At 39.4% G+C, this 57,458-nt stretch carries 57 protein-coding genes and 2 pseudogenes; 8 read left to right on the top strand and 51 right to left on the bottom strand.

The annotated features are described in order from the left end of the window. Positions 1-143: 143 nt before the first annotated feature. Entirely contained in the window at positions 144-230 is an 87-nt protein-coding gene (locus ACPC58_RS06205; protein WP_392453240.1) for a putative holin-like toxin, read from the bottom strand. A 316-nt stretch (positions 231-546) separates the two neighbouring features. Here ACPC58_RS06205 and ACPC58_RS06200 point away from each other — a divergent pair, with 316 nt between their 5' ends. Next, positions 547-1,428, top strand: a complete 882-nt coding sequence (locus tag ACPC58_RS06200; RefSeq protein ID WP_434065546.1) for a CPBP family intramembrane glutamic endopeptidase — start codon at positions 547-549, stop codon at positions 1,426-1,428. A gap of 22 nt (positions 1,429-1,450) precedes the next feature. On the opposite strand, the gene ACPC58_RS06195 is transcribed toward ACPC58_RS06200, so the two are convergent. From ACPC58_RS06195 to ACPC58_RS06180, 4 genes are all read right to left on the bottom strand, one after another. Continuing rightward, entirely contained in the window at positions 1,451-2,287 is an 837-nt protein-coding gene (locus ACPC58_RS06195) for a DUF975 family protein (RefSeq protein WP_434065545.1), read from the bottom strand. A gap of 220 nt (positions 2,288-2,507) precedes the next feature. Further along, positions 2,508-3,377 (bottom strand): DUF975 family protein, encoded by an 870-nt coding sequence (locus ACPC58_RS06190; protein WP_434065544.1) that lies wholly within the window; start codon positions 3,375-3,377, stop codon positions 2,508-2,510. A 124-nt stretch (positions 3,378-3,501) separates the two neighbouring features. Next, entirely contained in the window at positions 3,502-4,890 is a 1,389-nt protein-coding gene (locus tag ACPC58_RS06185) for an amino acid permease (protein WP_434065543.1), read from the bottom strand. 174 nt (positions 4,891-5,064) lie between these two features. Further along, positions 5,065-6,726, bottom strand: a complete 1,662-nt coding sequence (locus ACPC58_RS06180; RefSeq protein ID WP_434065542.1) for a hypothetical protein — start codon at positions 6,724-6,726, stop codon at positions 5,065-5,067. A 154-nt stretch (positions 6,727-6,880) separates the two neighbouring features. Here ACPC58_RS06180 and ACPC58_RS06175 point away from each other — a divergent pair, with 154 nt between their 5' ends. Together ACPC58_RS06175 and ACPC58_RS06170 are read left to right on the top strand one after the other, a co-directional pair. Next, entirely contained in the window at positions 6,881-7,708 is an 828-nt protein-coding gene (locus ACPC58_RS06175; RefSeq protein WP_274504036.1) for an exodeoxyribonuclease III, read from the top strand. A 103-nt stretch (positions 7,709-7,811) separates the two neighbouring features. Further along, complete coding sequence (locus ACPC58_RS06170) at positions 7,812-8,711, top strand: cation transporter (protein WP_274504037.1); 900 nt, start codon at positions 7,812-7,814, stop codon at positions 8,709-8,711. 16 nt (positions 8,712-8,727) lie between these two features. On the opposite strand, the gene ACPC58_RS06165 is transcribed toward ACPC58_RS06170, so the two are convergent. The 10 genes from ACPC58_RS06165 to ACPC58_RS06120 all read right to left on the bottom strand — a co-directional run bounded on the left by ACPC58_RS06165 (position 8,728) and on the right by ACPC58_RS06120 (position 16,852). Continuing rightward, the gene (locus tag ACPC58_RS06165; RefSeq protein WP_434065541.1) at positions 8,728-9,081 is read right to left on the bottom strand and encodes an arsenate reductase family protein; all 354 of its coding nucleotides are present in this window, start codon (positions 9,079-9,081) and stop codon (positions 8,728-8,730) included. Beyond that, entirely contained in the window at positions 9,078-9,575 is a 498-nt protein-coding gene (locus tag ACPC58_RS06160; RefSeq protein ID WP_434065547.1) for a methylated-DNA--[protein]-cysteine S-methyltransferase, read from the bottom strand. The genes ACPC58_RS06165 and ACPC58_RS06160 overlap by 4 nt, the downstream gene beginning before the upstream one ends. Continuing rightward, entirely contained in the window at positions 9,572-10,750 is a 1,179-nt protein-coding gene (locus tag ACPC58_RS06155) for a phosphoglycerate dehydrogenase (RefSeq protein WP_217373940.1), read from the bottom strand. Before ACPC58_RS06155 ends, ACPC58_RS06160 begins: the two co-directional genes overlap by 4 nt. Before the next feature lie 53 nt (positions 10,751-10,803). Then, entirely contained in the window at positions 10,804-11,361 is a 558-nt protein-coding gene (locus tag ACPC58_RS06150; RefSeq protein ID WP_434065540.1) for a GNAT family N-acetyltransferase, read from the bottom strand. Further along, complete coding sequence (gene serC, locus ACPC58_RS06145) at positions 11,361-12,452, bottom strand: 3-phosphoserine/phosphohydroxythreonine transaminase (RefSeq protein ID WP_217373942.1); 1,092 nt, start codon at positions 12,450-12,452, stop codon at positions 11,361-11,363. The genes ACPC58_RS06150 and serC overlap by 1 nt, the downstream gene beginning before the upstream one ends. A gap of 262 nt (positions 12,453-12,714) precedes the next feature. Next, positions 12,715-13,473 (bottom strand): amino acid ABC transporter ATP-binding protein, encoded by a 759-nt coding sequence (locus tag ACPC58_RS06140; RefSeq protein WP_274504044.1) that lies wholly within the window; start codon positions 13,471-13,473, stop codon positions 12,715-12,717. 8 nt (positions 13,474-13,481) lie between these two features. After that, entirely contained in the window at positions 13,482-14,162 is a 681-nt protein-coding gene (locus ACPC58_RS06135; protein WP_217373944.1) for an amino acid ABC transporter permease, read from the bottom strand. A gap of 12 nt (positions 14,163-14,174) precedes the next feature. Continuing rightward, positions 14,175-14,864: an amino acid ABC transporter permease gene (locus ACPC58_RS06130; protein ID WP_217373945.1), complete on the bottom strand. Its 690-nt coding sequence runs from the start codon at positions 14,862-14,864 to the stop codon at positions 14,175-14,177. 72 nt (positions 14,865-14,936) lie between these two features. Continuing rightward, positions 14,937-15,818, bottom strand: a complete 882-nt coding sequence (locus tag ACPC58_RS06125; protein ID WP_130554494.1) for a transporter substrate-binding domain-containing protein — start codon at positions 15,816-15,818, stop codon at positions 14,937-14,939. 26 nt (positions 15,819-15,844) lie between these two features. Further along, on the bottom strand, positions 15,845-16,852 hold the full coding sequence (locus ACPC58_RS06120; RefSeq protein ID WP_434065539.1) for a uroporphyrinogen decarboxylase family protein: 1,008 nt from the start codon (positions 16,850-16,852) through the stop codon (positions 15,845-15,847). A 372-nt stretch (positions 16,853-17,224) separates the two neighbouring features. Here ACPC58_RS06120 and ACPC58_RS06115 point away from each other — a divergent pair, with 372 nt between their 5' ends. Continuing rightward, positions 17,225-18,127 (top strand): LysR family transcriptional regulator, encoded by a 903-nt coding sequence (locus ACPC58_RS06115; protein WP_217373947.1) that lies wholly within the window; start codon positions 17,225-17,227, stop codon positions 18,125-18,127. Between the two features lie 193 nt (positions 18,128-18,320). Here ACPC58_RS06115 and rsmI read toward each other — a convergent pair whose 3' ends face one another. From rsmI to tmk, 4 genes are read right to left on the bottom strand one after another with little or no spacing between them, the layout of a single operon-like run. After that, entirely contained in the window at positions 18,321-19,184 is an 864-nt protein-coding gene (gene rsmI / locus ACPC58_RS06110) for a 16S rRNA (cytidine(1402)-2'-O)-methyltransferase (RefSeq protein WP_130554492.1), read from the bottom strand. 1 nt (position 19,185) lies between these two features. Further along, positions 19,186-19,503, bottom strand: a complete 318-nt coding sequence (gene yabA, locus ACPC58_RS06105; protein WP_024391897.1) for a DNA replication initiation control protein YabA — start codon at positions 19,501-19,503, stop codon at positions 19,186-19,188. 23 nt (positions 19,504-19,526) lie between these two features. After that, entirely contained in the window at positions 19,527-20,408 is an 882-nt protein-coding gene (locus ACPC58_RS06100; protein WP_274504071.1) for a DNA polymerase III subunit delta', read from the bottom strand. Continuing rightward, on the bottom strand, positions 20,405-21,043 hold the full coding sequence (gene tmk, locus ACPC58_RS06095) for a dTMP kinase (RefSeq protein ID WP_434065538.1): 639 nt from the start codon (positions 21,041-21,043) through the stop codon (positions 20,405-20,407). The genes ACPC58_RS06100 and tmk overlap by 4 nt, the downstream gene beginning before the upstream one ends. A gap of 142 nt (positions 21,044-21,185) precedes the next feature. Here tmk and ACPC58_RS06090 point away from each other — a divergent pair, with 142 nt between their 5' ends. Beyond that, entirely contained in the window at positions 21,186-22,052 is an 867-nt protein-coding gene (locus tag ACPC58_RS06090; RefSeq protein ID WP_434065537.1) for a YitT family protein, read from the top strand. A 677-nt stretch (positions 22,053-22,729) separates the two neighbouring features. Here the strand turns inward: ACPC58_RS06090 and ACPC58_RS06085 are convergent. The 21 genes and pseudogenes from ACPC58_RS06085 to trpX all read right to left on the bottom strand — a co-directional run bounded on the left by ACPC58_RS06085 (position 22,730) and on the right by trpX (position 42,947). Continuing rightward, positions 22,730-24,001 carry a toxic anion resistance protein gene (locus ACPC58_RS06085; protein ID WP_434065536.1) on the bottom strand — a complete coding sequence of 424 codons (1,272 nt, stop codon included), beginning with the start codon at positions 23,999-24,001 and terminating at the stop codon, positions 22,730-22,732. A 5-nt stretch (positions 24,002-24,006) separates the two neighbouring features. Next, positions 24,007-24,834 (bottom strand): hypothetical protein, encoded by an 828-nt coding sequence (locus ACPC58_RS06080; RefSeq protein ID WP_434065535.1) that lies wholly within the window; start codon positions 24,832-24,834, stop codon positions 24,007-24,009. 94 nt (positions 24,835-24,928) lie between these two features. Beyond that, on the bottom strand, positions 24,929-25,585 hold the full coding sequence (locus ACPC58_RS06075) for a CBS domain-containing protein (RefSeq protein ID WP_217373954.1): 657 nt from the start codon (positions 25,583-25,585) through the stop codon (positions 24,929-24,931). Positions 25,586-25,706: 121 nt separating this feature from the next. After that, positions 25,707-26,834 (bottom strand): acetylornithine transaminase, encoded by a 1,128-nt coding sequence (locus ACPC58_RS06070; RefSeq protein WP_277837058.1) that lies wholly within the window; start codon positions 26,832-26,834, stop codon positions 25,707-25,709. 8 nt (positions 26,835-26,842) lie between these two features. Beyond that, complete coding sequence (gene argB / locus ACPC58_RS06065; RefSeq protein ID WP_289648654.1) at positions 26,843-27,577, bottom strand: acetylglutamate kinase; 735 nt, start codon at positions 27,575-27,577, stop codon at positions 26,843-26,845. 15 nt (positions 27,578-27,592) lie between these two features. Next, on the bottom strand, positions 27,593-28,786 hold the full coding sequence (gene argJ, locus ACPC58_RS06060) for a bifunctional glutamate N-acetyltransferase/amino-acid acetyltransferase ArgJ (RefSeq protein ID WP_434065534.1): 1,194 nt from the start codon (positions 28,784-28,786) through the stop codon (positions 27,593-27,595). Between the two features lie 12 nt (positions 28,787-28,798). After that, positions 28,799-29,821, bottom strand: coding sequence for an N-acetyl-gamma-glutamyl-phosphate reductase (gene argC / locus ACPC58_RS06055; RefSeq protein WP_434065533.1), 1,023 nt, complete (start codon positions 29,819-29,821; stop codon positions 28,799-28,801). Positions 29,822-30,080: 259 nt separating this feature from the next. Next, a complete protein-coding gene (locus ACPC58_RS06050) occupies positions 30,081-30,446 on the bottom strand; it encodes a glyoxalase (protein WP_434065532.1) in 366 nt (121 codons plus the stop codon). Positions 30,447-30,505: 59 nt separating this feature from the next. Continuing rightward, positions 30,506-30,793 (bottom strand): LapA family protein, encoded by a 288-nt coding sequence (locus ACPC58_RS06045; protein ID WP_239604025.1) that lies wholly within the window; start codon positions 30,791-30,793, stop codon positions 30,506-30,508. A 273-nt stretch (positions 30,794-31,066) separates the two neighbouring features. Beyond that, positions 31,067-31,824 (bottom strand): annotated as a pseudogene (locus tag ACPC58_RS06040) (epoxyqueuosine reductase QueH). A 24-nt stretch (positions 31,825-31,848) separates the two neighbouring features. Further along, positions 31,849-32,676, bottom strand: coding sequence for a putative RNA methyltransferase (locus ACPC58_RS06035; protein ID WP_434065531.1), 828 nt, complete (start codon positions 32,674-32,676; stop codon positions 31,849-31,851). A gap of 1 nt (position 32,677) precedes the next feature. Next, a pseudogene (locus tag ACPC58_RS06030) lies at positions 32,678-33,082 on the bottom strand (DUF3955 domain-containing protein). Between the two features lie 436 nt (positions 33,083-33,518). Then, entirely contained in the window at positions 33,519-35,417 is a 1,899-nt protein-coding gene (locus ACPC58_RS06025) for an ABC-F family ATP-binding cassette domain-containing protein (RefSeq protein WP_434065530.1), read from the bottom strand. Positions 35,418-35,524: 107 nt separating this feature from the next. Then, on the bottom strand, positions 35,525-35,881 hold the full coding sequence (locus ACPC58_RS06020) for a hypothetical protein (RefSeq protein WP_171988789.1): 357 nt from the start codon (positions 35,879-35,881) through the stop codon (positions 35,525-35,527). A gap of 43 nt (positions 35,882-35,924) precedes the next feature. Beyond that, positions 35,925-36,623 carry a M57 family metalloprotease gene (locus ACPC58_RS06015; protein ID WP_434065529.1) on the bottom strand — a complete coding sequence of 233 codons (699 nt, stop codon included), beginning with the start codon at positions 36,621-36,623 and terminating at the stop codon, positions 35,925-35,927. A 65-nt stretch (positions 36,624-36,688) separates the two neighbouring features. Further along, entirely contained in the window at positions 36,689-37,465 is a 777-nt protein-coding gene (locus tag ACPC58_RS06010) for an alpha/beta hydrolase (RefSeq protein WP_171988791.1), read from the bottom strand. 60 nt (positions 37,466-37,525) lie between these two features. After that, positions 37,526-39,187: a ribonuclease J gene (locus ACPC58_RS06005; RefSeq protein ID WP_434065528.1), complete on the bottom strand. Its 1,662-nt coding sequence runs from the start codon at positions 39,185-39,187 to the stop codon at positions 37,526-37,528. A gap of 331 nt (positions 39,188-39,518) precedes the next feature. Further along, positions 39,519-40,016, bottom strand: a complete 498-nt coding sequence (locus tag ACPC58_RS06000; protein ID WP_434065527.1) for a prolyl-tRNA synthetase associated domain-containing protein — start codon at positions 40,014-40,016, stop codon at positions 39,519-39,521. 296 nt (positions 40,017-40,312) lie between these two features. Then, positions 40,313-41,071: an ABC transporter ATP-binding protein gene (locus ACPC58_RS05995; RefSeq protein WP_418126562.1), complete on the bottom strand. Its 759-nt coding sequence runs from the start codon at positions 41,069-41,071 to the stop codon at positions 40,313-40,315. Next, the gene (locus tag ACPC58_RS05990) at positions 41,068-41,934 is read right to left on the bottom strand and encodes an ABC transporter permease (protein WP_434065526.1); all 867 of its coding nucleotides are present in this window, start codon (positions 41,932-41,934) and stop codon (positions 41,068-41,070) included. Before ACPC58_RS05990 ends, ACPC58_RS05995 begins: the two co-directional genes overlap by 4 nt. A gap of 14 nt (positions 41,935-41,948) precedes the next feature. Then, positions 41,949-42,947, bottom strand: coding sequence for a tryptophan ABC transporter substrate-binding protein (trpX, locus tag ACPC58_RS05985; RefSeq protein WP_274504936.1), 999 nt, complete (start codon positions 42,945-42,947; stop codon positions 41,949-41,951). A gap of 863 nt (positions 42,948-43,810) precedes the next feature. On the opposite strand from trpX, the gene ACPC58_RS05980 reads away from it, so the two are divergent. Then, positions 43,811-45,472 (top strand): Rqc2 family fibronectin-binding protein, encoded by a 1,662-nt coding sequence (locus ACPC58_RS05980; protein ID WP_277843848.1) that lies wholly within the window; start codon positions 43,811-43,813, stop codon positions 45,470-45,472. 18 nt (positions 45,473-45,490) lie between these two features. On the opposite strand, the gene ACPC58_RS05975 is transcribed toward ACPC58_RS05980, so the two are convergent. The 10 genes from ACPC58_RS05975 to ACPC58_RS05930 form a co-directional block, all read right to left on the bottom strand. Beyond that, a complete protein-coding gene (locus ACPC58_RS05975) occupies positions 45,491-47,149 on the bottom strand; it encodes a sensor histidine kinase (RefSeq protein ID WP_289648645.1) in 1,659 nt (552 codons plus the stop codon). Then, on the bottom strand, positions 47,142-47,819 hold the full coding sequence (locus ACPC58_RS05970; protein WP_217373972.1) for a winged helix-turn-helix domain-containing protein: 678 nt from the start codon (positions 47,817-47,819) through the stop codon (positions 47,142-47,144). The genes ACPC58_RS05975 and ACPC58_RS05970 overlap by 8 nt, the downstream gene beginning before the upstream one ends. A 5-nt stretch (positions 47,820-47,824) precedes the next feature. Next, the gene (gene phoU, locus ACPC58_RS05965; RefSeq protein ID WP_277837117.1) at positions 47,825-48,469 is read right to left on the bottom strand and encodes a phosphate signaling complex protein PhoU; all 645 of its coding nucleotides are present in this window, start codon (positions 48,467-48,469) and stop codon (positions 47,825-47,827) included. Next, positions 48,466-49,215 carry a phosphate ABC transporter ATP-binding protein PstB gene (gene pstB / locus ACPC58_RS05960; protein ID WP_277843852.1) on the bottom strand — a complete coding sequence of 250 codons (750 nt, stop codon included), beginning with the start codon at positions 49,213-49,215 and terminating at the stop codon, positions 48,466-48,468. Before pstB ends, phoU begins: the two co-directional genes overlap by 4 nt. Further along, complete coding sequence (pstA, locus tag ACPC58_RS05955; protein WP_172035787.1) at positions 49,208-50,059, bottom strand: phosphate ABC transporter permease PstA; 852 nt, start codon at positions 50,057-50,059, stop codon at positions 49,208-49,210. Before pstA ends, pstB begins: the two co-directional genes overlap by 8 nt. Positions 50,060-50,062: 3 nt before the next feature. After that, complete coding sequence (gene pstC, locus ACPC58_RS05950; RefSeq protein WP_274512936.1) at positions 50,063-50,911, bottom strand: phosphate ABC transporter permease subunit PstC; 849 nt, start codon at positions 50,909-50,911, stop codon at positions 50,063-50,065. Between the two features lie 10 nt (positions 50,912-50,921). Continuing rightward, the gene (locus tag ACPC58_RS05945) at positions 50,922-51,803 is read right to left on the bottom strand and encodes a substrate-binding domain-containing protein (RefSeq protein WP_289648641.1); all 882 of its coding nucleotides are present in this window, start codon (positions 51,801-51,803) and stop codon (positions 50,922-50,924) included. A gap of 153 nt (positions 51,804-51,956) precedes the next feature. Continuing rightward, complete coding sequence (gene budA / locus ACPC58_RS05940) at positions 51,957-52,673, bottom strand: acetolactate decarboxylase (protein WP_434065525.1); 717 nt, start codon at positions 52,671-52,673, stop codon at positions 51,957-51,959. Positions 52,674-52,676: 3 nt separating this feature from the next. Next, positions 52,677-53,906: a hypothetical protein gene (locus tag ACPC58_RS05935; RefSeq protein ID WP_434065524.1), complete on the bottom strand. Its 1,230-nt coding sequence runs from the start codon at positions 53,904-53,906 to the stop codon at positions 52,677-52,679. Then, positions 53,896-55,062, bottom strand: coding sequence for an AI-2E family transporter (locus ACPC58_RS05930; protein ID WP_434065523.1), 1,167 nt, complete (start codon positions 55,060-55,062; stop codon positions 53,896-53,898). Before ACPC58_RS05930 ends, ACPC58_RS05935 begins: the two co-directional genes overlap by 11 nt. Positions 55,063-55,197: 135 nt before the next feature. Here ACPC58_RS05930 and ACPC58_RS05925 point away from each other — a divergent pair, with 135 nt between their 5' ends. After that, positions 55,198-56,199, top strand: a complete 1,002-nt coding sequence (locus ACPC58_RS05925; RefSeq protein WP_434065522.1) for a lactonase family protein — start codon at positions 55,198-55,200, stop codon at positions 56,197-56,199. A gap of 66 nt (positions 56,200-56,265) precedes the next feature. Then, positions 56,266-56,451: a hypothetical protein gene (locus ACPC58_RS05920; protein ID WP_130554457.1), complete on the top strand. Its 186-nt coding sequence runs from the start codon at positions 56,266-56,268 to the stop codon at positions 56,449-56,451. Positions 56,452-56,478: 27 nt separating this feature from the next. On the opposite strand, the gene ACPC58_RS05915 is transcribed toward ACPC58_RS05920, so the two are convergent. Continuing rightward, positions 56,479-57,126 carry an HAD family hydrolase gene (locus ACPC58_RS05915; protein ID WP_434065521.1) on the bottom strand — a complete coding sequence of 216 codons (648 nt, stop codon included), beginning with the start codon at positions 57,124-57,126 and terminating at the stop codon, positions 56,479-56,481. Between the last annotated feature and the right edge of the window lie 332 nt (positions 57,127-57,458).

Here is a 57,458-nt window from a genome sequence, read left to right as displayed (position 1 = left end):
ATGAAGTGGAAAACGAGCAACTCCTAATTGGAACTGCTCGTTTTTTTATTGTGGGAAGCTAGTTTTTGCCCAGCCCCCGTTATAAAGACGGTGGCTTATATTGGGGAACTAATCCGTCCTACTCGCTCAAAAGTGGGGACGGATTATTTTTTGTAATCTTTGAAGATTTTATAGCACAAACCTACTAAGGCGATGGTGAAACCACCAAAACTCAATAGCGTTTGTACCACTTCAAATGCTGTCAAAAGATTGTTACCGCCTTTCCGTCAGATTTTGATGAATTGCATATAGGCATCAACGTTCTCTCACTTAGAAAGTAACCACCGTCTTTCTCCTAGGTCCATTCTTGGATAGAGGAGCACTTTTCTACTGTTCTATTATGCCATATTTTCCACAGGTTTTACTGTGGATTTTTTGTTTGAATTTTACCATTCTCCGTGTATTATTTTGAAACGTTCAATCTTTTACATAATAATAAGCCTAGAATTTTCTAAATTAATATGGTAGAATAGTAAACTAGTAAAGCATATGTGAGGTGGACCATATATGAAAACAGAATTTATCAAAGAAAAAGCTAAATCAGCGTTTAATCTTAATGCGTTTACTTCACCATTAATGGGAATGATTTTGTTGATTGTAGGGGAAATGCTTGGATTAATTGTGTATGCTCCGATAATTCCATTTATTCCGTATGAAAACAATCCATTTCTCTCGCTTAGCTTAGATTTATTTGCTTTTATATTTATTAGTTTGGTTGTGATTCTTTGGTCTCGCTGTGTTGAAAAAAGCCCGTGGTTAGGACTCGGGTTTACTAAAAAAGGTGCTGGGAAAGATTTTCTACTCGGTTGGGGAATCGGAGCTACAATGTTGACCACGTGTACACTCATCATGTGGGGATTGGGTGCGATTGAATTTACTAGCACCCAGTTCTCTATAAAATTACTCGGAGAATTCTTTGTACTAATCCTAGCTTGGTCAATCCAAGGTACAACAGAAGAAATATTATCAAGAGGATGGATGTTTTCATCACTTTCAGCCAAACACACTATTCCTGTTGGTATCCTTATTTCCTCGCTTTTTTTCACATTTCTTCATTTAGGAAACCATGCCATCTCATTCATACCGCTTTTGGATCTCACGTTGTTTGGTGTTTTAACCTGTTTGATGATGCTCAAAACAGGTAATATTTGGACAATTGGTGGTTTGCATGCTGCCTGGAATTGTTTCCAAGGAAATGTCTTTGCATTCCCAGTTAGCGGTACACAAGCTGGACATGCCTTTATACAAGTTGGTATCACAGGACCTGAATGGCTATCTGGCGGTGATTTCGGGGTCGAAGGTTCTGTAATTAGCTTGTTTGTTCAAAGTGGAATGATAGCTTGGCTTGTCTATGACCTCTATTATAAACATAAAAGAAAATCCTTATAAACAACAAAAGACTGTTGACGATTCACTCGCTAACAGTCTTTATTTTTGCTTTTATGGATTCGTAAAAAATTGTCCTAGCTATATGGTAATATGGTTGAACAAAAATAGACAACAAATGTAAAGTTACCAATTCACCGACAAACCAGCCTAGAAATGATGGATCTAGACGAATTCGTTGCCAATAGTTTCCTTTCATTAAGAGACTACTCTCTCTTAATACATTCAGTGGGTTGGTGTAACTTGCATTATCTAAATGATCAAACAGGACAAAAACAGTCTGAGAATAGGCATAGTAAACAAGAAAATACAAGACGATGCCAACTATAAATAGAATCGCTCCTCTAGCAATCAATTGATCAGACTGATGAGAAGCCAGCTCTGCCATTGCCCCAGGAGAAAGCACCATCAAGCTCTTCATAGTAAGACCGGTAAGCCATAAGGCGGAACCTATCGTGGCGGGTAAACCTGCTACCATGAGAATCAAATACTGAAAGAGTAAGGTCATGCAAATAGGTTTTGCCCAATCCGTTTTGAGTAGTGAAAAGCAATCTTTCAGAGTGACTTCCTGTCTATCACCTCTGAATAATTCCAGCAGATGAAAACAAGCAAGCCCGATCAAAAGCTGTAATAAAAGAAGGATTCCTTCACGAGAAAAATAAGCTAATGTAACAGATGAAACTAAGCGACTCTCTACCAATGCACTATCTTGTCGTAGACTCAGAAAAGTAAATAGACGAAAAATAGTCGTTGATAAGGCATAGCATATAGCTAGCAAAATGGATGGTAAGAACAGGATCGTTGTCCCCTTGGTTCGCTCACGAATAGCCATCGCTCTAGATACGATATTGTTCGTCGTCATTTCCATCTCCCTTCCAATTTCGTTCCTTATGCATCTGTTTTCATATTGGAAATCATCGTTCTATACACTACTACGTATTTGATAAACACGCACTTTTAACTATAGTATTTTACTTTTTTCATCTGTTTTCCATTAATTTCTATCGAAACATGCTAAAATCCCTTCGATTTGTAGGGATTCGCTGCGTTTTATCGATTAAAGTGCTTGTGACACTCACAACTTAAGCAGGGGTTGAGGTAACGAGTGTTTTTTCATCGGAAAAAACCAAAGGATTCTTAGCTATTAAATCTTCATAAAACAGCGCTTGACAGGTCCAATAATAAGGGAATACATAGAGCCCTAGGAGTCCTAACGTCAAGATGACGCCAATAAACCAGCCAATAAAAGAAAGATCTAACAAGAATCGACGCCATTTATTCCCACTCATCAATTGCCAACTTTGTTTAAATATCTTGAAAGGTGATGTGTACATATCCTTATCCAAATAGTCATATAGCAAAAAGGAGACCTGACTGAGCCCATAATTAATATATAAATTTAAAACAATCCCAACTAGCATAAGTATGAGGCCCAAATACAAATTTGCCGAATTGAAAAGGCTCGAAAAATCTGGAGAATATCCAACAGGCGCTTCAAGAATAAAAATTGAATTATAAAAGGAAAATAATATCAATGCAACTCCGACTGTAGTTGGAAATGCAGCAACATAGAGAAAAATTTGTTTCAATAAAATGGTCACTACAATCGGTAAAAAATTTTTACCATCAAGCAGAGAAAAGAAATCTTTGAACGAAACGATACTTTTCTCATTACGGACCACCCTAATCAATTGAAAACAAGCTGTTACAAGCAAGCATTGTACTAAGAAATCAAAGAGTGATGACGGACCAAGTGAAATATAATGGATAGTGCGTGTCACACCAATTTTCACAAAAGTATTTCCCCATAAAACAATACCTGCCTGTCCCCACATCCGATCTAAAATATCTGATAGGACCATAATGAGAACAGGTGCTAAAAATAAGGTCATCATCCCATCCGTACTTTCACGAATGGCTGTTGCTTTAGCACGAATATCTCGATTTGACATCGCACTTCTCCATCCATATTTGTGTCTCTTATTAAATATATTATACAATCATATTTTTTAACTTTCTAATATTTCTATAAAAAAATTGTAGAAAAAATCCCTTCAAATAAAGAAGAGATAAACATTATTTTGCTTCAGAATGACCATAGCCATAGAAGAAATAAATGAACATACCAATTACTAAGGCAACTCCAAAAGCTAACCAAGTATCAAGACTGTATTGGAACATAAAGGAAAGACAAATCAGAATTGATAAAATAGGCAATAAGGGTACCAGCGGTGTTTTAAACTGACCTTCTTTTGGCAACCCATCTATTTGTCTAAGACGAATGATTCCGACTGCTAACATCATCAAATAGGCTAAGGTACAAATATTCAGAAAGGAAGCAATGGTTGCTAGGGGGAAAATACCCGCACAGATCGCCGCAAATATTCCAACCAGTATCGTCGCATTCTTAGGAACCTTACTAGTTTTGGTCAATTGACTCAAGGATTTTGGCAATAATCCATCGCGACTAATCGAATACACCATCCGTGAGAGAGCATAAGTCATCGAGATGCATACTGTAATCAAGGTCAGAATGGCCACAACGGAAATATAGCTTGCTGCCCAACCTAAACCAACCTCTCGCAAAGCAAAAGCAACCGCATCTGCCACATTCAACTTAGAATAATGCACCATTCCTGTTAAGACTAATGTCACTATAATGTACAATATTGTGACAATGAAGAGGGATAAGACGATTCCCTTTGGCACATTCTTTTCAGGTGTTTTTACCTCGTCTATAGCTAGCGAAATGGATTCAAAGCCAAGAAAGGCAAAGAACATGAGAGAAGCTCCTGCCATTATACCTGCTTGGCCACCGTAAATCGCTCCAAACCCAAAGGGCGCAAAATCAGCCCAATTGGACGGTTTGATAAAGAACATACCAGCAATCACAAACAAGGCCAAGGCAGAGAATTTTAAGATAACTAAGGCTGAATTGAAACGAAGTGCCGCCTTAGAATTTAGTAAAACAACCCCTATTACGAAAAACAAGACCAGAACTGGTAACAGGTCTACATAAGTACCCGCAGCAGGGTCGAAGGTACCATTCAATGCAGTTGGCATTGAAATACCAAAATGAGCTAAGAGTCCTTTCAAATATGCACCCCATCCCGATGCAACACTCGAAACAGCTGTCAAGAACTCCATAATGGTCAGCCAACCAGCAATCCAAGCAGGAAATTCTCCGAAAACCGTGTAGAGATACCCATAAGCTCCGCCGTTCGTAGGTATTCGTGAAGCAAATTCAGCATAGAATAATGCTGTCAAACCAACTGCAATTGCTGCTATGACGATAGAAATAATTAAGGCAGGACCAGCATATTGGGCAGCAGCCAAACCCGTCACTGTAAAAATACCTGTTCCCACCATTGAACCAATCCCTAAAAAGATCAAATCAACCAAACCCAAGTGACGCCGCATTTGACTACTACGCTCCCCTACCTGTTTTTTCCTCAACAGATTCATAAACAACTCCTAAACCATAGATTGTTGATAAGTTATCATCCTAGATACACGTTTTCATTGAGTATCACTAGAAAAAACCACAACGCTCTATTATACAATAAAAACCAGCATTTCGCACGAAAATATAAAAAGCGAAAGATCGTCTGACATCATCAGACAAACTTCCACTTCTTCTTATTCAGGATTGATGACAACCTGTTGTAAGTAATTCTTTTTATCCAATTGACCAGTAAATTGATCGCCTACCTTGATAAATGGCAACTGGTCTGTACTGTCTTCAGTAGCTTTAACTTTATAAATCTTGCCTTCCGATTGGATATAATATACCGTTGAACCACCGATCATTTGGCTGGCAACTGCTTCCACCTTGCCCGTTACCACTTCAGTAGGTTGACTCGAATCTCCATTTGTCGTAGTTGCAAGTCCAACTAGACCAGAAGCATCCCTACCAGTAACTTGTGAAATTAAGCTGGCCACATCATTGTTCACTGTGACTTGTTGGTAATCCTCTGCATCTACCAATGCGTAAGATTTAACCAAACCTGCATCATCTTTTAGGGATACCAAATAGTAAGCCGTATCCGCCAATTTGACTAAACTTGGAGCGGTTGCTTTGTAGCCTTTCTCCTGCACTTCCCCCTCTGCTGACTCTTGAGCAGCTGACTCTGTTGCCGAAGCCAATTTGTAGTTAGTAATTTCACGAGTACGCATATTGACAAGGATAAAACCAAGGTTTGATGAATCCGCTGTCGCTGAGGTAATACCGGTATAGAGATAAATATCTGAACCAATGGAAATATAATTATAACTATCCGTGGTGTTTTTCACACCTGTTTGGCTGAAAATGGTATTCCAAAAACCATTCTGGTAGGTGTAATGATCATCAACACGACTGATGACATTTTCAGCAGAATAAACTCGGTCCACCCATTCAGGAATCTCTTCAAGACGATACTTCTTACTTTCTCCTGTAGCTGCATCTAACACAATAGCACCAATTGGATCATGTGAGGACAGTCCAAATTTTGGCTCGTATATCGTTGCAATATAGTAGGGATTCCCTTTGTCATCCACTTCAAACGAAGGCTTACCAAAGATAGTTGTTGGGTACTGGAGACGAAGATGTCGCAGAGTATCATTAAGTAAAAACTCAGAATCAGAGTAATGCATGGCTTCGTTCAACTTGGCAAGTTCTGCCTTACCTGTCGTTTGATTAACTTTTACATAGTAGCCAATACCATCCTGGTGATTGCTCAGCCATTTCCAAAAACTCTTATACTCCAATGGAGACACACGAAACGGTTGCTGTCCGATTGTAATTTGGCGGTAATCATTCGAAATACCAAACTGTGAAACCTTATCGATGGTACCCAGATAGGTATCACCAATCTTTTCAGCCGACGCACGATCTAAAAGTGCTAATTTTGAAATATCTGTCTCAGGAAAATCTGTCTTAAAATCCGCTTCTTCCACAGTCACTACTGAAGCATAATCTTTCGCACGAAAAATACGAGAATTGATGACCCCTAGAACTATAATCAGCAAAACAACTACAACCCAAACACGGCCCAACCAACTGAGATAAGTCGGTAATTTCCCCGGCGAAAATTGGTAAGACTCCACTTGACGATTACGACCTGAAATCTTGGTAACTTTCCGGATCGGACTAATTTTGCTAGTGATTACGAGTACAATCCACAGCAAGCCAAAAGACTGAAGAATGAAAAACCAAAATTCTAAACTCAGAAAATTGAAAGCTGGTAGCTGAAACCAATAGTAAACTAGGATTTCCAAAATGAGAGCAAGCCAGACAAAACCAATCAATATTCTTTTCATATATACCTCTACAAACATTAATTTATTAGTTATATTATAACATAGTTTTGGTATTTGCATACAAGTAACTAAAACATATTTCCAAACTCCCTATTCGCTCGGAATCAGTATTTTTGATATAATATTAGTCAGAATAAACTAGAAAAGGAACCATATGAAACTCATTTCTTGGAACATTGATTCCCTAAATGCCGCTCTTACAGCTGAATCTCCTCGTGCATTGCTGTCACGCGCCGTCATCGAAACTCTTGTAGCAGAGGATGCTGACATCATTGCAATTCAGGAAACCAAGCTGTCTGATAAGGGACCTACTAAGAAGCATCTCGAAATATTAAAATCCTATTTCCCTGACTATTTCAATACTTGGCGCTCATCAGTGGAGCCCGCTCGCAAAGGTTATGCAGGAACACTCTTTCTCTATAAGAACCACCTCACTCCTACCATAACATTCCCTGAGATTGGGGCACCAACCACCATGGATGCTGAGGGGCGCATCATCACGCTTGAGTTTGATGACTTTTTTGTTACACAGGTCTATACACCAAATGCAGGCGATGGTTTGAAGAGATTGGCTGACCGCCAAATTTGGGACCTCCAATATGCTGCCTACCTTTCACAACTAGATCGCCAAAAACCTGTTCTCGCAACAGGCGATTACAACGTTGCGCATAAGGAAATCGACCTTGCAAATCCAGCAAGCAATCGTCAGTCCCCAGGTTTTACAGATGAAGAACGTCAAGGCTTTACAAATCTATTAGCCCTTGGTTTTACAGATACCTTCCGTCATTTGCATGGTGATGTTCTTAACGCCTATACTTGGTGGGCACAACGTAGCCGCACCAGTAAAATTAACAATACTGGCTGGAGAATTGATTACTGGCTAGTTAGTGACCGAGTAGCTGATAAGGTTACCAAATCGTACATGATTGATTCTGGTGCTCGTCAAGACCATACACCAATTGTGATGGAAATTAACATTTAATCCCCTTACAAACCTAGCAAAAGCTAGGTTTTTAAAATCTACAGATTTGTAAACGATTGCAAAGTATGGTATAATATATATATAAACTAGTAAAGGAGGAGTTATGAATCATAAAAAAATCGAAAGAAAATCTCTTATCGTGTCCTCAATCGTAAATGGATTGAGCGGAACAGCGGGTCTGGCTGTGTACATTATGACAGGATTAAATGCACTGCTCTTAGATGGTGTCTTTTCACTCATTGCTTTTGTTTCCTCCATGGTGGCCTTTTATATTTCAAAAAATAGCCATCGGAAAACAACTACTTTTCCACAGGGACTCTACTTTTTAGAACCTCTATATGCCATTATGAAATCACTCGCAACCCTGCTATTATTATTATTTGCAGTATTAGAAACAAGTGCTACTGCATTTGCCTATTTCGTCAACGGGATTGGTCATACAATGACCACTGGACCAGTTGTTCCCTACACAATAACCATGTTCCTTGTTTGTATGGGACTCTATTTCTATAATCGCCACATGAGTGCAAGATTAAACCACATGTCCATCATTATCCAAGCAGAGTCTAAGGGAAATTTAGTTGATGGACTTATTTCAGGAGCCATCGGTTTGGCTGTCATTCTCCTTCACTTCATCCCAATCAGCAGCCCACTCGGTTTTTTACATTACACAGGGGACTTTTTCCTAACTGTGGTACTAGCTCTCATTTCCTTAAAAGAACCATGGGATGGGCTGGTTGTTTCCTTTAAAGAATTAGCAAATGGAACCATACAAGCACCCGAAATTCACGATTCCATTTATCAAATTTTAGAAACCTATTTAGATGACCATACGGGCAATATTGAAATACATATTTTCAAGCAGGGAATGAATATAAGAGTAAAGATTAACCTGCACAATGTTCAACATGAAATTGTGAGAAAACTGCTGGAAGATAAGCAGCAAATGCTCTATTTACTAAAGAAGAAGCACGAATACATTTCCGTCGAATACGCATTATAAAAAAAATCTCGATCTTTCAAAGGTCGAGATTTTCATATTTGGTTCGGTAACCAATCTGTAGAATTTTACCGTCTTTGATCAACAAAGGGCGTTTGATAAGCATACCATCATTTGCTAATAAACCAAGTGCATCTTCTAAAGTCAGACTGTCAAATTTATCCTTCAAACCTAACTCGCGATAGCTATTTCCGGAGGTATTGAAGTATTTTTTCAATTCAAATCCTGTCGCCTCCATCCAGTCTTTCAATTGACTTGCACTTGGTGGGGTCGTTTTGATATCAATCGATTCGAATTCCACACCTAATTTGATTAACTCAGCCTTAGCTGCACGACAAGTAGAACATTTTGGGTATTCATAAAATAAAATCATTTCTTAACCTCAAATCCTGGAATTTCATGTTGCAAGAGCCAGATTTTCCTGTCCAGACCGCCAGCATAACCTGTCAATTTTCCATCCCCACTCAATACTCTATGGCATGGAATAATAATGGATAGGGGATTACGACCAACCGTGCCACCAATCGCCTGACCTGATTGAATACCAAGTTCCTTGGCAATTTGCCCATAAGTAGTCGTTTGACCTGCAGGAATTTCTTGCAATATCTTCCAAACTTTTAACTGAAATGCTGTCCCTTTTAGATCAAGTGGCAAGGGACTAAAATCTGGATTTTCCCCAGAAAAATAGCTTGTTAACAAGTCAGATGCTTGCTCTAAGACATGATGAGAAGTGACTGATACCTCTTCCGTCACTCCTTTTTCATAATACTTCTGTCCCTCAAACCATGCGCCTATCAAGCCTTTATCACTAGCAATAAGGGAAATTGAGCCTAAGGGACTCTTATAGATTTGCTTATATAGCATTATTTATGTTTAATTACACGCACTTTTATAATCGCATCTGTCGCCTTGAATTTTTCGACCAATTTAGCAATTTTAGTTTCATCAGATTCATCTAAATCCAACAATGTATAGGCGTAATCACCTTTAGATCGGTTAATGATGTTATCGATGTTAATCCCCAATTCAGATACAGCCGATGTAATACTTGCAACAATATTTGGCACATTTTTATTGATCAAGGTAATACGGTACGGTGCATCCAAGAACTGTTTCACATTCGGGAAGTTAACTGAATTAATGATTTCACCAGTTTCCATAAAACGACGAATGGTCTGACCAGCAGCAATAGCACAATTCAGTTCAGCCTCTTCTGTTGATCCACCAACGTGTGGAAAGACGATAATGTTTTCTTTGTTGAGAAGCTCCTCGGTACCGAAGTCGGTAATATACTTCTTAATCACTCCTGCTTCAATTGCCTCGAAAAGGTCTGCATTGACAACCAATTCGCCACGAGCAAAATTAATGAGGGTTGTTCCTTTTTTCATCTGTCCAAAACTATCTGAATTGAAAAGTCCGCGAGTCTTATCTGTCAATGGTACATGAACAGTAATGTAATCGGCGTTGGTGAAAATTTCCTTTAAATCATCCACACGTTTGACATGGCTTGAAATCGTCCAAGCTGTTTCAACAGACACATAGGGATCATAACCAAGAACATTCATTCCCAAACGACGTGCATCATTAGCAATACGGGCACCAATTGCACCCAAGCCGATGACACCCAAGGTTTTTCCTGAAATCTCTGTTCCTGCAAATTGTTTCTTACCTGCTTCAACTTGCTTTGGCACATCGTCTCCTGAAAGGGTGTTAGCCCATGCAGTCGCACCGATATAGTCACGAGCTGACAAGAGAATGGAAGCAATAACTGCTTCTTTGACCGCATTAGCATTGGCTCCTGGAGTGTTGAAAACCACAATTCCCTTCTCAGTTGCTTCTTCAATTGGAATATTGTTTGTTCCAGCACCTGCACGAGCAATCGCTTTAAGGTTTTCAGGAAAATCAAATCCATGCAAGTTTTCAGAACGAATAATAAAGGCATCAGGATTGTTTGCATGATCTCCATCAATCTGAAATTTATTGCCCAATTCTTTCAGGCCAACTTGGTTGATATTATTAAAAGTACGTACGCTAAATATCATTTGTTTTTACCTAAAAAGGCGGAATAGCTACCGCCTTTTCTTTCTATATTTCATTAATTTTTTCCAAGTAACCAACGGTCGTCTTCATCAATCTCTTGATAAAGACTCCGTTCGTTCTTGTGTTTGATTTTTTGATAGGCTAACCGTTCTCCATCTATTGGAACCTTTCCACAATAGACATAGCCCAGTTTTTGTAATATATGTTGCATTACCTTATTTTGCTCATGAGTATCACAGCGGAAATCTGGTCCTTTTTTCCCCTCAATTAAGCCTTGCAAAAAAGTTTGAATAACTCCCTGACCACGAAACTCATTCGAAGTTGCTACTCTATGGAAAGTGGTATAGACAGGATTGTTATAGTGCCATTTTCCATCGTAAATTGCCTCATACTCTTCTTCCTGGCCACGGTTAACCGCTGCATAAACAGCCACTTTTCCGTCCACTAAACCAACATACCCACGTCCGGAAAGGATATCGTCAAAGACATTGTCTTTATTGGGATACTCTCCCTGCCATTGATGAATACCAGAAGATGCTAGAAAAGCCCTAGCTTCTTCAAGAACATTGACAATAGCCTTTATCTCGTTTGGATGCGCTAATCTAATTTCCACTAAGCATTCTCCGCAGCAAATTTCTTCATGAATTCGATTAAATCAACCACTCCTTGACGTGGGAAGGCATTGTATAATGATGCCCGCATTCCGCCAACTGAACGGTGACCTTTGATATTCTTAAATCCAGCTGCAGTTGCTTCTTTGACAAATTTTGCATCCAATTCTTCACTTGGTGAAACAAAAGGAATATTGGCTACTGATCGCTCTTCTTTTTTGCGAACAGGATTTCTGTAGAAATCAGACTGGTCGATATAGTCATAAAGCAAACCAGATTTTTCACGGTTGATTTTTTCCATCTCATCAACACCACCAATTTCTTTCACCCAATCAAAGACGAGTTTAGAAATATAGATAGAGTATGCTGGCGGAGTATTATATAGAGACTCATTTTCAGCTTGAATACGGTAGTCCAACATGCTTGAAAGCATTGGCTGATCATTGAGGAAATCCTCACGAACAATCACCACAGTCACACCTGCAGGGCCAATATTCTTTTGGGCCCCAGCATAAATCATGGCAAAATCTTCAACATTATAGCGAGCTGCTAAAATATTTGAAGACATGTCAGCAATCACTGGCACACCATTGGTGTCAGGAATATCATATACTGCTGTTCCTTCAATAGTGTTATTAGTTGTCAAATGCACATAGGCTGCACTTGGATCAATATCATTTTTATCGAAAGTTGGCAATTCTGCATAGGTAATATCTTCAGTTGAACCAAGCAAAATTGGTTCAAAGGCAATAGTTTTAGACAACTTCACTGCCTCTGTATACGCTTTTTTTCCCCATGAACCACCTGCAAGATAGTAAGCTTTTTTGCCTTGAGCGAAGTTGAGCGGAATCATTGTGAATTCTAATGATGCTCCCCCTTGCAAGAAAATAACTTTATAGTTATCAGGAATCGCCATCAATTCACGAAGTGTTGCCTCAGCACTCTTTATAATATTATCAAAGTCCTTGGAGCGATGCGACATCTCCAAAACACTCATTCCCGAACCATTGTAGTCCAAGAATTCAGCTTGGGCGCGTTCAAGTACTGGTTTTGGCAATACTGCAGGACCTGCAGAAAAGTTGTAGATTGTCATAAAATCCCTCCAATATGTTAGTCTGTTGATTATATCACAAATATTCAGACAATCCAATAAAATGTTTTAATTTCATAAAAAATATTCGGTTTTAGGCCTGATATACTTATAAAACTAGACTATTTATCCCGATTTAGATGTTTTTTCTTTTATATTCTCCCACATAGTTCATAAAAATGCAAATTTATACACCATACATTAACAAACAATGAGAAAACACAATTTTTCAGGATGAAAAAAATGACTAGCACTGCTAATCATTTTAGATGACTGGGTCAATATTTAATTCTGGTATGATTCTTGTTAAAAATTGCTTGGTACGTTCTTCTTTCGGTCGAGCGAAAAACTGTTTGGGCTCGCCCTCTTCGATAATATGGCCTCCTTCCATAAAGATGACGTGATTGGCGACATCTCTAGCAAAACTCATTTCATGCGTAACCACTACCATCGTAATCCCTTCCTGTGCCAATTCTTTCATGACCGACAAGACGTCACCAATTAACTCTGGGTCTAAAGCAGAAGTTGGCTCATCAAACAGGATGACATGTGGTTTTACCGCAATAGCACGCGCAATGCCTATCCGTTGCTGCTGCCCACCTGAAAGCTGACTCGGATAGGCATCTCGTTTGTCCGATAAACCAACTTTCGCTAGGGCTTTTTCCGCAATTTCTAAGGCTTCAGCTTTTGGAATTTTCCTTGCAATCACTAATCCTTCTAAGATATTTTCAATAGCTGTTTTATTGGCAAACAGATTATAATTTTGAAAAACAAAGGCTGTTTTTTGACGAATTTCTAATACTTCTTTTCGGCTGATTTTGGCCAAATCATAGTTTTTTCCATCCAGAGTCAATTGCCCTGCGTCAGGCTTCTCCAAGTAGTTAAGCGTCCTCAAAAAGGTAGTCTTTCCAGAACCAGATGGACCGAGAATGACAACGACATCTCCCTGATCAACCCTTAAACTAACACCATCCAAAACCTTTTTATCACCAAAGGATTTCTCAATATTTTTAACTTCTAACATAAATTCTCCTATACAAGTTTTACATAATTTTCAAGTTTGTTAAATAGAAATTGAATGAGGCCACAAATGAGAATATACATTAAGAAAATGACAAGATACGATTCAAAATATTGATAACCATAAGCTGCCTCTACTTTTGCGATAGCTGTAATATCTTTTACCGTCATGACAAAAACCAATGACGTTCCTTTCACAAGATTGATGACTAAATTACATAAATTGGGAAGGGCTGAGCGTAAAGCTTGAGGAAAAATAATCCGAATGTAGGCTTGACTGTTTGTTAATCCAATGGCTTGAGCAGCCTCTAATTGACCTTTATCAACTGTTAGAATGGCTGAGCGAATTATTTCTGATAGGCTTCCAATGGTCATCAGACTAAATATGACAAACGCATATGCTATAGGAGGAATATTAAATACATTAATCCCAGTTCCCTTGAAAAGATTGTTCAATAAACTTGGAAAAAGACTGTAAAAAAATAATATCAATAATATTTGTGGTGTTGAGCGAATAAATGCAAGATAAATAATTGAAAAACTAGTTACCCCTTTAACCTTATAGTGACGTCCCAAAGCTAAAAAAAGAGCCGGAAAGAAACTAAGTATAATGGAAACAAGCATGATTCCCAGAGTGACTGGAACACCTGCAAGCGTCTTCAAAAACGTAGAAATGATGTATTGAATATCCATATTTAACTCCTTCTATCTACCTGTTTCCAAAGCATTTTCAAGGAATTGATTACCGAGTGCTAAAAGTAATGCTAAAGTCCAATATACCACGGCTACTGCTGTGTAGGTTTCTAGGGAATAGTTTCCTAAATTTCGTCCAATCAAGAGATTTCCTGCCCCCATGATATCTGCCAATCCAATTGTATAGGCTAAAGCTGTATCTTTTAATAAATTCAAAATCGCATTACTGATATTGGGAAGAGCAAAACGGAAAGCTTGTGGCAGTAAAATTCTCTGAAAAGTTTGAAATTCTGTCAGACCGATACTTAAACCTGCTTCCATCTGTCCATTCGGTACAGCTAGGTATGCTGATTTAAATACTTCCGAGATTGTGGCAGCATATAAGAGTGTCATAGCAGTTATGACAAAAACTGCACGTGACCATCCGTTCACATCTAAACCTAACCACCATTCTAAGAACTCTGGTAAACCATAAAATACCATGAATAGTAATACAATGGGTGGTGTACATCTCAATACAAAAACATAGCCTTTGGAGATGGAGACAATCACCTCATCTCCATATAACTGTCCCCATGCTAAAAGTGCACCCAGTAAACTTCCAATCACAATTGTTACGATTAATATCCATAGTGTTAATGGAAGTGCATAAAGAATTTCAGGCAGAAATTTAAAAACATAAGATAAGTCATACGAAACCATAAACACCTCCAAAATTGTAACAAAAAGGAAAGATCTCAGTAGACTATCTGAGCTTTCCCTCAGTTATTTATATTACTTCGTTACGTATGAGAAGACATCCTCTCCAAAATACTCAGTTGACAATTTCGAAATTGTTCCATCTTCTTTCAATTCTTGAATCGCCTCATCATAAGCTTTAGCGAATTCCTCGTTTGTAGACGACTTGTGAATGAGTGGGTAGGTTTCAATTCCCTTATACGGGAACCATGTAAGCTTGTCTGCATATTGATGGTAAGCCCCGTCTTCATTTGTCACTGCCTTTTCAAACGAAAGTTTGATATCAAAAAATGCATCATAGCGTCCTTCCAATACCCAGGCATATGCATCCGCAACCTTAAAACTTTCAGCTTCTTCCAACTTGATTGGAGTTGATGAATCCTTATTATATTCTTGAATAACATTGTATTGGGCATTCTGCGGTGAAATTGGAACTAATTTTCCACCTGCTGCTGCAAAAGAGTCAATGTCTGTGTACTTAGAACTATCTTCTTTACGAATTGTGAATCCAATAATACTTGCTCCAATTGCATTTTCAGGAATGATGAATTTTTCAGCACGTTCAGCAGTATACCACGCCCCCTTTGTACCAATATCATACTTACCTGATTCAAGACCAATTAACAGATCTTCATCACTCGTTCCAACGTACTCAAATTGATAGGCATCCAGTTTCTCATCTATTGCTTTTAGTACTGCAACTTCAAATCCATCACTTTCACCTTTTTCATTAATAAAATCATATGGAGCATAACTCTGTGTATGTGCTACTTTTAATGTAATGACTTCATTACTTGTGCTACTAGATGTTGTATTCGATGCACTTTCGGACTTACCTATTAATTGTCTACCTATGATTGTTGCTGCAATTACTGCAAAAGCCACACCACCTGTAATTACCCATTTTTTCTTTGTCATATTGTTCTCTCCTTCATACACTATCGTTATGCTTGAGCTACCGCTTCACGCACCCATTCAATTCTCTCTGAGCTAATATCACTTGGAATGGTACAATCTGCTCCAATTATGATACCCTGTTTCCCATTCTCCGCTATTAATCGCTTGGCTTCTGCCTGAATCTCCTCTTTACTTCCTGTATAGAGTAAGCTATTTTTTGTATTTTCAAAGCCACCTAAAACGGTTTTCCCACTGAATAATTTTTTCCCATCTTTCAGTGAAATTCCTTCTGGTTTTACCGCCCAGTTCACCACCTGTACTGGATAATCAGTAAAGACCGTCACGTCATTTCTTGCCCCCTCATACCCACAAATATGAAGAATATTATTTCCACCAACACTACCTGCCGCCTCAAGTACAATTAAATCACTTTCAGAAACATAGCTGATGTAATCTTGACTTTCAATAGTCTCTGATTGAATATTTTGTGCACTGTAGTAAATACCATCTGCACCCGCTTCGGTTATAACTTTTTTCGCCAGAGTTGCAATGTCATGTGCAATCACTTTCAGTACTTCTCTTAATGTCTCAGGATCCTCTTTCAAAAAAGAAGCTACTTGCTCATCACCAGCGTCAGTTTTATTGGAAACTTGCCACTTCAAATGAGTTAATGGTGCAAAAATATTATAAACAGAAACAATATCCTCTGTAAAATTTGATCGTACCTGCTTCACCAATTCCACTTGCTGATCGAACCACGGATGATTCTCTCCAATTGATTCAATCGTCGCTAATTCTTTGATGGAAGTAATTCCTTCTTTTATTAATGGATTTGGATAAGAAAAGAAACCATCGCTCATAATCTTTACAAAATCAGGATTGATATCCTCCACAAATTTTTTATGTCCAGCAACATTTTTTGAAAAAATTTCTGGTTGATTAAAACCGTTTAGCAATTCATCTTCCTCTGCAAAGTGATACCAAAATCCAACAGGTACTCGGTCAACCTCGTCACCTTTAAACGCTTTTAAAACTAATTCTCGCTTATTTGTCATTGTATTTTCTCCTTTCGATTTGACATGTTCTTATCTTACCATCACAATTTATACTTGCAAAATCTATATTTTTTATCGTTAGCTATAAGAAAAATTTATTATAAAAGCCAACTATCCATTGCTATAGTTTTTAATAATATCGTTCGACATAATACCGTCATTTTCGATAAATTTTATCTATTTTAGAACGATTTACATGACCATTATTCGAGAAAATGTATTTTTGAGATAAAAAATGTTGTATTTTCATAGGTTTTCTTTTTACCCATAGATAAAGACTATCGCTTCATAGTTTATTTGTATTGGAGTTTTACCGAAAATTCAGGGTTAGTTTTGCTATAATAACACTAGAAATGGTAAAGGAGGTGCTACATGAATTTACAACAATGTCGGTATGTTGAAGCAGTGGCACAAGCAGGTTCTTTTAGCCAAGCAGCAAAAGAACTGTTTGTGACTCAACCAAATCTGTCAAGCTCTATCAAAGTTTTAGAGAGTCAACTTGGGGTTCAACTATTTTTGAGGTCCAATAAAGGAGTTCGCCTCACTGAGGAGGGACATGATTTTCTAAAGTATGCTAAAAGGATTCTAGGTGAGCTCAGCCTACTTGAACACCGCTATAATAGTACTTTTAAGAAGAGTTTTACCGTTGCATCTCATCATTATGATTTTTTATCCATCCCCTTGGCCAGAATGGCAGAGCAGTATAAAGAGGACTATCAAGATTTTCAATTAATTGAAACTACTACAAAACGTGTCATAGAGAGTGTTGCAAATTTCGAATCAGATGTAGGAATTATCTTTATCAATCAAGAGAATAAAGATATCCTAGAGCGGTCCATCCAAAATCAAGATTTAGAATTTACTTCATTAGGAGATTTTCCTACACGTGTGTTTTTAGGGAAACAGCACCCGCTAGCTCAACTATCTGAAATATCTGAGGAAGATTTAGTTGGCTATCAGCAAGTACGATTCCGACAGGATAAATCGGGCATCACTTTTGATGAGGATCCTCTTGAAATCCATAAAAATCAAACAATCATTTATAGTAATGACAGAGGTACTGTAATGAATCTACTATGTGCAAGCAATGCCTATGCCTCAGGTCTCGGAATTGTAAATAGTTTTATCAAGGAACAAATTGTCCTCATTCCTTTAAAGAATAGTCCAACCCATACTTTGGGTTACGTGACAAATAAAAAGAAGAATATCACAGATATTACTTCCTCTTTTATTGATGAAATTAAGCTGAGTTTGACACCACATACAACTGCATAAACAGCCTAGAATTCATTTTAAAAATGGTTTTTAGGCTGTTTTTTATGCTTAAAAAACGCATTGTTGAATGAAGAGCTTTCAGACAAGGAAATGAGATACAGCTTACTAGAATGTTCTAGGTTGAAATATGACAAGCTGAAAGTGACGACGTATCAAAGCGAATTCAAATATCAATACAATAAAAAACTAGGCATCAGCCTAGTCCATGATAGATATCGTATACTTCTTGTTTTTTTAGTTGGTAACGTTTGGCTACTTCTTTGATGGCCTGATTGGGTTTCCGACCTCCTGCAATTTCCTTTTCTATCTCAGCTTTTAAATCCACTTCTTCAGCTGATGGGCGGTCTTCTTCACCAGCTCCTGCTACAATTATCATGCATTCTCCCTTAAGCGGGTTTTCTTCAAGATACGCGAGGAGTTCTGAGATTGAACCTCTTTGGTATTCTTCAAACAGCTTGGTTAACTCCCGAACAATCGTAGCCTGACGATCACCATAAACCGACAACATATTTTCCAAGGTATCAGCCACACGGTAAGGCGATTCATAGAAAATCTGAGTCTCTGGATAGGCTCTTTTTTCTTGAAAAAATTCCTTTTGTTGTCCTGCTTTCCTCGGTAAAAAACCATAGAAAATATGTGGTTGTGGGGCTAATCCAGATGCGATGAGAGCTGTAATCCCTGCAGAAGCACCTGGTAGGGAAATTACAGGAATATTTTCTTCAATTGCTGCACGCACTAAATCGTGACCAGGATCTGATATGGAAGGCAAGCCAGCGTCAGATACTTGAGCAATTGATTGACCAGATTTGAGCCAATCGAGCAAGACAGGAATTTTATCATGAGCATTGTGTTCATGAAAGGAGGTCTGCTTGGTATCAATCTCAAAATGTTTGAGAAGTAAACCTGTGTTCCTGGTATCTTCCGACGCAATGACATCAACTTCTTTCAAGGTCTGAATGGCTCTAAAGGTCATATCCTGCAAGTTTCCAATCGGAGTGGGGACCAGATAGAGGCTCCCGAAGGGCGACTGTCCCTTAAATGATTTTTGTAGTTTCATTCTAATCTCGATTCAATAATTCAATACAGAACATACATGGCTCATCATTATCTCTACGTTTGCCGTATTCATACGTACAGATATGGAAACCATCCTCATAGATATTCTCCAAATTCTCCTTACCAAAGTTTGAAGGCTTGTGTCCTATCTTATCTTCTTTCTCCAAACGCTCACGCAACTTAGAATTTTCCAAGCGTAATCGTGTATTTTCATCAATAACACTTTGAAGATGTTTTTTAATGGCGTCCACATCAGCCAAGGTTGTCAATAAATTTTGTGAAAAATCATCAAGTGCATCAAATAGTTCTTTTTTATCCATTCCTGTCCTTTCACTGATTCGCTTTACATGGTAAGGTATTCTAAACAGTTTTGCAGACTGACATTTGCCTGCCACATTTTCTTGGCTTTCAGGACTGCGTCCATTTTTTCACGAGCTATCATCTCTGTTAATCTTTCTGCAAGTAACAAGCTCAACACATCAAACAAGCGCCCCTGCTCTGCTTTTTCCACCGCTAAAGAAACCAGCACTCCTACTTGTAAATAAGCGCGGTTAGAATCAGTTAAAAGCAATTCTGTAAACTTTTTCGCTTGATCCAGCAAGTCAATAAACGATTTGTTTGTAGCCAGCCTTTTCGCCTCCTCTTGACTAGAAACCAGTCGTGCGATAAGACTCGCTTGTGTTTTCAATAAGCCTTCTTCCTCTAGAATTCTCTCTAAATATGGAAGATTTTGGGGAAATGAGATAATTTGGGTACGACTCTTTATGGTTGGTAGAACAGCTTCTTCTTGATTGGTCAAAAGAAAAATATGGATCGTCGACTGAGGCTCTTCAATAACTTTGAGCAGAGAATTAGCGGCATTCACATGCATTTTCTCAGCATCACGTATGATAAATACTTGCTGGCTAGATTCAAAACCAGACTGAGAGAAGTTCTTGACCAACTCCCGTATCGTATCTGTTTTAATGAAATTACCTTGAGGCGCCACAATGGTCACATCCGAAAAATCATTTGATTCAATCAACCGACAAGAGCGACACTTTCCACAAGGAAGGACACCAACTTTTTCTTGGCAAAATAAAGCTTGACTTAGAAAAAGGGCCATTTCAAAGCTCGCAAAATCACCTGAAAATAGATAAGCATGTGCCAAACGACCTTGTTCTAGAATCGTGACAAATTGCTGATAAACTAGTGGTTGAAGATCTTTTAGTTCCTGAATATTCATACTCTTTCCGAAAACCGTTTCTTAATGACCGCCAGAGCATCCGCAACGACTGCTTCCAACGGTTGACTGGCATCAATTTTTACAAATCGCTCAGGTTCTTGTTCCAATAAGCTGAGATAGCCTTGACGTACTCGACGATGCATATCTGCCTTTTCCATATCTAAGCGGTCCACATCACGATCCGCATTGAGGGCAATTCGTGCCAATCCTTCTTCTGTATCAATATCAAAATAAAGGGTCAAATCAGGTTTTAATCCCTCAGTGGCAAATTGATTGAGCCAGTTGATATCAGCCACATTGAGACCACGACCAAAACCTTGATATGCAATTGAAGAATCAATAAAACGGTCAATCAATAGTAATTTTCCTTGAGCCAATGGTGGCAATATCTTCTCTTTTAAATGCTGACGTCGAGCTGCAATAAACAATAACAGCTCCGTTTTGTCATCCATTTCGGTATTTGAAGGATTGAGAATTATATTACGAATCTCCTCTGCAATGGCTACACCTCCTGGCTCTCTCGTTGTCACCACTTCAGGTCCCAGCTCTTGTAAATCTGGTAATAATTCACGTAATACCGTAGTCTTACCAGCTCCATCCGGACCTTCAAATGTAATAAACATTCCTTGTTTCACTGTCTCTACCTTTCGATTTGCTCATTCATGGTTCTTTTTATTTTACCAAAATCTAGCCAAAAAAGCACTTGAAAATTGACTTGTATTTCTTCACCAAATACCGTACAATGTCAATATAGATTTCTAAGGAGAGGGAAAAAGTATGCTACGTTTCAGAAATATTCTGTTGATTGTATTCGGTGCTGGTTTATTTGCCTTTGGTTTGAACTATCTGATCATGCCTAACCATTTATTTGAAGGCGGTGCGACAGGATTAAGTTTGATTGTTTACTATCTTTTTAAGGTACAGCCTTGGGTAATGAACATTGTCATCAATATACCCTTATTCATCATTGGTTGGAAAATTCTGGGACGAAAAACATTCTATCTGAGCATTCTTGGAACCCTTAGTGTAACCGTTTGGTTAGCCTTATTTGAAAAGGTTCCATTTGCAATTGATTTACACGAAGACCTAATCCTTGTAAGCATCCTTGGGGGGTTGCTCATTGGAATTGGTCTGGGCATTATTTTCCGCTCTGGTGGGACAACTGGTGGTAGTGATATTGTTGCACGTATTGGTCACAAATACCTCCCCTATTCTATTGGCCAAATTATTTTCGCAATTGATACCATTGTGTTAACACTGATTGTCCTTATTTTCCAAGATATTCGTCTGGTATTATACACACTTATGATGGTTGGTATCGCTTCTAAAATGATAGATATGGTAGCAGATGGTGGATATGGTAGCAAGGGTGTTATGATTGTTTCTGAGAAATCAGAAGAGCTTGCGCAAGCGATTGACCAAAAAATCGAACGTGGTATCACCTTCATAAAGGCGCAAGGCTTTTATAGCAAAACCAATATCAATATGATTTATTCTGTAATCTATAAAAGTCAGTTACAAGAAATGAAAGAGCTGATTCATCAAATAGATCCGCATGCCTTTATCACCATTACTGACGCACATGAGGTACTTGGCGAAGGGTTTACTTTAGATAAGAATAGACAACCTCTGCAACGTGATTAATAAAACAACATAAGTTAAAAATTGTTAGTAAAAAAAACACATGAAATCAATGCTTGTAGCAACAAAGATTTCATGTGTTTTTTACTAACTTTATGCTAAGACTTTTCTATAAAATAAATATACTGTGGCTCTTCCTAACCACCGAGCGATAGGGTAATAAGTGCAATATTCATTTTAATCAATCCTTACTTACTTCTTTTTTCAGATATTTTAGTGACGATTAAGAAAAAGATATGAGATATAATTACAATGTAAGACAGAGGTCTCAAATATTCTTTATCGTGAGATAGGTATGAGTCAATGGACAAGATAATCGCTAAAAAAGAGCAACTGATAGCTAGACAAATATTGAAGAAATCAGATTTCATACGAAAATACGATATCCTTCTTGTAATTAGTCAATTATAAAAAATGATGGATTATTAAATGTAATGTAAGTGAATTCTGAATGCAACTTTATAAATTTATAATAGCAAGTATATATAACTAAGCCAATCAAAAAGAGGTAACTTTTGTAAACATTTGGGCACAATATCATTCTTTCCAGCCATTTTACTACAAATAAAAACACACGGCACTACATTCGGTATAATGTGGTACTATGTGTTTTATATTCTCTAGGCTAACTTCAAATTGTTAATTAGAAGTTGAGTCATCACACAAACGATATTTGGTTCTTATTGTGGGTTTTCCAGTGGTTGCTCTGCCTCTGTTTGTGCTTCTTTTCCTTGGTCTAACAAGGCTGCAATAATTTTTTGGTCGCGTAATTTCACTGAGTCATTGATGGTCTCAGCAGAACGTACGATAGCTGCCTCCAACTCACGACGTTTCTGACGTCCTTCATCAATAGCTGCGATGATACCATTATTTTGGGCAACCAAACTTTCTGCTAATTTGGTAACTGATGCTACTGAAAGGGTCGGATTTTGGGCTATACGTTCCATCATTGGAATAGCTTCTTTTGATGTATCCGCTAGCATTTGAAGTGCCGCATTATTAGCATTGACAATCGCATCTGCCGTTTGACTTGACTTGATAGATTGTTGCATGATACCCAACTGTGCGATGGACAGTTTCATTGTAGGAATGGTATTGCGACGCAACATTCCTAAGCGCTGTTTCATATCTGACGATACTTTTACTAGGTTGCGCATTTGGGGAGTCGTTGTCCAAGCAACATACAAACGGCTCATATATTCAGAATGCTGCTGTTCAAGGATATTTGCCACTTCGGTCACGCGCGCCAATTTCTCAGAAGCAACTTGATACTCAACAGTAGTCGGTGCTAGGTTCGCAATCTGTTCTTGTGCTTGTTTCGCTCGTTCAGCCGCTTCCTGACCAGTCGCTTCAATAAAGGCGATAACTCCGACTAAATTCTCTATCGACTTGGTATTATTTTCAATCAAAAGCTCAGCAGAGACAATATTACGTGCCAACACTTCTTCCTGCTTGACCACACTGGCTGCCATGCTATCCATTTTCTTTTCAATTGTCTGAGAATCAAAGTAGAATTCCTGTAAATCATTCTTGGCTTGTTTGAACAAGCGTTGGAAGAAACCAGGTTTCTTTTCCAATTCCACCGAAGTGGAAATATCTTTATATTTCGCTACAAATCCATTCAATTCACGATTGGTATTGGCCAACAGTTCATCTACCTGTGGAATTTCAATCTTCTTTTGTTCTGACAAAATGTGATTGACCGTAGCATTGACTTCTTCTACTGCTTCCTTACCAAAATCCAAGAGCGCATTTTGATTAGCCAAGAAATTATCAACCAACTGAGGTGCTTTTGCACGAATACCCGTCTGTTGCTCTGGCGTTAATTGAGCCAAAAACGATACTTTTTGACTATCTCCTGCAGGCGTAGCTTGGATGATTTCTGTCGTCTTATCTTTTACATTCAAACTATTGCTTGCAATCTGATCAATATCAAAATTAAATCCTGACATCTTCTTTACTCCCCTTCCCTTTTCATCATACGTAGACTGACTTCAAAGTCTTTCATATCAGCTTCATTAAATTGCTTAATGGTATTGTCCAAATCCTTATCGAAACTTTCCATGGCCAATTTTGCCTGTGCCAAGCGTTCTTCAGCGTTGAAAAAATCCTTTGGAGATCGTTTTATTTTCACATATCCTTGTAGAATATCGTTAAACCGTTGCATATTGGCCTCATGAATAGCTGTCAACTCTTCCTTTTTATCGCTTGTATTTTCTAGCTTTTCAAGAATAACAAGATTGTCTCTTTGGATATTGCAATAGGTTTCTAAAATCTCTGGCGCAATTTCTGAAATCATTGCTTTTTCATCCATTACCTTACCACCACTAGGTGAAACCTGTTCACTCGTTTCTTTTTCTACCTTAGTTTCTGGTAATTTCAACTGGTATTTCAGTTGCAAGGTGTCAACAGCTTCTTTGCTTGCATAAGCGTCAAGGTATTTTCCAACCTTTTGATACAGTTGATCCAGTTCGAACAATTGACCTAGCAGGCGTTTACGCAACTGCAGGACTGACTGATTCTCTCCCTTTTCTGCTAACAACTCTTGGTGTTTTTCATAGCCAGAACGAATTGAAAATATCAAGGTTTGTATTCGTTTTATTTGGTCACTATTCAAGAATCTGTGGATGTCATCTCGTTTATACACATAGCCAATCAAGAGTCCTAGTGGCAGTAATATATACCAAAAACTCATGATAAAACTGATAGCAAGTAACACCAATAATATTGTAATGCCCGAATTTTTCTTCCCATGTCTATGGTAATTTCTATATTTGTTCCCCATAGAGCCTCCTCATACATGATATACACTATTATATCACATTCCTCTAAAATACTAGAAAAATACAAAAAGAAAAAGCCAAGAAAAATCTTGACCTTTAGATATTTTTTGCGGCTGTTGGGACGAGGCTGTCAACTTCAATTCCTGCATCTTCAAAGAGTGACCGAACTTCTTCTAGATCAACCTTCCCTTCAATTTGTACTTCGATGACTACTTTTCCTGATTTAGTAGCAATTTGTACAGTTGAGACGATATTATATTCTTTGTCCGAAACCAGACGAATAATTTTTTCCAATTCCCCAGCTTTATTGTCGACGATGAAACGAGCACGAACTCCTTCTTCACCGTAACCAGAGACTTGTAAAAATGCAGCAAATATATCGCGATCGGTAATCACACCATATAATTGCTCATTGTCAACGACAGGAAGAATACCCACTTTATTTTTGTACATCAAATAGGTAGCATCTTCAAGACTGGCATAAGCTGAAACAGTGATCACATCCTTGATCATGACATCCTTGACCTTGGTTTTATTGAGTAGATAGTTCATCTCATAGATAGATAAACTAGTAGCTTTAGAAGGACTTGCCTCTGCAATAGTTCCCTCAGTCACCAAGCCGACCAATTTATCATTTTCAATGACAGGCAGACGGTGCAAATCCTGTTCACGCATGAGATCAGCAGCATGAGCAATCGTTGTATCTGGAGAAATGTAAACAACCTTTCGAGTCATAAAATCTTTAACAGACATGAGATACCTCCTTAGTTTCCTATGGATTCATTATAACACAAAAGCGAAAACGATTTCAATGTTTTGTAAAAATAATTGAAAATACTTCGTGTTTTCTTTTCTCATTCTTCCAGACAATTTTTTAAGATAAACACTCGGCTAAAATAGAAACGGCCCTTTCTATCTCCTCTTCTGTAATGGTTAATGGGGGTAAGAGACGAATCACATCACTTCCAGCCGTCAAGACGATTAGACCATTCTTACGTGCCTGTGTGACTATTGTGCCCAAATCACCAGTAACTTGGATTCCCAGCATCAAACCAAGCCCGCGGATGGCTACTACTGTTGGTAAGTTACCAAGCTGTTTTGTCAATTGATCTTGTAAGTAGCTAGCCTTAACATGAACTTTGGCAAGAAAATCTTCGGTCAGGATTTCCAACACTGCCTTACTACTGGATAGTACTAGTTTATTGCCCCCAAAAGTCGTACCATGACTACCGTAGGTAAAGGCCGTACCTAGAGCTGACTTTCCAAGCATGGCTCCAACGGGTAGACCATTGGCCAAGCCTTTGGCCAAGGTAACAATATCTGGTGAAATACCGTATTGCTGATATGCAAAAAGCGATCCAGTTCGCCCAATTCCTGTTTGTACTTCATCGACAATAAGGAGGAGGCCTTGCTCTTTACAATAGTGGGCTAATTCCGCAACAAAATCCTTCTCAGCCGGAATGACTCCTCCCTCACCTTGAACCAATTCTAACATAACAGCTGCAGTGTTTTCGGTGACCAATTGTTTTACAGACTCTAGATCATTGTAAATCGCATAGTGAAATCCTTCAACAAGTGGTCCAAAACCAAGTTGTATTTTTTCTTGCCCTGTAGCTGACATCGCACCAAAGGTTCTTCCATGGAAGGATTGTTTAAAAGTAATAATGTCCGATTTACCTGAGAATTTACGAGCTAATTTTATGGCAGCTTCATTGCTCTCTGCTCCACTATTGCAGAAAAATGCCAAATAATCTTCATCCCCAATCAATAAGTCTGCGACTTGTTCTTGGAGACTATTTTGATAGAGATTTGGACTATGCCAAATGGCTTCCAATTGCTCCGAGACTGCTTGCTTGACTTGCTTATGGAAACCTAAATTTGTGACCCCAATTCCAGAAGAGAAGTCCAGATAGAAATTTCCTTCCTTATCCACCAAGTAATTGTCAGCTGCTTTGATAAATTCAATGGATTCACGTTTATAATTTTGAAATAGTTTTGTCATAGAACCTCCTAAGCTAGACAAATCAAGGTGCCCCTGCTCAGATTGTCACTGATGAGTACTGTCTCAACCCCCGCTTGAACCGTTTGACTGGCTCCTTTTATTTTTGGAATCATTCCACCAGTAATAATCCCCGATTGGATTTTTTCTTCAATTTGAGTAGTATTTAAAGTTGGAAGGATTGCACCATCTTCTTTCACACCAGGTACATCTGTCATTAATATCAATCGTTCTGCTTTTAAGGCAACCGCTATTGCTGTGGCTACGTAGTCTGCATTGATATTTAACAATTGTTCATCACAAACACCCATTGAGCCAATCACTGGTATCATACCTTCTGACATAATCGCTTCTAATGGCTGTGTATGGACCTTTTTAATCTGACCCACAAAGCCATACTTTTCTTGATTCAAATAATCAGCCTCGATTATTTTTCCAAGACTTGATTTGATTTGAATACTATCGCATCCTGCATTGTTTAAGCTACTGGTGATGCTTGGGCCAACGATTTGAAATTGGCTATATTCTACTAATTTCATCACATCTTTGCTCGTCACACGTAGACCATCAATCTTCTCGACTGAGAGATGTTGCTCTGCCATTAATTTATCAATCGCAAAGCCACCACCGTGCACAACAACAATCTGTTTACCTTCTTTGTGCCACTGTTTGATTTGCTTCACGCAACTCTGAGATAGTTGTTGACTGGCCAATCCACCAATTTTTATAACGATACTGTTTTTCATATTACACCTCACTAATTAGGTCCGATACAAAGCATTAATTTTTACATAGTCATAGGATAAATCGCATCCCCAAGCACGTCCGCTGGCCGATCCCATCTTTAGATGAACTTGGATGTCAATAGTGTTTCCTTTGAGAACCTCTTGCATTTGCTGGCTATCAAACGACAAAGGACTTGAGTCTACCATGACTGGAATACCACATAGCTCAATATCAATTGCGGTAGGATCAATCTCAACACCTGCATAACCAATTGCAGCAATAATTCTACCCCAGTTTGCATCCTCACCAAATATGGCTGTTTTGACTAAACTTGAGCCTACTATACTCTTAGCCACCATCCGTGCAGCAAGTGGAGTCGTGGCTCCAGTCACATCTACTTGAATTAATTTGGTTGCTCCCTCGCCATCTTTGGCAATCATTTTAGCTAATTCTGTCATCACAAGATGCAACATGGAAACAAACTGCGCATACTCTTGTGAGCCTTCCTGAATTTCTGCGGACGTAGCACAACCATTCGCAAGGACCAAGACCATGTCATTGGTAGAAGTATCCCCGTCCACTGTAATCTGGTTAAAACTCGTTTCGACCTCTTCACTCAGAGCTTTTTGCAGAAGCGAACTTGAAATAGATGCATCGCAAGTAATGAAGGCTAACATGGTTGCCATATTGGGGTGAATCATACCTGATCCCTTGGCAACACCAGACATGGTCACCGTAGAACCAAAAATCTCTTCTTGAACTGTGATGGTTTTGGTTCCAGTATCTGTCGTTAAAATAGCTTGAGCAAACTGTTCCGCATGACCATCTAGGTCTAGCTGCTTTAAACCTGATGCAACAGTCTGGCGAGGTAAAAATTCCCCAATCACACCAGTTGAAGCAATCCCAACTAAATCCTTCTCAATCCCCAGTTGGTTTGCACTTGCTTCTTGCATAAACAAGGCATCTTCAAAGCCTTTTTGACCAGTACAGGAGTTTGCAACACCAGAGTTTACTACAATTGCTTGCATCTGTTGCTTAGTCGCTATTGATTGTTTGGTAACAAGTAGCGGGGCTGCTATAACTTTATTGGTTGTATAAACACCTGCAACGCTGGCAGGAACTTTGGAAACAATCCAGCCAAAATCTAGTTTTTCTTTCTTAAAACCTGCGTGGACTCCATCAGCTGTAAAACCTTTGGGACTCGCAATCGTGCCATCAATAATCTTCATTTTCAATCCTTTCTAGATAAACGTTGGTAAATTGAGCAGACCAGCTGTTTCTTCAAAGCCAAATAATTGATTCATATTTTGAACAGCTTGTCCAGCTGCACCTTTTATCAAATTATCCAAGACTGCTACAACCGTTAAAATTCCTGTTGTGGGGTTGTAAGCAAAACCAATATCTGTATAATTTGATCCAATCACATGATGTAAATCAGGTAAGTGTCGTCGGACACGTACAAAGGGTTTATCTTGATATGCCTCTTGATAGATCTCAAACAAGGCTTCCTCACTCAACTCATTTTCCAATTTCAAATATGCAGTAGCGACAATTCCACGAGAAAGAGGCAAAAGTGACGTTGAAAATTGAATATGCTCCACTCGCTCATCGAATTGTTGAAGCATTTGAACAATTTCAGGAATATGCTGGTGCTTATTTAGTTTATAAGTCACATAATTCCCCTGAATATGAACAAAATGACTTGCTGAGGTTGGAACTTTACCAGCACCACTCAAACCGCTCTTGGCATCAACAATCACACTACTTGGATCCACCATTTTCTTCTGTAATAAAGGAATCAATGCTAACTCCGTGGCAGTCGCATAACAACCTGGATTTGCCACAAATTTTTGTGAGGTCAAATTAGAAAATTCTGTTAGTCCGTAAGAAAACTGTGCAATCACTTCCTCACTAGCTGGTTCCTTTCCATACCATTGTTTATAGGTTTTCGCAGGTAAACGATGATCCCCTGACAAATCGATGACTGGAAATTGATTTTGAACGAAGACAGTAGCTAAATCTTTGGAAATCCCACTGGGAGTTGCAAAAAATACTAAATCAGCAATTTCCATGATACGTTCTGCATTAAACTCCTCGATAAGGTGATCGAAAACATCCGTTACATGTGGATAAATATACGATATTCTTTGGCCAACTTCTTTACTGGCATGGACAGAAACAACATCGACATGCGGATGATTTTTCAATATTCTAAGCAATTCCAGTCCACTATATCCAGTAACACCAACAATCGAAACTTTCATTCCATACCCCCAATAGTAATTATGCTGACTAGTTTATCGCATTTTTATACAATTGTCAATATTTCATTGCATAAAAATACAAAAAATATTTAATGATGAACATTCGAAGTTTCATATTAACTTTAATTGAATGATGATTCTGATATTTTCAGGAAATTTTCAAACTTCTAACCAAACAAAAAAATACTCCTAGAATTGCGAGTGGATAGAATCCACCTTCTACTCTAGAAGTATTTGTACACAAATCATATGAACACGATTAGCCTTTTACAGCAAAATAGTGTCTGCTTGGGCTAGTAAAATTGAAGTTAGGGAATGGCTCAGCATTCACTGGGCTACATGTATCCGTCAAAGCAGCTATTCGCTCTTGCAATGCTTGAATGTCATTTGACTCAAATAACACACTTGGTGTCATGTCAACGACTTCAGGCGATACTTGACGAATAAATTCTTTTGCATAGACTGTAATAGTTGTAGATGCTTCAGCATGGGGTTTCATGTCGAATGTTTCAAAGCCCATCATTTCAGCTTCATTCAAAATCGTAAAGCCAGCTGCTTTCCAAAAAGCCTTCTCAGTAGCAACGTCTTCTACGTACAACATCAAACCAAATTCTTTTGTAAACATGAATTCTCCTCAAACTATGTTCAAATGCAAGCTGATATACTGGCCACATTCGATTCACTCTATTTATGTGAGTCTGTATTTTCTTTGTTTTGTAGTGCAGGTAATTCTGTTAACTCTTTTTTCAAATTCTTGATTTCACTCTTTAACGAAAGATTTTTGGTTAAGCCTATTAAGTATTGGATGACTATTCCAATGAGAAGCGAACCAATTATTACCAAAATCAAAGGCATACGAAATTGACCGAACAAATAATGGACAATAACGTCTTGACGATTGACTAATGAAAGAACAACTGTCAAAATAATCACGAGCAATAAACCAATAAGTGATAATTTCTGTTTCATCATAACTCCTTTTCTACTATGACAGTCTAGCATAAGAATCAGAACACAGCAAGAAACACTTCTTTGAATTTACCTCAAATTGAATTGAAGAAAAATTTATAGATTACTATTTAAAACCAACTATTCCCACTTTTCAAGAAAAGCTGTCAGCTCTGCCTGTGCTTCTGGTGTGGAGCCGACTAGCTATTTTTGGATGAAACTGAAAAATTCATATTAACAATGCATTAAATACACAGTTAATGTGCACTTTTTAACCATTAATAAAATGGTGTATTTTCACTCCTTCTCCAACACCTTAAAAGGGATATGGGAGTAGTCTCTATGCTGTTTTAAAAAATTCCAAGGCTTCTTTTTTTTACCTGAATAAGATTGACACCTTGGGCATGTGCCCCATAAACACAGCCACAGTAGCACTGGCGATAAATATCATATTGTTGACACATCTGAACCGATCGCTGGTAACCACCATTTTTCTTGAAATCACTCGGAAGATACTGGACATCGTACAGCTTCTGTACCTCAATTCCAACAGCATTGATGGTTTGCGCATTCTTATGTGGACTGATTGTCAATGCAGAACCAAAGTAGTCAAAACTAAGCTCAACCGCCTTTTCAGCAGTCTTGTCCAAACGATAACCATAACATACCTTGCAACGGTCTCCCCCGTCTGGCTCATTAGCCAGATGCTGGGTTTTTTTGAAAAATTCCTGAGGGCTATAGTCAGCTTCCAAATACCCCACAGTTTGACCTGTTTACTGGTTGAAATCACTGACAAACTGGGCAGTCACAGCTGCTCGCCGTTGGTATTCCGCCTTTGGATGAATATTGGAATTGGCAAAATAGATGGTAACATCCACATATTGTGTCAAATATTCCAGCGTAAAAGTAGAACATGGCGCGCAACAAACATGCATGAGAATCTTGGGACGAATTCCAGATGACCGCCATGATGCTGCCATTTTCTGAAAAACCTTGTCATAATTGACCTTTTGATTTGGCGATAATTGAGTTAACATCTCTTCCACTGTTATCATAGAACTTCACAATCATCCTTTCGTTCACTTCCAGCCAACCAAGAGCTCACCTTCAATGGTAATTTCAGTCAACTGCTTTAAATCCAGCCTAGACTGGTCCACTTGGAAAAAGAGGGGGGTCATATCTGCCAATACTTGAGCATGATCGACAGAAATCGGCAGGGTACGACTGACAAAGACCTCTTCAACCTGTCCCACATAAGCCTTAAAATGCTCCACTATATCACGGTTATCATAGGACTCCTTGCGGAGTTGGTCTTTGGCTAAATGGCGGAGCTCCTTGAGGTGATTGGGGCCTGGGACTAGTTTGAGAATAGCCCCACCAGCTTTCAGCACTCTGGCAAATTCCTGATAATTGGCTGGAGAAAAGATATCCAAAATCCCTTCAATTGCTTGATCTTGAATAGGTAACTTGGTCAAGTCACCGACAAACCATTTGACCGACTTGGTGCTGTCTGTCCTTGCTGCCAAGAGAATGGAATCCTTAGAAATATCAAAAGCAAGAATGTCCAAGTCCATTTTCTCGGCTAATTTGCGAGAATAAAAGCCCTCTCCACAGCCGATGTCCAAGACAGACCGCAAGCCCAGCTCTGCTATTTTTCCCTCCAAAGCCTCATAGAGATGATTGTAATAGCCTGCCTCTAAAAAGGCCTGGCGATTTTCAAAGCTAGACTTGTGGTAGTTGGCAGACTGCTTGACTTGAGGGGCCAGATTGACATAGCCCTGCTTGGCAATGTCAAAAGTATGACGGTTGGGACAGCGAAGAATGTTCTGGTCAAGACCAAGAGCCTGCCCACAATGTGGACAGGCGAAAAATTGGTCGCTATTGCTAAAACGTGGGTGTTTGGTCATGTTAAGTATTTTCTTTTCTAAAGAGGTGCAGGGCTAGTCCTGATAGGAGCGAGGCAACGGCTCCTGTAAATGACTAGCAAGTAGCCAATTGGGAGCAGGTAGAAGTTTTCGTGTAGAATGCCATTGGAATCGACATATTCGACGGAATTGGCCTTGATGATAAAGCAGACAAGTCCTAAAACCATGAGAAAGCTTCCGATAATGGTAATGGTCAGGTGCATCTGGGTACGACGGCCTTCGCGACCGTCCTTGACTAGTTTTTCTGTCATATTGTTCATGGCAGTTCCTCCTAAGATAAGTTGATCTTGGAAATAGCCTGCCGTCTCACATTGAGTTTGAGGGTAAACTGTTCTTGGGTCAAGCCTTCCTTCTTGCGTAAGTCTTTGATTTGTTGTCCAAAGTTCATTTCTTTCTCCTTTTCGGGAGCGGGACAGAACTCGAAAAATGAAAAAGAGTTCGTCAACAAGTCTTTATTTCTAGTTGTTGAGCTAAAACGGTCTATCCCCAGACCGTTTTACTCCCGCCCCCGCACAGCTCAAACTGTCTGGGAGACAGTTTGAGGTTGGGAATAAAGCGAACAAAGTTCGCAACATTCGTTAGGTCAGATTTGAAGTGTGCAACACGAACAAATCTGCCAATCAACCACTGCGCTGAGATGTTGACACCAACTTCGAGAAGTGATGCTAATCTCTATACTTATCTTAGCTTGTCGGTCGATGTTTTCCAAGAATGGCTGGCTTGCTCTGGACTTTTTTAGCGAAAGGTGGACTTGCTAACTCCGCAAGTCCTGCTTGCAAGCCTGTTCTATCAAGGCATTAGGCTAGTGTCAATTTCCTGTCAATCTAGCCTAACTGATCGGATAAGTCTTCCCATTCTTCCATGAGGCTTTCTTGTTGGTTTGTCAGTTGGTCGATTTCTTTTTGGTAATCGGTCAGCGAATCAATGTCATTGGTTTCTAGCATGGCTTGGTTGAGCTCACTCAGACGGTTTTCGATATTCTCAATTTCTACCTCGATTTGCTCGATGCGACGGGCCAATTTGCGTTGCTCTTTTAGATTCTCCTTTTGGGCTTGGTAGTCCATGGCTCCGACTGATTGGTTAGCCGTTTCTATCTGGTCAGGCTGGGCTTCTGCTTCCAGCTCTGCTTTTTTCTCCAAATAATAATCATAGTCGCCCAAATAGAGTGTGGATCCAGTTTCCGAGATTTCCAGCACCTTGGTGGCGACGCGGTTGATGAAATAGCGGTCGTGGCTGACAAAAAGCAGGGTACCGTCAAAGTCGATGAGGGCATTTTCCAGGACCTCCTTGCTGTCAATATCCAAGTGGTTTGTCGGCTCATCAAGGATGAGGAAGTTGTTGTTTTCCATGGACAGCTTGGCGAGGAGCAGGCGGGCTTTTTCCCCACCAGATAGCATAGAGACAGACTTTTTGACATCGTCACCTGAGAAAAGGAAAGCTCCAAGGCGATTGCGGATTTCCACTTCAGGTGTAGTCGGAAAGGCTGACCAGAGCTCCTCCAAGACAGTGTTGGAAGGCGTCAGGGCCGACTGAGTCTGGTCGTAGTAGCCCACTTCCACATTGGCACCTAGCTTGGCTTCCCCTTTGATAAATGGCAGAGCCCCGATGATGGATTTGAGCAGGGTTGTTTTTCCGATTCCATTCGGGCCGACAATGGCAATGGCATCCAGCTTTCTTTGGTCAATGGAAATAGGCTGAGAAAGTATTTCTCCATCGTAACCCACCGCAGCATTTTCCACTGTCAAGACGATATTGCCAGAAGTCTTATCCGAGTGGAAGGTCATATTAGCAGATTTTTTACCAGTTGTTGGCTTGTCCAGTCTCTCCATTTTTTCCAACTGCTTGCGTCTAGCCTGGGCACGCTTGGTGGTCGAAGCTCGAACGATATTTTTTTGGACAAAGTCTTCTAACTTGGCAATTTCCTTTCGTTGTTTCTCATAGTTTTGCAACTCGGTCTGCAGCTTCTGTTCTTTTAGCTCAACAAACTGAGAATAATTCCCCACATAACGATCCAAGGAATGCTTGGTCAAATCCAGAGTGACAGTTGCTACCTTATCTAAGAAATAGCGGTCATGGCTGACAATAATCAAGGCTCCTTTGTAATGCACTAGGTAGTTTTCCAGCCAGGCAATCGTGTCAATGTCCAGGTGGTTGGTTGGCTCATCCAGCACCAATAATTCTGGGCTTTCAAGCAACATTTTTGCCAGTGCAAGACGAGTATTCTGCCCCCCAGATAGCTCAGAGATTTTCATATCCCACATGGTCTGGTCAAACTTAAAACCATTCAAAATAGCACGGATGTCTGCCTCATAGTTAAAACCACCAGCCAGACGAAATTCTTCTGACAAGCTATCGTAGGTCTTCATCAACTGTTCAAGTTCACTACCAGACAAACTGCCCATCTGCTCTTCCATACCACGTAGACGTTTTTCTGTCGTCCGCAAGTCGTCAAAGACATGGAGCATCTCATCGTAAATGGTATTTTCCGACTGGAATCGACTGTCCTGCGCCAGATAAGAAAGGGATAGATCCCGTTTGGTAGAGATCTCACCGCTAGTTGCTGCTTCTTCTCCGACAAGGATTTTTAGCAAGGTGGACTTGCCTGCTCCATTTTTTCCGACAAGGGCAATCCGATCCCGTTCATCTACTTGAATGTTGATATTGTTAAATAAAACTTCGCCCGCAAAGGAGCGCTCAATCTTGTTTCCGCTTAGTATAATCATAAAAATATTGTACCACAAATTAGTATCGTCGTGCGGTATCCTATTTCTAAATTCCGCAAAAAACAGCGACTTTTCAGTTGCTGTTTTTCACCTTATTCTCACATTTTCTAACCTAAGCCATTCAGTAGTTCCTTATTCTGCCAAAGCAGGTAAAGACCACCAACAATAATGATGACCATGATCATAAACTTAATCAAGCCTTTCACAAATCGAATGATGACTAGCAATATCATAGAGACAATCAACCATCCCCATGCAGAGGAATTCAATAATGATTCCATTCCAGCAAGGCTGTTCCCCGCCAAATCACGCACCGGGGCAGGAATTTTTTCCACCCAGTCAGATGATAGACCCAATTGATTCATAATTGACTGCCCACTTGTCTTCAGCCATGCAAAAATGCCGGCATTATATAGAAATAGCAGAGCTTGCTCAGGATATCGCTTTAATAAATTGCGAAACATGTTAAGATAGACTCCTTTATTTATTTTATGATTCAATGATCAGTCAATACGTAGTATAAAGCTGGACAACTGCGTCAATGTCTGCCTGCTGAATACCATGATTGGAACCCGCTGACTCCATGACAGAGGTTTGATTTTCTTTGTGGTCTAGACCAATCGCGTGCCCCAATTCGTGTTCAGCTGTGTGAACAATCCGGTCCATGTCATAACCATATTGTTCATTTAACAAATAATAACTATTTAAGCGAACCGTTACTGAACTATAATAATTCGTAAGTAAGTTCGCTGTCGAATTGGCTTCGCCTGCTGCCTGCGTATTTCCATCATTCATCTCAGTTGCGATAATATCGGCCTGACCCGGATCAGTCGTCACAACAAATGTGAAGGCACCCGTGGCATTCCAATTTGCAATAGCCGTCTGATAGGCAGCAACAAACGTTGGATTCTGAGTTTCGATATAAATGGTCGCAGTATTACTTTCCCAACGGCCATGATGAGCTGTATTCACCGTATCAGTTGTGAGGTGTTTAATGGTATCAACACCTTCTTCTAAAGAAACTTCTGATTGTCCATTGACCATCAATTGAACTTCTTGTGCCAATGTTTGAAGCATTTGAGGGGCCACATCTTTTTGAAAATAGAACAACAATCCCAAACCACAGACGATGACCACCATTGATAACCAAACTAAGCCCCAAATCGTTCGCCAACACCACAGAAAAATACTTTTAATAACATTCATAAACTATACCCCTACCTAGAAATAGTTTTCAGTATAGCTAAATTTTCTAAATCTTTTCTTAAAACCTAAGATAATCTTTCTTCCAATTCAAAATCAATTGGTAACCAGGTTAAAACCTTTTCAATCTGCTGGTTCCAATAATACCATTCGTGTTTGCCTGGACCAACACTTGCTTCAATATCCAAACCAGCTTTTTTTAAAGCAACAATCGCCTTTTGATGGCCATCAAAGAGAAAATCTTCTTCCCCACACCAGACATAGAACTTTGTTTTTTTATCCGATTGTTTGACCATCTCTAGCAAGCTATTTGGATTTTTTGTGTCAGAAATATCCCCAAAAACTCCCTGCCAGTAGGCCATATTTCCTAAGGACGCTGAGGCGGGATTGTCAAAATCAAACTGGAGAGCTCCTGACAAAGATGCTGCATAAGAAAAACGATTTGTCCCCAGTGCCAATTTAAAAGCACCATAACCACCCATTGACAAACCAGCTATAAAGTTCTTTTCGCGCTGATCAGACATATTTGGGAAGAATCGTTTCAAAATCTGAGGCAATTCAATCGCAAAGGCGTCATAGTAATTCATACCATAAGTAGTATTGGTATACCAGCCCTTATCTGTATTGACCATAACAACAATGAGATTGGTATAGCGAACCAGTCGTTCAATTGTCGACCGATTGAGCCAGGAGTCATGGTTCCCTCCCATTCCATGTAGGAGATATAAAACAGGAATGTCTTTATCATCTGGATTTTCAACCTGATTCCGGTCTGGATAAAGGACATTGACCTGCCTAGACATATCCAATACTTCCGAGTGATATTCTATTTTCATAATAGCCATATATTTCTCCTTATTGGAAAGAGCCCGAGTTATCCTCGGCTCTTCACAAATTCATTAATCTCATTTAACTTCCATAATCACTGGCAAAATAGCTGGGCGACGTTTAGTCTGTTCAAATAGGAATTTAGTGAGGTCATCGCGAACAGCAGTTTTCAACTCTGTCCAGTCAAAACTATCTTTTGTAAAGTAATTTTCAACTGTTGCATTTACTAACTCTGAGGACTCACGCAAGATATCTTTACTCTTCTTGACATAGACAAATCCACGGGTATTGACTTTTGCCTTAGAAATAATTTTCTTTTCACGACGATTAACTGTAATTGCTACAATAAAGATGCCGTCTTCAGAGAGAATTTTACGATCACGCAGAACAATATTTCCAACATCCCCAATTGCATTACCATCAATCATCACATCACCAGAAGGTACGGCACCATTGTGAACAAAGTCTCCATCTTCGAAGGACATCACATCACCGCGTTTGACGATGATAATATTCTCTGGGTACATACCGATTTCAATAGCAGCTTTTGCATGAGCCTCCAATTGACGGTATTCCCCTTGGATTGGGAAAAGATATTTGGGCTTCATGATATTCATCATCAATTGAAGATCTCTAGAATTCCCGTGACCTGACACGCGCAATTTCTTCGCAATGGATTGTACAACACCACCAGCTTTGTACACTAAGTTTTCAACACGGGCTACCATAGCTTCTTTTGAAATACTTGGAGTCGTAACAATATAAACTAAATCTCCATCTTTGATTTCAACATACCTGTGTCTACCGATAGCCATTTTTCTCAAGCCATTCAAAGGCTCACCCATACGACCTGTTTCAAGAATAATGAGCTCATGGTCCTCATACTTCGCAATGTCTTTCGGCTTCACAAGTAGTTTTTCACTGACAAGATGCAACTTCTTCAGTTGAATTGCTGTACGGACAATGTTCTCCACGTCATGACCCGTTAGGACAATACGGCGACCTGTTTTTTCCGCAGCATCAAAAATTTGTTGGATACGGACAATATTGCTGGCAACTGCTGCAACAATGATACGACCATCCCAATCGGCAATTGTATTAAGAATTTCTTCCCTTGCTTCATGCATACTTGCACCCTGTTCATTGCTGTCTGCATTGGCAGAATCAGACAAGAGCGCTAAAACTCCCTCATTACCAATCTCAGCTAAGCGACTAAAATCAGTCTTGTAGAATTTATCTGCCGCCTGGTCAAATTTAAAATCACCTGTATATACAATATTGCCTTGATCCGTTTTAATCACCACTCCCAAGCTTTCAGGAATGGAGTGAGTTGTTTGAAAGAAAGAAACAACCGAATCCCCAAAATCTATTTCAGACTTCTCATTGATCACATGAAAATCATTGAATTTTTTCGTTGCATTATTATTTTTAACAAGCAATTTTGCTAATTCAATCGTCAAATGCGAACCAAATACCGGCACCTTCACTTTTTCCAGAAGGTATGGCAGCGCCCCAATAGCATCCGCATGCCCATGCGATAAAAAAATTCCTGCTACACGGTGCTTATTTTCTTCCAAATATTCAAAGTTCGGAACGACAATATCCACACCAAGTTGTTCATTTTCTGGATACTTTGCACCCGCATCCAAAACAAATATATGCTCATTTACTTCGGTAATATAGAGGTTTTTCCCATTTTCCCGAACACCACCAAGAGCCATAATTTTAATTGTGCTCATCTTTACTCCTTTTGGACATCCCACAGGTGTCCATTTTATTTTTCTTACCAACGGTCCTTGGGATTCCCAAGTCGAATTACAGTCTGCTATATCCGAATTTTCAATTTTTATGAAATGAGTTTGAAAAATCCATCATCAAAACTATTTCTAAATCCATATTTCTATATAGCTATCGTTTCTATTATACATTTTTTTAAGAAAATTTACAAAAACTCCGCTGAAAATCAACGAAGTTCCTATAAATAAATTTGTAACAAAATCTCTTTTGTCACCATTTGATGACGTCCATGCGAACCAAATCCATAGATACTCTCAAAAATTGAAAAACAAACTACTTCATACTTCCTCGCAATTCAACGATATGGGCATGAAAACCAATTTTCTCAACAAAACATAAAACATCCTCAGTCTTGACAAAAATTGTTTTGGTATTCACATTTGGATGGAAGGTTAGTATGGGTTGAGCTAAAATTTCTTTGTCAAAATAGACTTGAATATCCTTTTCAACATTATGCAACAAACCAAAAATAGAGGCCACTCCAGCTGTCAAGCACATCTTTTCCATCAAACTATTACTGGAGGCCATCCGAATACGATTGACTCCAACCAAATCACGAAAGTGCTCCATAACTAACTGTTTCTGGTCATCCATGATCAACAAATAGAAAGCTGTTTTCTTTTTGTTTGTCTGAAACATAGACTTGGTGCGGACTCCTTCTAATCCTTTTGTAAAGCGGTCCGCATCTTCTGTGGTCAAAGCAGCTGGATGCTCAATAAACTCGTAATCAATTCCTAATTCTGCCAGTTTATTAAAAAGAAGGTTTTCCATGACGCCACCTCTCTATGAATAGTCGAATGAATTAGCTTTCAGATAAGGAACTGAGGTGCAGACAATACTAGAGTACGGCAAACCGAAAGTGACGATGTATCAAAACTAATTCAAATGACTATATTTAAGTATAGTATACTTCATTTTTTAGATCACTCAAAGGAAAAGAAAAGCCTGGATTGCTCCAGACTTTAGGACCTGTATTCACAAGTGAAATGCGGCTTTGGGTTAAGAAATAGTTTTTGCTAAAACTAGACTTACTAGACTTAGAAGTACTGAACTATGAATACAGATTCTTAATCAAACAATTTATAATAATCTTCCAGTTTCATCTTAGATTTTTCTTCAGCAGTCTGATCCTGAATGATCTGTCCATTTTTCATGACAATCAGTCGATTGCCGTGACGCAACGCATCTTCCATCTGATGAGTTACCATAAGCGCAGTCATTCCCTTGGTCGCAATCAATTCATCCGTTAACTGCATCAAGGATTGACTGGTTTTGGGGTCAAGTGCAGCAGTATGCTCATCCAATAACAATAATTCTGGTTGTTTCAAACTCGCCATCAAGAGACTCAATGCCTGACGTTGACCACCTGATAAAAGCCCTGCTGGCGTTTCCAAATGTTTTTCCAAACCATTTCCAACTCGTGGTAAGAGTTGAGCAAATTCCTCTATCTGTTGAGATAATTTACGTGGTACCAACCCCCGTCCCTCGCCACGGTATTTTGCGATGAGCAGGTTTTCAGCCACCGTCATACGAGGAGCTGTTCCCATTTTCGGATCTTGAAAGACACGAGCCAAGTATTTTGCTCGCTTCTCTGCAGGCCAATTGGTTACATCCTCACCAAGAATATGAACCGAACCACTGGTCAAGGGCAAGGTTCCTGCAATGACATTAAAAAGTGTTGACTTTCCAGCTCCATTACCACCTAAAATTGTAATAAAATCCCCTTGGTAGATGGTCAGATTTACCTTATCTAAGATGACACGCTCTTCATTAAATCCATTGGTCACTACTTTAGTAGTATTTTTTAATTCTACAATTGCTTTCATCTTGACAAACTAGCTCCTTTCAACACTTTGTTTTTCAATTCGGGAACCATGAGACAGATTGCCAAAATCATAGCAGAGAAGATACGAAGGTAGCTAGTATTGATTCCCAGTGAAATAACACCGAGAATTAAGAATTGATAAAAGATAGCACCTACAGCAATGGCCAATAATCGCTCCAGCATGGTTAGATTTCCATAAAGAACTTCACCGATGATGAGACTTGCCATTCCAACGACAATGACACCAATACCACGAGAAACATCCGCATAGCCTTCCTGTTGTGCAATTAAGGCTCCAGCAAGAGCAATAATCCCGTTTGAAAGTACTAAACCGAGCAATTCCATTCTGCTGGTGTAGATACCAAAACTACGCGCCATATCTGGATTGTCCCCTGTCGCGATAAAAGCTTGTCCAAGTTTTGTATATAGGAAGAACATCAAAGCTGAAATCACTAAGGCAACACTTCCCAAACCTAACAACAAGCTATTGACCTGATCAGAAAAAGGAAGTAAATCTTGTAAACGATTCGTATTCAACAAGCCCAAATTAGCACGACCCATGATGAATAATATAACAGAGTGGCAGGAAGACATCACTAATATACCAGCCAAAAGCGTGGGGATTTTCCCCTTGGTATATAACAAGCCCGTAACTAATCCTGCCATGCACCCTGCCAAAACAGCTGCCAAAGTTGCCAAAACAGGATGAACTCCCTGAGTGAGCAAGGTAACAGCAACTGCACCACCTAGAGGGAAAGAGCCTTCGGTTGTCATATCTGGAAAATTCAATATTCTAAACGTGACGAATATTCCTAAACCAAGTACAGCCCATAAAAGAGCTTGTGAAACTGTTGATACAATCATAACTATCCTTTGTTTTATTCAATAACTTTACTTGCCTGATTGATCACATCATCAGACAATGTAATTCCTAATTCTTTGGCAACTTTTTGGTTAACGACAACGGTTCCTTCATTAAAAATTTGTACAGGTGTATCCGCTGGATTCGCACCATCAAGAATTTTTGCAGTCATTTTACCAGTTGCGACACCCAAGTCATATTGACTGAGGGTAACAGATGCGATACCACCGCCTTCGACCATGTCTTCTACGCTTGTGAAAATCGGTGTTTTGCTTTTATTCGCGACAGAAACAACTGTTGAAAATGCAGATGCAACAGTATTATCTACTGGGGTGAAAAGGGCATCTACCTTGCTGCTTGCCACCTCTACAGTAGAAGCCAATTCATTGCTTGATGCAACTGCATATTCAAGAACTGTATAGCCAGCCTCTTCTGCTGCTGCCTTAAATTCAGCAACTTGAATTTTTGAATTGTCTTCGTTTGAGGAGTAAAGAACACCGATTGTTTTTGCATCTGGTGTAATTTCTTTAATGAGAGAAACTGTATCTGCTACTGGTGTTTGGTCAGATACTCCTGTAATATTTCCACCAGGATTTTTCAAGTCAGTTACCAAGTTAGCACCAACAGGATCTGTTACAGCCCCCATGATAATAGGTAATTCTGTCGTAGCGTTTGCTAATCCCTGTGCAGCAGGTGTCGCAATACCAATCAATAGCTCATTACCATTGTCCACCAATTTTTTACTCATGGTTTGAACCTGTGACTGATCACCTTCTGCATTCATAAAATCAATGGAGAGATTCTCAGTTGTTGTATAGCCACCTTCTTCAAGTCCTGCTTTGATTCCTTTGTAAATTTCGTCTAGTGAATCATGCGTCACAAATTGGAGAACCCCAATTTTAACTTTTTCTGTGCTATTCGTTGAATTGTTCTGTTCTTTTTGCGTCAAAAACAAGGCAACAACCACCATCACAGTAAGGGCAATAATTGTAGCAAGTAAATTTTTATTTTTCATCATATCTAATTCTCCTTTTTAATAAAAAAATCCTACATCATCAGTATACTATTCCACCATCGCCATCGTTTCATCATGATTACCTCGTTTAGATAATAGTCTTTCAGTTTGCTTTTAGTACTAGGCAACGAGCTGCAGGCAGTACTAAAGTACGGCAAAGCGAGTTCAAATAATGATGAAATTATTTGAAGTTGGAAATACGGAAACGAAGTTTCCTCATTCGTCGACGTAATAAAAGATAAACTGAATGACTAAAGGAAAAAGCCCCCGCAGGAAAAACCAACCTGCGAGGGCGTCAATGACACGGTGCCACCTCACTTATGGGAATTGTATAGAATCCTCCCATATCTCATCTCCTCAAACAAGGAGTTGCACTGTAAGGTGTGCGGACCGAACTATCATTTTTTTAAGTTCATTTGCATGATTGATTTGGCTGAAAACTTCATATACCGCTAGTATAAGCTACGTCGACCTGCCTCGTACTCAGCCAAAACAGTCTACGCAAAGTATGTTACACCAAACAATCCTTGTGAATTTAGGGTATTTTAGGACTAGGGAGCCGGGTGAAGGCAGTACTGGTGGTACGGCAAAACCGACTAACGACGTCATAAAATAGACATAAATACACATCAGCCCATTTCATAAAACTCCGCCACCTGTTCCCAGTACCACAGGCTCCCTGAAGACTTCTGCTTTACTACTTCTTCTGATTAAAAAAATTATACGGCATCAAAAAGTCTTTGTCAAGGCTTTTGATTAAATTTTCTGAAAATTTTTCTTCCGGCTACCTACTGAGTCTCATCAAAAAATCTATGAAATATGATATACTAGACTGAGTTATAGCTATTAGAAAGAGGAAAACCATGTCTTTTGACGGATTTTTTTTACATCACATGACGGCTGAGTTAAGGGCCAATTTAGAAGGTGGGCGGATTCAGAAAATCAACCAGCCCTTTGAACAGGAAATTGTTCTGAACATCCGAAGCAACCGTCAGAGCCATAAATTGCTCCTGTCTGCACATTCCATTTTGGGCCGTGTCCAACTTACTCAAACAGAATTTACAAATCCTAAGGTGCCTAATACCTTTACCATGATTCTAAGGAAGTATTTACAAGGAGCGGTTATCGAGGAAATTAAACAGCTAGAAAACGATCGGATTTTAGAGTTTTCGGTATCCAACAAGGACGAGATCGGAGACCATATCCAAGCTACCTTGATAGTAGAAATTATGGGAAAACATAGCAATATCATCTTGGTAGATAAGTCTGAACAGAAGATTATAGAGGCTATCAAGCACGTTGGTTTCTCGCAAAATTCCTACCGAACTATCTTGCCTGGCTCCACCTACATTCGACCACCGGAGAAGCATTCTCTCAATCCTTACACGGTATCTGACGAGAAATTATTTGAAATCCTATCGACTCAGGAACTGAGTCCTAAAAATCTCCAACAGATCTTTCAAGGTTTGGGGCGGGATACGGCTTCTGAACTGGCCAGTCATTTGCAGACAGACCGCCTGAAGAACTTCCGTGCCTTTTTTGACCAGGCTACACTTCCTAGCCTGACAGACAAGTCCTATGCTGCTTTGCCATTTGCTAATAGCCCTGAAAACCAGCCACACTTTGAAAGCCTGAGCAGTCTGCTGGACTTCTACTATCAGGACAAAGCGGAGCGGGATCGGGTGGCCCAACAGGCCAATGAGCTGATCAAGCGGGTGGCCAGTGAGTTAGAGAAGAATCGCAAGAAGCTGGTCAAACAGGAGCAGGAATTAGCGGATACGGAGACGGCGGAGTTGGTGCGGCAAAAGGGTGAGCTCCTGACCACCTATCTGCATCAGGTACCCAACGACCAGCCGAGCGTGCGATTAGACAACTACTATACGGGCCAGGAGCTGGAAATTGAGTTGGACGTAGCACTTACTCCTAGCCAGAATGCGCAACGTTACTTTAAGAAATACCAGAAACTCAAGGAAGCGGCCAAGCACCTAACCAACTTGATTGAGGAGACTAAGGCGACCATTGTCTATCTGGAGTCCGTTGACACCATGCTGGGACAGGCTAGTCTGGCTGAAATTGATGAGATCCGCGAGGAATTGATTGAAACAGGCTACCTCAAGCGTCGCCACCGTGAGAAAATCCATAAACGTCAGAAACCTGAGCGTTACTTGGCGACGGACGGGAAAACCATTATTCTGGTTGGAAAGAATAACCTGCAAAATGATGAATTGACCTTCAAAATAGCTAAAAAGGGCGAACTCTGGTTCCATGCCAAAGACATTCCAGGCAGTCATGTGGTCATCACAGACAACTTGGACCCAAGTGACGAAGTCAAGACAGATGCGGCAGAACTAGCTGCCTACTTCTCCAAGGCAAGGCATTCTAACTTGGTTCAAGTGGATATGATTGAAGCTAAGAAACTTCACAAACCAACAGGTGGCAAGCCAGGTTTTGTGACCTACCGCGGTCAGAAAACCCTCCGTGTCACCCCAACAGAAGAAAAAATAAAAACCATGAAAATCAATTGATTTTTATGGTTCTTTTCTTTACTCATTTTTTGGAAAGTGAACAGTCATTGTGGTGCCTTGACCTAGTTGACTAGATACTTGGACACTTGCACCATGAACCTGTAAGGCATGTTTCACTATTGAAAGTCCAAGGCCTGTCCCCCCCACTTGTTTTGAACGACTTTTATCCACACGATAAAAACGTTCAAAAATACGTTCCTGATCAGCTTTCGAAATACCAATGCCGGTATCTCGAACCTCTAGGTTAATGTGTTCTTGATCTTGATATAGATCAATTGTAACCTGACCACCATCTCTATTATATTTGATGGCATTGTCACATAAATTATACACAATGGATTGCAAGAGAGCGGGATTGCCTGTAAAATCAACCTCATCCCCATTAAATTGAATTGAGATCCCTCGCTGATCTGCTTTTTCTTGTAGACTAGCAACCACCTGTTGGATGACTCCTTTAAAGTGGATTGGTTCTTTACTGATTATCCGCCCCTCGTCTAGTTGCGTCAATTGAAGAATATCTTCAACCAATTGGATCATCCGCTGTGACTCTTGATATATTTTTTCAGAAAATAATTGTATATTTTCAGGAGAAACCACATTGGCCCTGAGAATTTCAGAATAGCCTGATAAAATATGTAAAGGCGTCCGCAGTTCGTGTGATACTGTTGCTGTGAATTCTCTCCGTAACTTATCAAGATGATATTGTTCTGTCACATCAAAAAATAGAAAAACTGCTCCGGATTGGAGTTTGTCTGTCCAAATAGGTCTAGCAATAACCTTGTACTGACTATCTTTTATTTCACAAATGGACTCCACTTTTTGCCCATTCAAAACAGTATCCATCAGACTTTTCAGGCCAAGATTCCGTTGAAAGAAAGGCAAGGATTGGCCAAAATCATCAGATTGAAAATCTAGTAGTTGGCTGGCTGCTCCATTGTAACTAACCAAATGCCCCTTGGCATCCACAATAACCATTCCTTCTTTTATCTTGGAGATAATTGTGTCAAACTCATCTTGCTTTTGTTGCAATAAGGTTTCTTTTTCAGCAAGTTGTGATTGATGGTAATCCAGACGCTTCAGCAAAGGGTGGAGTTCCGCATAGACTTCATTGTCTAATGGTTTATCCAAATCTATTGCTTCTAAAGGTGCAAGTAATTTTTTTGAGGTTATTCTTGCTAGGAGGATTGCTGCAAAAACAGAAATCAAAAATAGTAGACTAACCCATGGTGCTAAATTCCATAATAAAACAACAATCGTTTTCTGTGCGATAGCTAAGCGAATCACTGTACCATCATTTAAGCGTTGAGAAGTATAGAGCAATCGCTGGGTTAAAGTGGCTGATTGTCGAATACTCTCACCATAACCAGTTTCGAGTGCTTCCACCACTTCTTCACGATTACTGTGGTTGTCTAATTGTTTGACATCTTTTTCGGAATCATAGAGCACTTGACCATCATGTGCAATCCAGGTAACACGCAAATCTTGCAAATCAATTTGATCCAGATAGGTCTGTCCATCCTCCTCAACTGCTTGTGCAATGAGACTAGTTTGGAGCCTTAATTGATCTAACTGTGAATTTGTAAAGTAGTGATATAAATAGCCTAAGATAAGGATAATGGTACCTAAGGAGATGGACATCGAAGACAGCAAAACTGTTCGAAAAATTTTCTTAGTCATCCTCTTCCTCCAGTTGGTAACCAACACCTCTAACAGTCTTTATGTAACCACCTGCACTCCCCAGTTTCTGACGTAAGGTTCCAACATGCACATCAACTGTACGGGTTTCACCGAGAAAGTCCTGTCCCCAAACCCTGTCCAATAATTCTTGACGACTAAATACTTTCTGGGGTGCTTTTAGGAGCATATGGAGCAATTCAAACTCCTTCAATGTCAGTTCAACTTTCCGTTTTCTAACCGATACTTTATGTCGCTCTACATCCATCTGAATATCGCCAAAGTAACAAAGATCCAATGGTTGATTTCGCTGACTTCTCCGTAAAACAGCCTTAATACGTGAAATCATTTCCATCATTCCAAAGGGTTTGACCAGGTAATCATCAGCACCAAGATCCAGACTTTGAACCTTGTCGATTTCCGTTCCTCTAGCCGTTGCCATCACAACAGGGAGATCGCGTGTGTAGGACTGACTTCTTAGTTGCTGTAAAATGGAAATTCCATCCTGTCCTGGCATCATTACATCTAATAAAACCAAGTCTGGTAATTCTTGTTCAATGACTGGCCAAAAGGCTTCAGCGTCAGCAAAACCTCTAGCCTCAAAACCAGCGGTCTTGAGGCTATAGATCATTAATTCACGAATGGCATCATCATCTTCAACACAGTAGATCATTTATTTTACCCTTCTAATTGACCTGTGATAGCGTAATGAACCCATTTAGCAATATTTACAGCGTGATCTCCAATGCGTTCTAGATACTTAGCAATCATCAACAAGTCAATGGCCTGGTCCCCATTTGCAGAATGGTTCCCTAAATAATTGGCTAGTTTCTCTTTTATTGTACCAAAATATTGGTCAACTGTATCGTCTTTTTCAATCACTTCATGTGCTAAACGATCACTTTCCTTTACAAAGGCATCCAAACTACCAACAACCATCTGGGTAACCTGCTCTGCCATTTTTTTAACCAAAGGAATTTCATCCACCAAATCAATCGTGTTACGGCTGATTAAATCCGCAATTTCAGAGGATTGAGCTCCTATCCGTTTCATATCATACACCATTTTTAGGGCTGAGGAAACAGTTCGTAGGTCTCTAGCAACTGGCTGTTGGCGCAAGAGCAATTTGATACAGCGTGCTTCGATATCTCGCTCTAACTCCTCAATTTGCAGGTAGGTTTGTTGAATACGCTCTTGATCGAGACTTTCAGGACCATTGAGCCCTTCGAGTGAACGATTGATAATCTCTTCGCAGAGGGCCCCCATAAAGACCATATCTTTTTGCAAATCTTCTAACTGACTTTCGAATCGTGACCGCATTATCCAAACCTCCCTGTAATGTAATCTTCTGTACGTGGATCTTCAGGCATACTGAAGAGAGTGCTGGTTTTATTGCATTCCACAACTTCTCCCAACAAGAAGAAAGCTGTTTGGTCTGAAACCCTCAAAGCCTGCTGCATGTTGTGTGTCACCATGATAATGGTATAATCTTTTTTTAATTCCAGCACCAATTCCTCAATTTTAGCTGTGGAAATTGGGTCAAGAGCACTTGTTGGTTCATCCATCAACAAAACTTCTGGCTCAGTAGCAAGCGCACGCGCAATGCAGAGACGTTGCTGCTGGCCACCAGACAAACCTAAAGCCGACTTGTTAAGACGATCTTTTACCTCATCCCAGATAGCTGCTTGACGCAATGATTTTTCAACAATTTTATCCAACTCTAATTTATTGTGAATTCCGTGAGTTCGAGGACCGTAAGCCACGTTATCATAAATGCTCATCGGGAAAGGATTTGGTTTCTGGAAAACCATTCCTACTTTTTTACGAAGTACTGTTGTTTTCATGTCCGTATAAATATCTTTCTGGTCCAATAATACTTTACCAGTGATACGGCAATTTTTCACTAAATCGTTCATCCGGTTCAGGCTTTTCAAGAGGGTTGACTTACCACAACCAGATGGGCCAATGAAGGCAGTGATTTGATTACTTGGAATATCCAAGTTGATATTTTTCAAGGCTTGAAATTCTCCATAGTACAGATCAAAGTCCTGAATGCTAAATTTACTCATGCTTATTTCTTCCTAATTTATTTGCAATCCATTCGGATAAAAGGTTCATCACGATAACGAGAATCAAGAGAATAACTGCTGTAGCGTAGGTTTGATTAACATAAATACCTTCGCCAGAAATCAAGTACATATGTACAGCCAATGTTCGTCCTGAACTTGTTAAACTCTTGGCAACCTCCGCCACTGTGCCTGCAGTGAAGATAAGAGCTGCAGACTCACCAATCACACGCCCCAAAGCCAAAACAACACCTGAAAAGATACCAGGCAAGGCTGATGGTAGAACAACTTGAAAAATTGTACGTAACTTTCCAGCTCCGAGTGCGAAACTACCTTCACGATACCCATCTTCAACTGATAATAAAGCTTCTTCTGTTGTACGCATTATCAAAGGTAAAATCATAATACTTAACGTCGCTGCACCAGCAATAATCGATAAGCCTAGATTTAAAAATTTTACAAAGAAGAGCGCTCCAAACAATCCATAAATAACAGAGGGGATTCCGGATAAGGTTTCTGTTGCCAGCCGAACAACTGTGACAAGTGGATTACCTGACTTAGCATATTCCGTTAGGTAAACAGAAGCACCGATACCAATTGGTAGGGCAATCAACAAGGCTAAAATAGCCATCAAAATCGTATTTAGTAAGGCTGGTAACATTGAAACATTTTCACTATTATAGGTCCAGGAAAATAATTCTGGTCTAAGAAAAGGAATCCCTTTCAGTAAAATATAGCCCACAATAAATACGGTTGCTAATCCTGCAAGGCTAGCAGATAGATAGACTACCAGTCTCAAAAAGAGCGACAAGCGGTCATCACTATCTTGTTTCTTAAAAAATGACACTACTTAGTCCTCCTTTTTATATAAGAGATAGAAAGCCAAGTTGATGATTAAAATAAATACAAACAAGATGACTGCTGTACCAATCAAGGCTTCACGATGTAAATCAGTTGAATATCCCATTTCCATTACAATGTTTGTTGTTAATGTCCGTACACCTGATGTAATGGAAGTTGGAATCAACGCTTGGTTACCGGCTACCATAATGACAGCCATTGTTTCCCCCATAGCACGACCTAAACCTAAAATGACACTGGCTAAAATACCTCTACGTGCTGCTGGTAGAACGACGAAAAAAATACTCTGTTCATGCGATGCACCTAAAGCAAGCCCACCTTGATAATAAGATTCTGGAACAGCACGTAGCGATGCTTCGGATACACTGATAATTGTTGGCAAAATCATGATTCCCAAGAGAATTGATGCCGTCAACACTCCCATACCATGCCCACCAACATTATTCCGAACAAATGGCACTAAGACTACCAAACCGAAGAATCCATATACAACTGAGGGAATTCCTGCCATCAAACTAACTGCTCGTTTAAAAATGGGGTACCATTTTTCCTTACAAAAGAAAGCAAGAAAGAGTGCTGTTAAGATACCAATTGGAACCCCAATCAGTAAGGCACCAAAAGTAACATAAACAGACCCAATAATCATTGGCAAAATACCAAAAATTTGATTAGAAGGTCTCCACTCTAGACCAAATAGAAAATTGCCCCATCCAATTTCTTGAATAGCTGGTAAACCTGCTGAAAATAGAAAGGCACAAATAAAAATAACTGATAAAACGGAAATGCAGGCAGCTAGAAAAAAGACTGCTTGCATACCGGTTTCTCTGAATTGACGCATGAAACTCCCCTTAGTTTGAAGTAAAGTCTGACCACTTAGTTTTTTTACCAGTAAAGATGTCCTGTACTTCTTGACTTGTTAATCCATTAATTGGATTATCCTTGTTCACAATCACTGCAATACCATCGATAGCAATCGCTGTTGCTGATACACCAGCTGATGTTTCAGAATCTTTTAATTCACGTGAAGCCATACCGATGTCTGCACTACCTTCGATAGCGTTTGTAACACCTGTCGATGAATCACTTTGCTGAACTTCAACAGTTACACCAGCATTAACTTTTTGATATGCTTCTTTCAGTTTTTCCATAACTGGGTTGACTGAACTTGAACCTGAAACTGTTACCTTACCAGAAGTAACACTTGCTTGGTAGGATCCTTTTGCATCAACTGGAATATAGCCAGCTTTCTCGACTACTGCTTGACCTTCTGTACTTAAAATGAAATTGATAAAGTCTTGAGCTGTTTCTGAGACACTTGCCTGTGTAACAATATTGAAAGGACGGGCAATTTTGTATTCACCAGATTTGATGGTATCAACACTTGCAGCAACGCCATCAATCTCAAGTGTTTTACTATTTCCATCCAAGGCACCGAGTGAAACATAACCAATTGCAGTATTGTCCCCAGCTACAGTTTGCAACATAACAGCTGTTGAATTTGTTACAATAGCTTGATTTGTTGTGTTATCAACTTTTTCACCATTTGCGTCCTTGGTTTCTACTCCAAACAATTCAATAAAGGCACCGCGAGTTCCTGAACCTTCTTCACGCGAAACTACCGTGATTGGTTGATCAGATGTATCAGTTGAAGATTGTCCACAAGCAGCAAGAAGACCCAAACTAGCCAAACCTACTGCAGCAATTTTTGCAAAACGAAATGTGTGTTTCATAGATAACTCCTTTTCTTTATGAATACATTTTACAAGTTCTTTATCAAATATATTGCCTATTTTTTGTAAAGTTTTTGTAAAATTGCAAGAAAATATAAAAAAGAGAGTAGTTCCAATAAGAAACTTCTCTCTTTTTAGGCTCGATTGCTAGATCTATTCTGCTTTATCAATATCTTCTCTGACTTCCTTAGCGTTGAACTTAGCGAAAAGATACTGGCGGTCTTGAACAGGGAAACGTTGGTCTAGTTGATCTACTGGCCCCACTTCCACCATTCCTTCTGAGATAACATAGTCCATAACATGACCACCGAAGGCCAAATCATCCGAAATAAAATGCAAATGATAGCCAGCCACACTGACCCCGTGAAAAATTTCTGGTGTCCAAATACCAACAATGGTGCCTGAAATATTCTCAGCGGTATACTCAGGCTGGCGACTTGCCACTTCCGCAAAACGGACATCAGAAGCCGATTTTGGAATCATGCGCACGTGCATATGCGAAAACTTCCCTTTTATTTTGATGGAACGAAAGAGATTTTCACCATCATAATATGACTCAATCCGCTGATGCAATTCATCGCTAGTCATTTCAAAGCGTTGTTTGAAAATAACTTCTGCTTCGTGAAAAATAACCGCCGCATAGGGAACTTTCATATCAGCAGGAACTTCAACCACTTCTGGTTTTTCCCCTGCTCCTTTGGCCTGATAGGCCTTTCCATCTAAAATAATCAGCTCTCCATCAATGGAATCCAGGGTTCCCAACCCCAAATCACCATGTTCCAACAATTCACCAACCGTTAAAGAACCGCCATACAGCCCCGCCATCAAGGCACCTAAGGTGTTGTATTGAAATAATCGATTTACTTGCATAACCTACTCTTCATTCAAAAATTCTTGCATGGTCAAATCATCCGGAACCAATTGGATATAACGACTAGCTTGCTCTTTTGCCTCATCCAAACGACCAAGTTGGCGCAACACTTCTATATAATCAGCCAAAAATTCTGGGTTTTCAACTAGATCAAGTGCCAATTCATCATACAATTGAATAGCCGCATCTTCTTGCTCCAATGCCTGGTAGGCTTTTGCAATATTCCATCGAGCCAAGACATTCTCAACCTCTTCATCAAATAAAGCCACAACCTCTTGAAATCGTTCCTGCTCAAGATACAAATTAGACAAGCGCAAAGCGAGCTCATTCCCATCTTCAGCCACCTCTTTTGCTCGGAGCAGATAGTCTTCTGCTCTTTCCTCATCATGTAATTCATAGGCATACTGAGAAGCTTGAAGTAAGAGATTGGCATCAAAATCATTTTTTGCCAGGCCTTTTTCCGTCATAGCCAAGGCTTCATCAAACTTATGCTCGGCATGAAGTGACTGAGCATAAGCATACTCGTAGCCATCAAAATCAGGATTAATTGTATCCAGTTGCTTAAAGTAGAGATTTGCCTTCTGGTATTCTTCACTTTCAAATAGCAGAGCAGCCAATTCAAAAACAGTCTGGTCATCATATTCCAACTCAACAGCTTTTTCCAAAAATTCAATGGCCACTTCAAATTTCCCTAAACTGGCATAGGCAATACCAATTCGCTGATAGGTAGAAACTCCAGTTAGTTCATAGATGTCACGATTATCTAGCTGTGCATAATAAGAAATGGCCTCGTCAAACAATTCCAATTCCATATCCAATTCAGCCAATCCAAAAAGAATAATTGGCTCATCGGACAAGTAACTTGCTTCCAACATTTTTTCACGCGCAACATCAGATAATCCCTCAGCTTGATATAAATCAGCCTTGACCAACAAAGCCTCCACATAAACAGGACTATCCACTGGAATTTCCTCCAAATAGGCAAAGGCTTCTTCGACCAAACCGTCTTCAAAGGCAATTTGAGCCAAATTCAGGCCTACTTCAGGAAAATCATCTTTCACTTGAGCATAGATTTGACTAGCCTGTGGGAAAAAACCAATTCCCTCCAAATATTCCGCTAGAGACAATAAAGTCTCAACATCATCTTCAGCCAATGCTCGTTTAAAATACTTATTGGCTTTCTCTAAATCCTGCTGACTGATACAAGCCACCATTTTTTCACTATTGTTCATTCTTTACCTCATTAGATTCCTCATAATATAAAGCACTATTTTCTTTGTACCATTCAAAAATTGCTTTCACCAAAACCTTGATAGAAGCATAAATTGGAATCCCTAAAAGCACCCCAAGTACACCATACATTTGGCCTGCAGCCAGGAGTACAAACAAGATCGTAATTGGATGAATATTGAGCGAGCTACCTATTATCAAAGGCGTTACAAAACGACCTTCAATGGTTTGTTCTATCATAAAAACAATCAATACTTTTAGCAGCATAAATGGACCAGCAATTAACCCCAAAATCACTGCTGGAATCATTGCCAAAAATGAACCTAGGTAGGGAATCAAATTTAAAAATCCGGCCATCACTCCTAAAGTCACAGAATAGTTTAGACCAATAATTGAAAATAAAATAGAGAACATAAATGCTACAATTACTGCAACAGTTACCTGACCACGAACATAATTTGATAACTGACTGTTCACATCTGACAAAACAGTTCCAATAGGCACCCTCCACTTAGTCGGTAAATATTGAGTAATATGTTTATTCAAGTATTGTCCATCCCGTAAAAGGTAAAACAGTATAAAAGGCATGATAAGAACAGCAACAACAATCTGAGATGCAGTCGAAATCAAATTACTTGCCCAGTTAACAGCACTGGAAGAAAATTTCTGCACAAAAGTGATTATCTGGTCATTAACTTTGTCAAGCATTTCCAATGCGGTTGGTCTAAATTGTTCAAATCGCTCGTCTTCTAACAATCCTGTAATCCGACTTTCAATTTTTTGAATATTGGATGGTAGATTTTGAACAAAAGAGCTTGCTTGCTCTTGGATACTTGGAATAGCTACAGCTAGCCCCCAAACAATTAGTAAGACAATAAGAACGAATAAAATTGAAATACCAACTGTTCGAGAAACCTTGTGTCTCTCCATCCAGTCAACCATTGGATTTAGCAGGTAATACAAAAGACCAGTTAAAATCATTGGTAAAAGAACTATTTCCAAAAAACTTCCAACAGGTTTGAATAAAAAGCTAATTTTACTAAATACAAGGATTGTTAAGAAAGACAGTAAAGTGATTAACAATATAGTGACACCCTGATTATTTAGAAACCAACGAAAAAACCAGCTCAGATTAAATTTTTGATCTTTATCTTCCAACTTGCCCACCCCTATTCTTTTTTTACTATTGTATCATGTAGAAAAGAATTTTGTCATTATCAACTACAGAATTTATGCGATTTTATCAGAAAAAAGTGGTATAATTTTATCAATCATTTCCAAAAGGAGAAGCCCATGACAATCTATTTCGGTACCTATACCAAACGCGAATCAAAAGGAATTTATAAAGCAAATTTTGACTCTGAAACAGGACAACTTAGCAATTTAGAATTGGTTGCGGAAGAACCAAATCCCACCTATCTAGCTTTTGACCAAGCTGGTCATCTCTACTCAGTAGGGTCTGAAAATGGCCAAGGTGGTGTCGCTGCCTTTTCTGCTGACTTTACTCCACTAAATCATGTGGTAGCTGAAGGTGCACCACTTTGCTATGTTTCCGTTGATGAAGAAAAAGACCTGGTCTTTGGTTCAAATTACCACAAAGGGCAATTGCTGGTCTACAAGCGTTTGACAGATGGTTCTCTTGAACTTGCAGATGTTGCTCAGCACGAGGGCTCTGGTCCACATGAAAACCAAGCTTCTGCTCACGTTCATTTCTCTGATTTAACACCAGATAAATTTCTAGTAGCCTGTGATTTGGGATGTGACCAAGTGGTTACATATAAAGTGGACAATCAAGGAAAATTAGAAAAAGTAGCAACTTATCAAGCTACACCGGGTAGCGGACCACGCCATATCGTTTTCCATCCAACTGCAAAAATTGCCTACCTCATCTGTGAACTGAACTCTACTATTGAAGTACTTATCTATGATGGCTGGGGTCAATTTGAACTGATGCAAACCATCTCAACCCTTCCAGAGGACCACACTGGTTTCAATGGTACTGCTGCTATTCGTATCACTAAAGATGGTCAATTTGTCTATGGTTCAAACCGTGGGAACGACTCTATCGCAGTATACAAAACCCTAGGCGACGCTAGCTTAGAGTTGGTTGAAATCGTTCCGACTAATGGTAAAACTCCTCGTGACTTCACACTTAGTCCTGATGAAAATCACTTAATTGTCGTTCATCAAGATTCTGACAATGCGACAGTCTTTGCGAGAGATAAAGAGAGCGGTCGTTTAACAGAACTATATCATGATTTCTACGTTCCTGAAGCTGTTTGCGTCACATTTTAATTAGACATATTAATTGTGAAATTGAGACCATTTTGGTTTAATAGTTCCATAGGAGGTGCATTCAACATGAATCCAGTTGATCTTTTCAACCAAGTAAAAGAATTAATCGCAAACAAAGATTTTGAAGGTGCAAAACAATTTATCGAAGACAATAAAGACCAATTCGGTGAATATCTGGAACAAGCAAAAGGCTTGTTATCAGGTTCGGAAGGTGTTAACGGTCTTTTAGATAAAGTTAAAGGCTTGTTCTAATACATGTAAAAACTAGGCTGAGAATGTTCAGTCTAGTTTTCTTTTTTCTTTGAAAATAGTCGTAAGTTCTTGCATTGAATGCAGCTGCCAGTCACTCTTCCACTCCATATCCTCAACAGCAAATCTTCCCATTCCTGTCAATATGCGAACAGCCCTCATACCCAGCGATTTAGCTGGTACAATGTCATTATCGTACCTATCCCCAACATAGACAATTCTATTTGCTGTGGTGTTTGCTTTTTGCAATGCAAGTTTGAAAATAGTCGAATCTGGCTTAGATAGTCCAACTTCTTCAGAGAGGATAATAAGTTGAAAGTAAGACTCAACTCCCCATTCCTCCAACAAAGCCCTTACTGTAGCAGATTGATTTGCAATTATCCCCAATTGATAGTTTTGTGATAACTTCTCTAGAGCATCTATTGTTTCAGGATACAGGCTCACACCCTCATTTGTCCATAAAGGACGTGGCTCGGTCGGTGCAAAATATTGCCAAGTTGCACGAATTGGGTCCAGCGACTTATGAGCATACTCCACCATTTTCTTTTTATAAGAATCTGATGAAACCTCTATATCCAGAGACTCTAACTTCTTCACACACTTGTCTATATAATAACCATAAGCAACCTCTTCATCTAAAAGCGTCGAACCCAAATCAAAAAATATCCACTCTATCATCCCATTCTCCATCACTTTTCAACATGAGAATACTTAAGTTGATCAGTCTTTTTAGAATATCATTTTATCGATTTCAAGGCAAAGAAAACTCCCTAGGAAAAACCAAGAGAACCATATTATAACCCTCGCTAGGCTAGCTCGGGGATAAAACAGTCTCCCAGACATTGTAAAACAAGTCCGAATATTTTCGGACTTGTTTTAACTATAACCCTCGTTACACTAACTCGGGGATAAATTAATACACTGTACTGCGAAAAGAGGCTGGGCAAAAACTAGCCAGTAAATAAAAAACACAGATAGATTCAAGCTGATTTTGATGAAATTCAGCCGAA

Origin of the sequence: Streptococcus sp. VTCC 12905, from assembly GCF_049893385.1 — a bacterium.
Classification (GTDB): Bacteria; Bacillota; Bacilli; order Lactobacillales; family Streptococcaceae; genus Streptococcus; species Streptococcus suis_AA.
The sequence above is the reverse complement of the archived record's forward strand: the minus strand, read 5'-3'. Positions and strand labels throughout refer to the sequence as shown.

Bases quoted from the DNA above. Each gene is read 5' to 3' on its own strand.
- ACPC58_RS06115 (WP_217373947.1), top strand. From the start codon at position 17,225: ATGAATTTACAACAATGTCGGTATGTTGAAGCAGTGGCACAAGCAGGT.
- trpX (WP_274504936.1), bottom strand. From the start codon at position 42,947: ATGAAAAATAAAAATTTACTTGCTACAATTATTGCCCTTACTGTGATG.
- ACPC58_RS05925 (WP_434065522.1), top strand. From the start codon at position 55,198: ATGACAATCTATTTCGGTACCTATACCAAACGCGAATCAAAAGGAATT.
- ACPC58_RS06125 (WP_130554494.1), bottom strand. From the start codon at position 15,818: ATGACAAAGAAAAAATGGGTAATTACAGGTGGTGTGGCTTTTGCAGTA.
- ACPC58_RS06080 (WP_434065535.1), bottom strand. From the start codon at position 24,834: ATGGGGAACAAATATAGAAATTACCATAGACATGGGAAGAAAAATTCG.
- ACPC58_RS06000 (WP_434065527.1), bottom strand. From the start codon at position 40,016: ATGGAAAACCTTCTTTTTAATAAACTGGCAGAATTAGGAATTGATTAC.
- ACPC58_RS06010 (WP_171988791.1), bottom strand. From the start codon at position 37,465: ATGGCTATTATGAAAATAGAATATCACTCGGAAGTATTGGATATGTCT.
- ACPC58_RS06175 (WP_274504036.1), top strand. From the start codon at position 6,881: ATGAAACTCATTTCTTGGAACATTGATTCCCTAAATGCCGCTCTTACA.
- ACPC58_RS06165 (WP_434065541.1), bottom strand. From the start codon at position 9,081: ATGATTTTATTTTATGAATACCCAAAATGTTCTACTTGTCGTGCAGCT.
- ACPC58_RS06045 (WP_239604025.1), bottom strand. From the start codon at position 30,793: ATGATGAAACAGAAATTATCACTTATTGGTTTATTGCTCGTGATTATT.
- argJ (WP_434065534.1), bottom strand. From the start codon at position 28,786: ATGAAGATTATTGATGGCACGATTGCGAGTCCCAAAGGTTTTACAGCT.
- ACPC58_RS06180 (WP_434065542.1), bottom strand. From the start codon at position 6,726: ATGAAAAGAATATTGATTGGTTTTGTCTGGCTTGCTCTCATTTTGGAA.
- ACPC58_RS05935 (WP_434065524.1), bottom strand. From the start codon at position 53,906: ATGAACAATAGTGAAAAAATGGTGGCTTGTATCAGTCAGCAGGATTTA.
- ACPC58_RS06015 (WP_434065529.1), bottom strand. From the start codon at position 36,623: ATGAATGTTATTAAAAGTATTTTTCTGTGGTGTTGGCGAACGATTTGG.
- ACPC58_RS06195 (WP_434065545.1), bottom strand. From the start codon at position 2,287: ATGACGACGAACAATATCGTATCTAGAGCGATGGCTATTCGTGAGCGA.
- ACPC58_RS06025 (WP_434065530.1), bottom strand. From the start codon at position 35,417: ATGATTATACTAAGCGGAAACAAGATTGAGCGCTCCTTTGCGGGCGAA.
- ACPC58_RS06005 (WP_434065528.1), bottom strand. From the start codon at position 39,187: ATGAGCACAATTAAAATTATGGCTCTTGGTGGTGTTCGGGAAAATGGG.
- ACPC58_RS06135 (WP_217373944.1), bottom strand. From the start codon at position 14,162: ATGGATATTCAATACATCATTTCTACGTTTTTGAAGACGCTTGCAGGT.
- ACPC58_RS06075 (WP_217373954.1), bottom strand. From the start codon at position 25,585: ATGTCTGTTAAAGATTTTATGACTCGAAAGGTTGTTTACATTTCTCCA.
- budA (WP_434065525.1), bottom strand. From the start codon at position 52,673: ATGCAAGTAAATCGATTATTTCAATACAACACCTTAGGTGCCTTGATG.
- ACPC58_RS06170 (WP_274504037.1), top strand. From the start codon at position 7,812: ATGAATCATAAAAAAATCGAAAGAAAATCTCTTATCGTGTCCTCAATC.
- ACPC58_RS05945 (WP_289648641.1), bottom strand. From the start codon at position 51,803: ATGAAACACACATTTCGTTTTGCAAAAATTGCTGCAGTAGGTTTGGCT.
- ACPC58_RS06190 (WP_434065544.1), bottom strand. From the start codon at position 3,377: ATGTCAAATCGAGATATTCGTGCTAAAGCAACAGCCATTCGTGAAAGT.
- ACPC58_RS06050 (WP_434065532.1), bottom strand. From the start codon at position 30,446: ATGTTTACAAAAGAATTTGGTTTGATGTTGTACGTAGAAGACGTTGCT.
- ACPC58_RS05920 (WP_130554457.1), top strand. From the start codon at position 56,266: ATGAATCCAGTTGATCTTTTCAACCAAGTAAAAGAATTAATCGCAAAC.
- ACPC58_RS06155 (WP_217373940.1), bottom strand. From the start codon at position 10,750: ATGATATTTAGCGTACGTACTTTTAATAATATCAACCAAGTTGGCCTG.
- ACPC58_RS05995 (WP_418126562.1), bottom strand. From the start codon at position 41,071: ATGAAAGCAATTGTAGAATTAAAAAATACTACTAAAGTAGTGACCAAT.
- ACPC58_RS06070 (WP_277837058.1), bottom strand. From the start codon at position 26,834: ATGACAAAACTATTTCAAAATTATAAACGTGAATCCATTGAATTTATC.
- ACPC58_RS06035 (WP_434065531.1), bottom strand. From the start codon at position 32,676: ATGACCAAACACCCACGTTTTAGCAATAGCGACCAATTTTTCGCCTGT.
- ACPC58_RS05970 (WP_217373972.1), bottom strand. From the start codon at position 47,819: ATGATCTACTGTGTTGAAGATGATGATGCCATTCGTGAATTAATGATC.
- argC (WP_434065533.1), bottom strand. From the start codon at position 29,821: ATGAAAGTTTCGATTGTTGGTGTTACTGGATATAGTGGACTGGAATTG.
- ACPC58_RS06120 (WP_434065539.1), bottom strand. From the start codon at position 16,852: ATGACAAATAAGCGAGAATTAGTTTTAAAAGCGTTTAAAGGTGACGAG.
- ACPC58_RS05915 (WP_434065521.1), bottom strand. From the start codon at position 57,126: ATGATAGAGTGGATATTTTTTGATTTGGGTTCGACGCTTTTAGATGAA.
- ACPC58_RS06020 (WP_171988789.1), bottom strand. From the start codon at position 35,881: ATGTTTCGCAATTTATTAAAGCGATATCCTGAGCAAGCTCTGCTATTT.
- ACPC58_RS06085 (WP_434065536.1), bottom strand. From the start codon at position 24,001: ATGTCAGGATTTAATTTTGATATTGATCAGATTGCAAGCAATAGTTTG.
- ACPC58_RS05980 (WP_277843848.1), top strand. From the start codon at position 43,811: ATGTCTTTTGACGGATTTTTTTTACATCACATGACGGCTGAGTTAAGG.
- rsmI (WP_130554492.1), bottom strand. From the start codon at position 19,184: ATGAAACTACAAAAATCATTTAAGGGACAGTCGCCCTTCGGGAGCCTC.
- ACPC58_RS06090 (WP_434065537.1), top strand. From the start codon at position 21,186: ATGCTACGTTTCAGAAATATTCTGTTGATTGTATTCGGTGCTGGTTTA.
- pstB (WP_277843852.1), bottom strand. From the start codon at position 49,215: ATGAGTAAATTTAGCATTCAGGACTTTGATCTGTACTATGGAGAATTT.
- serC (WP_217373942.1), bottom strand. From the start codon at position 12,452: ATGACAATCTACAACTTTTCTGCAGGTCCTGCAGTATTGCCAAAACCA.
- pstC (WP_274512936.1), bottom strand. From the start codon at position 50,911: ATGCGTCAATTCAGAGAAACCGGTATGCAAGCAGTCTTTTTTCTAGCT.
- yabA (WP_024391897.1), bottom strand. From the start codon at position 19,503: ATGGATAAAAAAGAACTATTTGATGCACTTGATGATTTTTCACAAAAT.
- argB (WP_289648654.1), bottom strand. From the start codon at position 27,577: ATGAAAAACAGTATCGTTATAAAAATTGGTGGATTGGCCAGTCAACAA.
- ACPC58_RS05975 (WP_289648645.1), bottom strand. From the start codon at position 47,149: ATGACTAAGAAAATTTTTCGAACAGTTTTGCTGTCTTCGATGTCCATC.
- ACPC58_RS06130 (WP_217373945.1), bottom strand. From the start codon at position 14,864: ATGGTTTCGTATGACTTATCTTATGTTTTTAAATTTCTGCCTGAAATT.
- ACPC58_RS06100 (WP_274504071.1), bottom strand. From the start codon at position 20,408: ATGAATATTCAGGAACTAAAAGATCTTCAACCACTAGTTTATCAGCAA.
- ACPC58_RS06200 (WP_434065546.1), top strand. From the start codon at position 547: ATGAAAACAGAATTTATCAAAGAAAAAGCTAAATCAGCGTTTAATCTT.
- ACPC58_RS06140 (WP_274504044.1), bottom strand. From the start codon at position 13,473: ATGTTAGAAGTTAAAAATATTGAGAAATCCTTTGGTGATAAAAAGGTT.
- ACPC58_RS05990 (WP_434065526.1), bottom strand. From the start codon at position 41,934: ATGATTGTATCAACAGTTTCACAAGCTCTTTTATGGGCTGTACTTGGT.
- ACPC58_RS06185 (WP_434065543.1), bottom strand. From the start codon at position 4,890: ATGAATCTGTTGAGGAAAAAACAGGTAGGGGAGCGTAGTAGTCAAATG.